Origin of the sequence: Levilactobacillus suantsaii (assembly GCF_004115745.1) — a bacterium.
Lineage (GTDB): Bacteria > Bacillota > Bacilli > Lactobacillales > Lactobacillaceae > Levilactobacillus > Levilactobacillus suantsaii.
Genome location: NZ_QXIL01000007.1, coordinates 57672 through 115342, shown reverse-complemented (window position 1 = coordinate 115342; position 57671 = coordinate 57672). Strand labels below are relative to the sequence as shown.

General features: G+C 51.1%; 54 protein-coding genes and 2 pseudogenes (1 of these 56 only partly in view). 19 read left to right on the top strand and 37 right to left on the bottom strand.

All coding sequences use genetic code 11. The features are described from left to right. A protein-coding gene (locus tag DXH47_RS05550; protein WP_129032353.1) for an SDR family oxidoreductase crosses the window boundary here: on the bottom strand, window positions 1–426 show its 5' portion. It extends 321 nt beyond the left edge of the window; only the first 426 of its 747 coding nucleotides appear in the window; it begins with the start codon at window positions 424–426; its stop codon lies off the left edge, out of view. Between the two features lie 103 nt (window positions 427–529). Here DXH47_RS05550 and DXH47_RS05545 point away from each other — a divergent pair, with 103 nt between their 5' ends. Then, on the top strand, window positions 530–1045 hold the full coding sequence (locus DXH47_RS05545; RefSeq protein ID WP_129032351.1) for a MerR family transcriptional regulator: 516 nt from the start codon (window positions 530–532) through the stop codon (window positions 1043–1045). On the opposite strand, the gene DXH47_RS05540 is transcribed toward DXH47_RS05545, so the two are convergent. Beyond that, complete coding sequence (locus DXH47_RS05540) at window positions 956–1678, bottom strand: carboxymuconolactone decarboxylase family protein (RefSeq protein WP_129032350.1); 723 nt, start codon at window positions 1676–1678, stop codon at window positions 956–958. The genes DXH47_RS05545 and DXH47_RS05540 overlap by 90 nt on opposite strands. 11 nt (window positions 1679–1689) lie before the next feature. Continuing rightward, a pseudogene (locus DXH47_RS05535) lies at window positions 1690–2052 on the bottom strand (MerR family transcriptional regulator). 183 nt (window positions 2053–2235) lie between these two features. On the opposite strand from DXH47_RS05535, the gene DXH47_RS05525 reads away from it, so the two are divergent. Both DXH47_RS05525 and DXH47_RS05520 read left to right on the top strand, forming a co-directional pair. Next, window positions 2236–2745: an NAD(P)H-dependent oxidoreductase gene (locus DXH47_RS05525; protein WP_129032346.1), complete on the top strand. Its 510-nt coding sequence runs from the start codon at window positions 2236–2238 to the stop codon at window positions 2743–2745. Window positions 2746–2836: 91 nt separating this feature from the next. After that, the gene (locus tag DXH47_RS05520) at window positions 2837–3769 is read left to right on the top strand and encodes an aldo/keto reductase (protein WP_129032344.1); all 933 of its coding nucleotides are present in this window, start codon (window positions 2837–2839) and stop codon (window positions 3767–3769) included. A gap of 92 nt (window positions 3770–3861) precedes the next feature. Here DXH47_RS05520 and DXH47_RS05515 read toward each other — a convergent pair whose 3' ends face one another. Next, entirely contained in the window at window positions 3862–4314 is a 453-nt protein-coding gene (locus DXH47_RS05515; RefSeq protein WP_129032341.1) for an OsmC family protein, read from the bottom strand. A 224-nt stretch (window positions 4315–4538) separates the two neighbouring features. Between DXH47_RS05515 and DXH47_RS05510 the strand changes: the two genes are divergently transcribed. Further along, entirely contained in the window at window positions 4539–5876 is a 1338-nt protein-coding gene (locus tag DXH47_RS05510; RefSeq protein WP_129032339.1) for a dihydrolipoyl dehydrogenase family protein, read from the top strand. Window positions 5877–6097: 221 nt separating this feature from the next. Continuing rightward, the gene (locus tag DXH47_RS05505; RefSeq protein WP_129032337.1) at window positions 6098–6607 is read left to right on the top strand and encodes a cyclophilin-like fold protein; all 510 of its coding nucleotides are present in this window, start codon (window positions 6098–6100) and stop codon (window positions 6605–6607) included. Window positions 6608–6610: 3 nt separating this feature from the next. Here DXH47_RS05505 and DXH47_RS05500 read toward each other — a convergent pair whose 3' ends face one another. Together DXH47_RS05500 and DXH47_RS05495 are read right to left on the bottom strand one after the other, a co-directional pair. Further along, window positions 6611–7192, bottom strand: coding sequence for a uracil-DNA glycosylase family protein (locus DXH47_RS05500; protein WP_129032336.1), 582 nt, complete (start codon window positions 7190–7192; stop codon window positions 6611–6613). 137 nt (window positions 7193–7329) lie between these two features. Further along, on the bottom strand, window positions 7330–8061 hold the full coding sequence (locus DXH47_RS05495; RefSeq protein WP_129032334.1) for an SDR family oxidoreductase: 732 nt from the start codon (window positions 8059–8061) through the stop codon (window positions 7330–7332). Between the two features lie 222 nt (window positions 8062–8283). Between DXH47_RS05495 and DXH47_RS05490 the strand changes: the two genes are divergently transcribed. From DXH47_RS05490 to DXH47_RS05480, 3 genes are all read left to right on the top strand, one after another. Beyond that, window positions 8284–9195 carry a LysR family transcriptional regulator gene (locus DXH47_RS05490; protein WP_129032332.1) on the top strand — a complete coding sequence of 304 codons (912 nt, stop codon included), beginning with the start codon at window positions 8284–8286 and terminating at the stop codon, window positions 9193–9195. Between the two features lie 133 nt (window positions 9196–9328). Beyond that, complete coding sequence (locus DXH47_RS05485; RefSeq protein ID WP_129032330.1) at window positions 9329–9754, top strand: NADPH-dependent FMN reductase family protein; 426 nt, start codon at window positions 9329–9331, stop codon at window positions 9752–9754. Between the two features lie 127 nt (window positions 9755–9881). Beyond that, window positions 9882–10277 (top strand): iron-sulfur cluster biosynthesis family protein, encoded by a 396-nt coding sequence (locus DXH47_RS05480; protein ID WP_129032328.1) that lies wholly within the window; start codon window positions 9882–9884, stop codon window positions 10275–10277. A gap of 166 nt (window positions 10278–10443) precedes the next feature. On the opposite strand, the gene DXH47_RS05475 is transcribed toward DXH47_RS05480, so the two are convergent. Continuing rightward, window positions 10444–11304 carry an aldo/keto reductase gene (locus tag DXH47_RS05475; protein WP_129032326.1) on the bottom strand — a complete coding sequence of 287 codons (861 nt, stop codon included), beginning with the start codon at window positions 11302–11304 and terminating at the stop codon, window positions 10444–10446. A 282-nt stretch (window positions 11305–11586) separates the two neighbouring features. After that, window positions 11587–12126: a phenolic acid decarboxylase gene (locus DXH47_RS05470; protein WP_129032324.1), complete on the bottom strand. Its 540-nt coding sequence runs from the start codon at window positions 12124–12126 to the stop codon at window positions 11587–11589. A gap of 157 nt (window positions 12127–12283) precedes the next feature. Between DXH47_RS05470 and DXH47_RS05465 the strand changes: the two genes are divergently transcribed. Then, complete coding sequence (locus DXH47_RS05465; RefSeq protein ID WP_170954962.1) at window positions 12284–12826, top strand: PadR family transcriptional regulator; 543 nt, start codon at window positions 12284–12286, stop codon at window positions 12824–12826. 240 nt (window positions 12827–13066) lie between these two features. Beyond that, on the top strand, window positions 13067–13969 hold the full coding sequence (locus DXH47_RS05460; RefSeq protein ID WP_129032320.1) for a DNA/RNA non-specific endonuclease: 903 nt from the start codon (window positions 13067–13069) through the stop codon (window positions 13967–13969). Window positions 13970–14050: 81 nt separating this feature from the next. On the opposite strand, the gene DXH47_RS05455 is transcribed toward DXH47_RS05460, so the two are convergent. Both DXH47_RS05455 and DXH47_RS11650 read right to left on the bottom strand, forming a co-directional pair. Next, window positions 14051–14719 carry an NAD(P)H-binding protein gene (locus DXH47_RS05455; protein ID WP_170954961.1) on the bottom strand — a complete coding sequence of 223 codons (669 nt, stop codon included), beginning with the start codon at window positions 14717–14719 and terminating at the stop codon, window positions 14051–14053. A 23-nt stretch (window positions 14720–14742) separates the two neighbouring features. Further along, the gene (locus DXH47_RS11650) at window positions 14743–14886 is read right to left on the bottom strand and encodes a hypothetical protein (protein ID WP_170954960.1); all 144 of its coding nucleotides are present in this window, start codon (window positions 14884–14886) and stop codon (window positions 14743–14745) included. A gap of 150 nt (window positions 14887–15036) precedes the next feature. Here DXH47_RS11650 and DXH47_RS05450 point away from each other — a divergent pair, with 150 nt between their 5' ends. Then, window positions 15037–15618: a TetR family transcriptional regulator gene (locus DXH47_RS05450; RefSeq protein WP_129032316.1), complete on the top strand. Its 582-nt coding sequence runs from the start codon at window positions 15037–15039 to the stop codon at window positions 15616–15618. Between the two features lie 84 nt (window positions 15619–15702). Here the strand turns inward: DXH47_RS05450 and DXH47_RS05445 are convergent, their stop codons facing one another. The 11 genes from DXH47_RS05445 to DXH47_RS12015 form a co-directional block, all read right to left on the bottom strand. Beyond that, complete coding sequence (locus tag DXH47_RS05445; protein ID WP_129032314.1) at window positions 15703–17484, bottom strand: ABC transporter ATP-binding protein; 1782 nt, start codon at window positions 17482–17484, stop codon at window positions 15703–15705. Beyond that, the gene (locus DXH47_RS05440) at window positions 17477–19204 is read right to left on the bottom strand and encodes an ABC transporter ATP-binding protein (protein ID WP_129032312.1); all 1728 of its coding nucleotides are present in this window, start codon (window positions 19202–19204) and stop codon (window positions 17477–17479) included. Before DXH47_RS05440 ends, DXH47_RS05445 begins: the two co-directional genes overlap by 8 nt. 286 nt (window positions 19205–19490) lie before the next feature. Beyond that, window positions 19491–19931 (bottom strand): hypothetical protein, encoded by a 441-nt coding sequence (locus tag DXH47_RS05435; protein ID WP_129032310.1) that lies wholly within the window; start codon window positions 19929–19931, stop codon window positions 19491–19493. Between the two features lie 233 nt (window positions 19932–20164). Further along, a complete protein-coding gene (locus DXH47_RS05430; protein ID WP_129032308.1) occupies window positions 20165–23044 on the bottom strand; it encodes a MucBP domain-containing protein in 2880 nt (959 codons plus the stop codon). 478 nt (window positions 23045–23522) lie between these two features. Beyond that, the gene (gene cas6e, locus DXH47_RS05425) at window positions 23523–24179 is read right to left on the bottom strand and encodes a type I-E CRISPR-associated protein Cas6/Cse3/CasE (RefSeq protein WP_129032306.1); all 657 of its coding nucleotides are present in this window, start codon (window positions 24177–24179) and stop codon (window positions 23523–23525) included. Between the two features lie 17 nt (window positions 24180–24196). Beyond that, the gene (gene cas5e, locus DXH47_RS05420; protein WP_129032304.1) at window positions 24197–24919 is read right to left on the bottom strand and encodes a type I-E CRISPR-associated protein Cas5/CasD; all 723 of its coding nucleotides are present in this window, start codon (window positions 24917–24919) and stop codon (window positions 24197–24199) included. Next, window positions 24900–25970, bottom strand: coding sequence for a type I-E CRISPR-associated protein Cas7/Cse4/CasC (gene cas7e / locus DXH47_RS05415; RefSeq protein ID WP_129032302.1), 1071 nt, complete (start codon window positions 25968–25970; stop codon window positions 24900–24902). The genes cas5e and cas7e overlap by 20 nt, the downstream gene beginning before the upstream one ends. Further along, window positions 25970–26578 carry a type I-E CRISPR-associated protein Cse2/CasB gene (gene casB / locus DXH47_RS05410; RefSeq protein ID WP_129032300.1) on the bottom strand — a complete coding sequence of 203 codons (609 nt, stop codon included), beginning with the start codon at window positions 26576–26578 and terminating at the stop codon, window positions 25970–25972. Before casB ends, cas7e begins: the two co-directional genes overlap by 1 nt. A gap of 17 nt (window positions 26579–26595) precedes the next feature. Next, window positions 26596–28275 (bottom strand): type I-E CRISPR-associated protein Cse1/CasA, encoded by a 1680-nt coding sequence (locus tag DXH47_RS05405; RefSeq protein ID WP_129032298.1) that lies wholly within the window; start codon window positions 28273–28275, stop codon window positions 26596–26598. Next, window positions 28268–29758, bottom strand: coding sequence for a CRISPR-associated helicase Cas3' (gene cas3 / locus DXH47_RS12020; protein WP_318531347.1), 1491 nt, complete (start codon window positions 29756–29758; stop codon window positions 28268–28270). The genes DXH47_RS05405 and cas3 overlap by 8 nt, the downstream gene beginning before the upstream one ends. Next, window positions 29759–31018, bottom strand: coding sequence for a CRISPR-associated endonuclease Cas3'' (locus tag DXH47_RS12015; RefSeq protein ID WP_318531345.1), 1260 nt, complete (start codon window positions 31016–31018; stop codon window positions 29759–29761). 724 nt (window positions 31019–31742) lie between these two features. Here DXH47_RS12015 and DXH47_RS05395 point away from each other — a divergent pair. From DXH47_RS05395 to DXH47_RS05385, 3 genes are all read left to right on the top strand, one after another. Beyond that, window positions 31743–33500, top strand: coding sequence for a thiamine pyrophosphate-dependent enzyme (locus DXH47_RS05395; RefSeq protein WP_129032296.1), 1758 nt, complete (start codon window positions 31743–31745; stop codon window positions 33498–33500). A gap of 97 nt (window positions 33501–33597) precedes the next feature. Then, window positions 33598–35043 (top strand): MFS transporter, encoded by a 1446-nt coding sequence (locus DXH47_RS05390; RefSeq protein ID WP_170954959.1) that lies wholly within the window; start codon window positions 33598–33600, stop codon window positions 35041–35043. 507 nt (window positions 35044–35550) lie between these two features. Next, window positions 35551–36717 carry a DUF2075 domain-containing protein gene (locus DXH47_RS05385; protein ID WP_129032294.1) on the top strand — a complete coding sequence of 389 codons (1167 nt, stop codon included), beginning with the start codon at window positions 35551–35553 and terminating at the stop codon, window positions 36715–36717. A gap of 84 nt (window positions 36718–36801) precedes the next feature. Here the strand turns inward: DXH47_RS05385 and DXH47_RS05380 are convergent, their stop codons facing one another. Together DXH47_RS05380 and DXH47_RS05375 are read right to left on the bottom strand one after the other, a co-directional pair. Beyond that, window positions 36802–37212 carry a GNAT family N-acetyltransferase gene (locus DXH47_RS05380; RefSeq protein ID WP_129032292.1) on the bottom strand — a complete coding sequence of 137 codons (411 nt, stop codon included), beginning with the start codon at window positions 37210–37212 and terminating at the stop codon, window positions 36802–36804. A 261-nt stretch (window positions 37213–37473) separates the two neighbouring features. After that, a pseudogene (locus tag DXH47_RS05375) lies at window positions 37474–37835 on the bottom strand (6-carboxytetrahydropterin synthase). Window positions 37836–37982: 147 nt separating this feature from the next. On the opposite strand from DXH47_RS05375, the gene DXH47_RS05370 reads away from it, so the two are divergent. The 5 genes from DXH47_RS05370 to DXH47_RS05350 all read left to right on the top strand — a co-directional run bounded on the left by DXH47_RS05370 (window position 37983) and on the right by DXH47_RS05350 (window position 42341). Beyond that, on the top strand, window positions 37983–39536 hold the full coding sequence (locus tag DXH47_RS05370) for a TIGR03766 family XrtG-associated glycosyltransferase (RefSeq protein WP_129032289.1): 1554 nt from the start codon (window positions 37983–37985) through the stop codon (window positions 39534–39536). Between the two features lie 90 nt (window positions 39537–39626). Next, window positions 39627–39824, top strand: a complete 198-nt coding sequence (locus DXH47_RS05365; protein WP_129032287.1) for a hypothetical protein — start codon at window positions 39627–39629, stop codon at window positions 39822–39824. Next, a complete protein-coding gene (locus DXH47_RS05360; RefSeq protein WP_129032285.1) occupies window positions 39821–40381 on the top strand; it encodes a Firmicu-CTERM sorting domain-containing protein in 561 nt (186 codons plus the stop codon). The genes DXH47_RS05365 and DXH47_RS05360 overlap by 4 nt, the downstream gene beginning before the upstream one ends. Continuing rightward, window positions 40378–41007: an exosortase family protein XrtG gene (gene xrtG, locus DXH47_RS05355; protein WP_129032283.1), complete on the top strand. Its 630-nt coding sequence runs from the start codon at window positions 40378–40380 to the stop codon at window positions 41005–41007. The genes DXH47_RS05360 and xrtG overlap by 4 nt, the downstream gene beginning before the upstream one ends. Continuing rightward, entirely contained in the window at window positions 41004–42341 is a 1338-nt protein-coding gene (locus DXH47_RS05350; RefSeq protein WP_129032281.1) for a TIGR03111 family XrtG-associated glycosyltransferase, read from the top strand. Before xrtG ends, DXH47_RS05350 begins: the two co-directional genes overlap by 4 nt. Window positions 42342–42406: 65 nt before the next feature. Here the strand turns inward: DXH47_RS05350 and DXH47_RS05345 are convergent, their stop codons facing one another. The 14 genes from DXH47_RS05345 to yycF all read right to left on the bottom strand — a co-directional run bounded on the left by DXH47_RS05345 (window position 42407) and on the right by yycF (window position 57360). After that, window positions 42407–43714, bottom strand: coding sequence for a hypothetical protein (locus DXH47_RS05345; protein ID WP_129032279.1), 1308 nt, complete (start codon window positions 43712–43714; stop codon window positions 42407–42409). Beyond that, window positions 43690–44145 (bottom strand): hypothetical protein, encoded by a 456-nt coding sequence (locus DXH47_RS05340; protein WP_129032277.1) that lies wholly within the window; start codon window positions 44143–44145, stop codon window positions 43690–43692. The genes DXH47_RS05345 and DXH47_RS05340 overlap by 25 nt, the downstream gene beginning before the upstream one ends. A 233-nt stretch (window positions 44146–44378) precedes the next feature. Next, a complete protein-coding gene (locus tag DXH47_RS05335) occupies window positions 44379–44819 on the bottom strand; it encodes a hypothetical protein (RefSeq protein ID WP_129032275.1) in 441 nt (146 codons plus the stop codon). A gap of 205 nt (window positions 44820–45024) precedes the next feature. After that, on the bottom strand, window positions 45025–45351 hold the full coding sequence (locus DXH47_RS05330) for a hypothetical protein (RefSeq protein ID WP_129032273.1): 327 nt from the start codon (window positions 45349–45351) through the stop codon (window positions 45025–45027). 57 nt (window positions 45352–45408) lie between these two features. Further along, a complete protein-coding gene (locus tag DXH47_RS05325) occupies window positions 45409–46830 on the bottom strand; it encodes a hypothetical protein (RefSeq protein ID WP_129032271.1) in 1422 nt (473 codons plus the stop codon). A 263-nt stretch (window positions 46831–47093) separates the two neighbouring features. Continuing rightward, window positions 47094–47540, bottom strand: coding sequence for a hypothetical protein (locus tag DXH47_RS05320; RefSeq protein ID WP_129032269.1), 447 nt, complete (start codon window positions 47538–47540; stop codon window positions 47094–47096). A gap of 162 nt (window positions 47541–47702) precedes the next feature. Then, on the bottom strand, window positions 47703–48215 hold the full coding sequence (locus DXH47_RS05315) for a hypothetical protein (protein ID WP_129032267.1): 513 nt from the start codon (window positions 48213–48215) through the stop codon (window positions 47703–47705). Window positions 48216–48501: 286 nt separating this feature from the next. Then, window positions 48502–48981, bottom strand: a complete 480-nt coding sequence (gene rlmH / locus DXH47_RS05310) for a 23S rRNA (pseudouridine(1915)-N(3))-methyltransferase RlmH (RefSeq protein WP_129032265.1) — start codon at window positions 48979–48981, stop codon at window positions 48502–48504. A 1159-nt stretch (window positions 48982–50140) separates the two neighbouring features. Beyond that, entirely contained in the window at window positions 50141–51487 is a 1347-nt protein-coding gene (locus tag DXH47_RS05305; RefSeq protein WP_129032263.1) for a S1C family serine protease, read from the bottom strand. Between the two features lie 130 nt (window positions 51488–51617). Continuing rightward, the gene (locus DXH47_RS05300; RefSeq protein WP_129032261.1) at window positions 51618–52430 is read right to left on the bottom strand and encodes an MBL fold metallo-hydrolase; all 813 of its coding nucleotides are present in this window, start codon (window positions 52428–52430) and stop codon (window positions 51618–51620) included. A 155-nt stretch (window positions 52431–52585) separates the two neighbouring features. Beyond that, complete coding sequence (locus DXH47_RS05295) at window positions 52586–53440, bottom strand: two-component system regulatory protein YycI (protein ID WP_129032259.1); 855 nt, start codon at window positions 53438–53440, stop codon at window positions 52586–52588. A 24-nt stretch (window positions 53441–53464) separates the two neighbouring features. Then, window positions 53465–54757 carry a YycH family regulatory protein gene (locus tag DXH47_RS05290; protein ID WP_129032256.1) on the bottom strand — a complete coding sequence of 431 codons (1293 nt, stop codon included), beginning with the start codon at window positions 54755–54757 and terminating at the stop codon, window positions 53465–53467. Next, on the bottom strand, window positions 54744–56600 hold the full coding sequence (gene walK / locus DXH47_RS05285; RefSeq protein ID WP_129032254.1) for a cell wall metabolism sensor histidine kinase WalK: 1857 nt from the start codon (window positions 56598–56600) through the stop codon (window positions 54744–54746). The genes DXH47_RS05290 and walK overlap by 14 nt, the downstream gene beginning before the upstream one ends. Window positions 56601–56643: 43 nt before the next feature. Then, the gene (gene yycF / locus DXH47_RS05280) at window positions 56644–57360 is read right to left on the bottom strand and encodes a response regulator YycF (RefSeq protein WP_129032252.1); all 717 of its coding nucleotides are present in this window, start codon (window positions 57358–57360) and stop codon (window positions 56644–56646) included. Between the last annotated feature and the right edge of the window lie 311 nt (window positions 57361–57671).

Here is a 57671-nt window from a genome sequence, read left to right as displayed (position 1 = left end):
AACGGACGAAGTAGCGATGATTTGACCGTGCTTTTGCGCCGTGAAGTCCGGCAAGACCGCCGCGATGCCATACATGACACCCTTTAAATTGACGTCGACCATCTGGTCCCACTCGTCCACGTGCAACGCTGAAAGGGGTGAGTTCGGCATTAACCCAGCGTTCAAGAACAACACGTCCACTTGCCCGTAGGTGTCCTTGGCTAACTGAACCAGCGCCTGACTGTCCGCGCGTTTCGTCACGTCGGTCACCCGGTAGGTCGCTGTGCCGCCTGCCTGTTCGATGTCGTTAACAATCTGTTGGAGCTTGGTTTCTCGCCGCGAACCTAAAACCACCTTGGCACCTTCAGCCGCTAATTGCTTGGCTGTGGCTTCACCGATACCAGAAGAAGCCCCCGTAATCAGCACAACTTTATCTTTAATTGCCATGTGAGAATTCCACCTTTCTTTATTTTGTGTTAGACTCACCCTAAACCCTCAAGCGGACTTGAGGGCAAGCGTAACTTTTGAATTTTAGAATGGAGGACCTTTCATGCCCACTAAAACCACTTATTCCATCAGCGAAGTCGCGACTCAATTTCAATTGTCCGTCCCCACCTTACGCTACTACGACCAGCAAGGCCTCATCCCCGGTCTGAGTAAGAACGCAGCCGGCTACCGGCAATTCACCGCTAAGGACTTGAATACTTTACGCATCGTCGAATGCCTGAAGCGGACCGGCCTGTCTATTCGCGACATTAAGCAATTCATGACACTCGTCCAGGCTGGTGACTCGACGTTATCTCAACGTCTGGCGCTCTTTCAACACGCCCGGCAACGCATGGCCGACCAACTCGAGCAACTCGAACAGACTTTTGCGGTCCTCGATTATAAATGTGACTACCACCAACGCGCTGTCGACAACGGCACCGAAGCCCACGTTCAGGCCCAACACCCCGATTTACCAGACCCGCAACTATTACGCGAGCTCCAATTGCGCGGCCGCGGCGTGAATCTTCTGGACGCTGTTGATGACCAAGGGGAAACCAATAAACGGCAAGAGCTGTAAGGCCGACCAGACCAAAATCGTTTCGGAGTTACCCGCTTTTAAGCTGCCTTTAGCGTGAGCGTTAATCTGAAAATCCACGTTCAAGGTAATCAATGCCATCAAGCCGTAGCGCTCCCGTTGGGCTACGGTCAAACTGGGGCGCTGGTAATATTGGGTGAAGAAATGGTCCGTTAACCATTCCGGTAGGCATTGATTGGCCTTCGCCGGCAGGTCGGCCATTAAATCCTTGATTTCGGTCCCGTACAGTTGGGCTTGAATCGCCGCCCCCGCTTCAGCGGACGTCGCCGTGGCTGGGGCCGGCGTCACCGTAAGATCTTGATCGCGAAAGACCGCGTGAATCCGGCGCAAGGCCAACGTGACCTTGGGCAAGCCCACGACCGGTTCCAATTGGTACACGACTTCTAGCAACTTGACGGGAGTCACGCCCGCCGCTAAGGTTGCCGCAATCTGAGCGGACAACGTGGTGTCACTCTGTTGGACCACCATCGCGATTAAGGGAATCAGTTCGGTGTCGCCCGGGTCCAAGGCCACGGTATCGGCACGAATCGCTCTAATAAAGTCCTCTTCTAAGTTCAGAAAGTCGGGGTCGTCGGGAATCCAAGTTTGTAACCGTTGATTTAATTTGTTTGCCATAATGGTCACCTCTAGATGTACTTGCCAGCCTGCATATCCGCAATTTTATGCTTCACGATGGTTAAATTATTCTGCAATAATGACGCTAAATCCTGAATCGGTTGCTGATGATGTTTCATAATCTCCAGTCGTTTTGGCCGCGTTTTAACGCCGTCCTGAAGCAGGTCGACGTAACGGCGAATCTCGGCCAACGACATGTTGGTGGTCCGAAAACACGCGATCAAGCGCAATGACTCTAGCGAGTCCTCGTCGAAGGCCCGGTTGTTATGCGCGTCGCGTTGGTGGTTGGGAATCAGCCCCTATTGGTCGTAGTAGCGAATCCGATAAGTGGACACCCCCACCAGTTGGGCCGCTTCTTTGATACTATAGCTCATTTTATCAGGCCCCTTAGTCAATTTTGCTTTTAATTATAAGGGTCCCCACCAATCCCGCCAACTATTTCGCCCCCACACGACTCACCCATCTGAATTTTTCGAGTCAACCTAGTTGCCTTCTAACCGGTACTAGGGGGTAGACTAGCGTTGGTCAATGATTTAATTTTGAAAGGAAGATGTCCTGTGCAAACGACTGTGTTCTTGTTTCACCCCCACTTCGAGGAATCCCGTGTCAACCACACGTTGGCGGATGCTCTGGACGAACCCGTCACGGTCCGGAACCTGTATCAACTCTACCCCGATTTTAAAATCGACGTCCCGACCGAACAGAAGGTATTAGCCCAAACCGACCGCATCGTCCTCCAATTTCCGATGTACTGGTACAGTACACCGGCACTGTTGAAACAATGGGAAGATGACGTCTTGACTTATGGCTGGGCGTACGGCACTAACGGCAACGCACTCCACGGGAAGGAACTTCTAATCGCCGTCTCACCGGGGGCCGACAACTATGGCAAAGACCAATTCGCTCGCTATACCATCACCAAACTCTTGCGGCCTTTACAAGCGACTAGTCGGCTGATCGGCACGAACTATTTGAAGCCGTTCGTGACGATCGGTGCCTCAATGATTAGCGATGACGCCTTAGCTCAGCAAGCCCAACGTTACGCGACCTATGGTGTTGACTTCTGAATTACCAACGTTAGGGGACTTTGATTAATGGTTACAGTTAAGTTTATCGTTGCCCAAGACGCCTCCAATCGCCTAAGGGAGGTGAATTAAAATGACTTTTCCTAAAATTACCATGGGCACTTGGGCCTGGGGGGACAGTTATTTCGGGAACCATTACGACGAAGCCCACTTCAAAGACGTCTACCAGGCCGCTATCGCCCAAGGCTTAACCCTTTGGGACACGGCTTACGCGTATGGTGCTGGCGCCTCCGAAAAGATTTTGGGCAATCTGACACAAGCCACATCGCGCGACAAGCTGCAACTCTCGACTAAGTTCACGCCGCAACTCGCGGACACCGCTGCCGATGACCCGGTTGCCACGATGCTGGCCGGGAGTTTAGACCGCCTTCAAACGGATAGCGTGGACTTGTACTGGATCCATAACGCTGCCGACGTCGAACGTTGGACGCCAGCTTTGATTCCACTCCTGAAGCGTGGTCAAATCAAGCGCGTTGGGGTGTCCAACCACAACCTCAACGAAATCAAACGGGTCCAAGAGATTTTGGGTGCGGCTGGATATCACTTAAGCGCGATTCAAAACCACCTTAGTCTCCTCGACCGGACTTCTGAAATCGCCGGTATCTTGGATTACTGCCATCAGCAGAACCTGACCTTCTTTGCCTACATGGTCTTAGAACAAGGTGCGTTGACCGGGCACTATACCACCGAGCACCCCTTCCCTGAAGACACGGCACGGGCCCAGACTTATAACCCGCTACTGCCGATGATTCGCCCCCTGGTCGACCAACTGACTCAAATCGGGCAGAAATACGACTTGAGTGCGGCCCAAACGGCCATGGCCTGGGCCATGTCCAAGGGAACGTTACCCATCATCGGTGTCACCAAGGTCGCCCAGGTCAACGACGCCGCTCAGGTAGCCCACACGACTCTGAGCGTTGAAGATATCCACACCTTAGAACGGACGGCTTCCGAACTTGGTGTGGACACCATTCGTGAGTGGGAACAAAACCTGCAGGAAAATTAACCACTACTCTTGACCATAAAATCGCGCCCTAACCAGTTTGAAGATTAGTCTTCAAGCTGGTTAGGGCGCTTGTTTGCCTCGTGTAGCTCGTTTTATTCCCCGTAAGCCGGTTCGGTCTCGTCGTCTTCGAAGCGGTCGACGACCCGGAAATTCACATCCACGTCCTGTTTCACGATCTTAGCCACCGGACACTCCGCTAAAGCCGTGGATACCAGGCGTTCGGCATCCGTCGACGAGTGTTTCGGCATCCGCACCTGCGCATCGATAATGAACTTGTACCCGACTGCGTCTTTCACGATGTCGACTCTAACTCGCAACTGCGAATCTTCGGCGGTGTGCTCACGGCGCTGAATCAACCGTAACGTGCCGTTAAAGCAGGTCGCAATGGCGAAGCCTAAGAGCTGTTCGGGATTGGTCCCCGGTGCCTTGATGAGTGAACTAGAAACCCCTAGTGACCAGCCTTCGTTTCCTTCGACAAACGTGGTGCCCTTTAAGCCGTTATGGTTCTGCACGAACGTGTGGTAAAGCGAGTTTTCAACCTTCATAATCGTCCCTCCTAAGTGTGCTTAGACGCAGTGTAGCAGGTCGCTTTTCTCCGAGATATCACGGCGCTTCTTTCCGGCCACGTTGGGCCACTAGCTTAATTATCCGGACTATGGGCGACCCTTAAACTAGATACGCCAGCCCACCTTTTTGGGCCAAAACTATTGCCAAGTGTGCCAAAATGCTTTAAGTTGAAACCAGACAATAATTGCTGGAGGGATATTTGATGACAACAAAGTTTGATTACGACGTCCTCTACATTGGTGGCGGCCACGGCAGCCACGACGGTGCCGCGCCTTTAGCCGGGACTGGTGTTCGCGTGGGCGTGATTGAAAGCGGTTTAATGGGTGGGACTTGTACCAACCGCGGCTGTAACGCCAAAATCGCCCTGGACGAAGCGGTAAAGCTCACCCGCGAATCCAACCGCTTGGGTGATATTTTAAACCACCACCAGATGACGATTAACTGGAGCCGCAACATGGCCCATAAGCAAGACATTATTGACCCCTTACCGGCCGGACTCGAACAGCGCCTGACCAGTAACGGGGCCACCATTATCCGGGGCCACGCCCGTTTCCAAGACGCCCATACCGTGGTAGTCGATGGGAAACAAACCGTGACGGCCGACAAGATCGTCATCGCCACTGGGCTCAAGCCCCACCGCTTGGACATCCCCGGCACCGATTTGGCCCACGACAGCACCGACTTTTTGAACCTCCAAAAGTTACCGGCGCGCATCACCATTATCGGCTCAGGCTACATCAGCATGGAATTTGCGACGATTGCCAATGCGGCCGGTGCCAAGGTGACCATCCTCTTGCACGGCGACACGGTTTTGCGGCACTTCTATCAGCCTTACGTCAAGGCTGTGGTGGAAGACCTCAAACAACGTGGCGTGACCTTCGTTGCAAACGCCAACGTCCAAAGCTTCGCCAAAACTGGCGACCATCTGGAAGTAGCCTACGGTGACCACCAGCAATTAGCCACCGACTGGATTCTAGACGCTACCGGCCGGATTCCAAACTTAGACGATCTGGGCCTTGAAAACGTCAACGTCGACTACGACCGTCATGGCATCCAGGTCAACGACCACTTACAGACCACCGAAACCAACATCTACGCGTCGGGTGACGTCATCAAGAGCACCCAGCCCAAGTTGACGCCTGCGGCCACCTTTGAATCCAAATATCTCATGCAACTCTTCTCCGGTGAAACCACCGCGGCCATCGATTTTCCGGTCACTCCGTCCGTGGTCTTCACCTCACCGCGGATTGCCCAGGCCGGCATGTCGGTCGATGATGGCAAACAACAGGGCCTGACCATCAGCACTAACGATTTGGCCCACTACTGGTACTACCGCATCGATAAGGAACCCCTGGCGGCTAGCACCCAGATCCACGACCAGGATGGACATCTGGTCGGCGTCACCGAAATCAGTGACCAAGCCCCCGAAGCCATCAACACCTTGTTGCCTGCCATTGAATTTAAATTCAGTCCGGCACAAGTCAACCGCTTAGTAGGGTTGTTCCCAACCTTAGGCTACGCCGCTTGGCATCGGGCCTAACTCAACTCAAGTCATTAAAAATGCGTTCCGTCTCGGTCATCGCGGCCGGTGCGGAACGCATTTTGCTGAAATAAAGCCTAGTTCAAAGATTACCTATGGCGCTCGTTTGCCCCCATTACTGACAACTATAGTTTTTAATTATGGCTGTTAATAGGATATAGGCATTCGACATAGTTTAACTTTACCACTAGCATAGAGCTATCAAAACTAGAGGGTGAACTATGAAAATCTTATCTCGCTTAACCTTAACTTTCGTCGCTGTATCGCTGTTAGCCGGTTGTGCGCAACCTAAAGCGGCTCATCCGAGTTCAGCGGCTAAAAATCCCCAGGAACGCACCAGTCAAGTGTCGTCCACGCACCAAAAGGCATCCACTAAAATCACCATCACCATCAACGGCACTCGACTCAAAGCCCATTTAAATAACTCGAGTGCGGCCCGGGCGTTTGCTCAGGAACTTCCTACCACGTTGCGCTTTAGCGACTACGCCGACATGCCCGAAAAAGTCGCTAATCTCCACCATTCCTTGCCGACCAAAGGGATGCCCAGCGGCCACGCTGGCACCCAGGGCGCCATTGGCTATTGGTCGCCCCAGCGCAGAATTGTCTTTTACTGGGGAACCGAATCCTACTATGAGGGGATTCATATTATTGGAAAGTTCGACGCCACTAATTACCGCCACGTGGTTAAGACCATGGGCAATCACGTCAACGTTCGGATTACCAAAGAATAGAGATTAACGGAACGCCCGTTGGACCCGTTGCTGCAACTCCGGCACCACATCGGTCTGAAACCACGGGTTGCGCTTCTGCCAGCCGTAATTCAACGGTGACGGGTGAACCAACGGAAAGTAGTCCGGGAGATACTCATCGTAGTGCCGGACCGTGGCCGTTAACGTCTTGTAGCGGCGTTTGCCCAAGTAAGCTTTGATGGCGTATTGCCCGACTAGTAGGGTCAATTGAACGTTGGGCATCAAAGCCAATAACGGCTGATGCCACTTTGCGGCAAAGCCTTTACGCGGGGGCAAGTCGCCACTTTTGCCTTTACCCGGATAATAGAAGTCCAGCGGCATGACGGCCACCTTGTCACTGTCGTAAAATTGTTCGCGACTGACGCCCATCCAGTCGCGCAAGCGGTCCCCACTGGCGTCGTTGAAGTAGGTCGCCGTAGTCTGGGCGACCCGTCCCGGCGCCTGGCTGATCACTAAAATCGTGGCGCTGGGCAACACGTGAAACAATGGGTCCCACCCCTTAGCGGTAAAGGCCGCGTTTTCCGGATCGTTTCGAATCGCCACTTTAAGTTCGGCAGCTGTTGGCATGCGCAAAACCTCCTTATTTTTAGTCTAGTTTACCGCACTCATATGAGCGGTAAAAGGGGACGCAAACTGGCGTGACTCACGATTAAATGTGAGTCACGCCAGTTTGCTTGTTCTAAGTTTAAGTTGATTCTGCGCCTTTAAGGTTCTTGGTTCGTCGGTCGAACGTGAATTTCACTGACTGACATCCGGTCCGGCGTGTCTAACGTAAATTCAACGGCTTGCGCCATATCGTCCGCCAATAAGGCGGCGTTGGCTTGCGTGGCCAATTCATCCTTGCGACCCGCTTCATCTGGGATCGTAGTGTACAGTTGAGTCTTGGTAGTTCCCGGCGTGATCAGGGTCGACTTGATGTTCTTGCCGCGTTCTTCTTGTCGCAAGCCTTCCATGATTGCTCGGACGGCAAATTTCGTACCACTGTAAACCGCAAACTTTGGAAAGGTCTTGTGGCCGGCCGTAGAATCGGTCGTCAAAATGTGGCCGTGGCCCTGCTTTTCCATCACGGGCAAAACGGCATCGATGCCGTTTAAGACTCCCATGATGTTAATGTCGAGCATGGCTTGCCAGTCCTGCCGCCGCCCTTCACGCAGGTAGCTCACCGGCATCACCCCGGCGTTGTTAAAGAGCGCGTCGACTTGCCCAAATTGAGCGACCGTGGCGTCAATTAACCCCTTGACCTGGTCGAACTGACTCACATCGACTTTTTGCACTAATAATTGGTCGGAATGTTGCTGCTGCAAAGCCGTCAAACTGTCAACGTGCCGTGCCGCGACGGCCAGCTTCGCCCCATCTGCCAACAGGCGCTTGGTCGTCGCCAACCCGATGCCGCTGGAAGCGCCCGTGATGACGATTACTTTATCTTGTAAACTCATAAATTTAGTCCTCCTTGTTAAAATGTCACTCATATCTGGTTTAAGTTTTGGCCAAAACGGAGCTGGTGACCCTATCAGACGTCACCAGCCCCGTCGCAACCTTGACGCGATTAACTGGCCCCAGTATACAAAGAGTGTTGACCCATGTAAAAGACCAATATACAATGGCTAGGTATTAGTAAAAGTTATAGCGGACATCAAATTTAATGGGGAGGAATTTTCGTGGAAACCCGTATCTTACGTTATTTTTTAACCATTGTGCAACAGGGCAGTATCTCCAAAGCGGCAACTTATTTACACGTGTCGCAACCCGCCCTTTCCCAACAAATCAAAGCGCTGGAAACGACGCTCGGGACCACCCTCTTTCATCGCGGGCCAAGAACGATTACCCTGACGGCTAAAGGCATCTATCTGGCCGACCGGGCTAAAGAAATCCTGGCCTTAGTCGATAAAACCACCAATAATCTCCAAACCGACCAGACCGTCATCAGTGGCAACTTAGACTTAGGCGCCGGTGAAAGCCATGGCATGCAACGTCTCATGGCCCTGACCAGCCAGCTTCAATCAGATTATCCGGATATCACCATTCGCTTACACAGCGGGAACGCCGCTGACACGGTTCACCGACTAAATGCCGGGACCTTAGACTTTGGGGTACTGATGGGGGAAACTCGAATTGATGTCGACCAATTCAACGCATTACGGTTACCAGAACGAGACGTCTGGGGCGTCGTTCTGCGCAAAGACGCAACTTTAGCCCAAAAATCAGTCCTCCACCCCGCTGATTTAGTGGGCTGGCCCCTCATGGTCTCTGCTCAGGGTCTTCAGCAAACTAATCTCGCCAATTGGTGGCAAGCGGTGAGCGACCAATTGACCATCGTAGGCACCTATAACCTGGTCTTTAACGCGGCCCTGCTCGCTCAAAATGGCAGTTGTTTGGTCGTGACCTTCGACCACCTAGTCAACACGGATGATCTCTCACCATTGACTTTTCGGCCGCTAGCCCCCACGCTTAGCGACTCCATCACCCTCATTTGGCGCCGCTACCAGCGACTGTCACCTGCCGCAACGCTCTTTTTAGCCCGATTAAAAGCCAACCTAGCCACTGCCGTTAAGCCCCCAGCAAGGGACTGACGCCCCCTCAGTAACCACTTTTGTAATCGGTTCCACAGTGGTCTATACTAACCTTAGTGGTGGTTCCGCTTGGGCGTTAACGCCGGCTAGTGACCCCCACTTTTACCATGATTTTTAATACGGAGGGATTCAGATGACAGTAGCGATTCGGTATCAAACACGTAATGGCAATATCAAGGCCTTTGCTGAACAGATTGCGGATATGGCGGGCGTTCCGGCAGAAAGTGTCAAAACCCCCGTTGACCAGGCCGACACCCTGTTCTTTGGTGGTGGCACCTACTTCATGCGCCCCGACAAGAGTGCGTCGGCCTTCATGGAGAGCCTCGACCCCGCCAAGGTCAAGCAGATTGCCTTCTTCACCACTTCCGGTGGCCCCGAAGCCGTTACGGATAAGGCACTCACCAAGATTGCCGAAGAAAAAGGCATCCCCGTGATTGGGCATTTTCACCAGGTCATGGGTGGCAAAGGCATGAAAATCTTAGGCCAAAGCGGCGGAATCCTTAAGGATAAGCAGGTCAAGCTAGTCCGTGATTTCGCGCAAAAGATGCTCGCTAAATAAGCTAACGGTTTTGAACAACGCCCATTCGGGAACTCTCCCAGATGGGCGTTTTTGGGACCAGCATATCCTTGGACAGGACGGCCGTAAAGAGGCTAAACTAGGTCTGACCACGAAAGGATGGACTGCAATGCCAACCATAAAATTAAGTGACCAGTTGTTGACGTTACTGCGCCAGAAGAACCTGACCACAAAAGAACTACTCTTGATTGCCGATGATGGGGGTGGCAAATACTCTTTACGCGGGGGTGCCTGTAGCATCGGCACGACCTTCACCCTCATCGTGTTAGACACCGCCGATCCGGACTACGATGAACCATTGGTCAACGCCCAGGATCTCCACATGTGGACCTCCGCTTATGATAGTTATTTCTTTAGCGCTGGTTTGGTCTTAGACGTTGTCAATCACCAGATTATGTTGAAAGACAATGCCCATATTCTCGACAGCGCCGTACAGATTGCCAATGGGGCCACCGTGCTGGCTGCTTTCAAGACTGGAACTAAAGCTAAAGGCGAAGGCTGCTAACCATAATGTTCCACGTGAAACACGAATTAAAACCGTCATGGTTGCATGAACCATGACGGTTTTAATTCGTGTTTTCTGTCGCGACGGTCGCAGCAGTTAGGTGGATGGTCCATTACGTTGGTCGACAATTCAACCCTTGCCAGTTAACAAATTACTTTCGCATACCTTAGGAGTGGTACGTTTCCGGGTCGTACTGGGTACTGCCCTGTGGTAAATTACTGATCAAATCCAAATCAGCGTGACTCAACTTAAAATCAAAACTCGCCAAGTTAGCCGCCATGTGGGCCGGATTAATCGACTTCGGTAGTGGCACAATCCCTAACTGGGTCAACCAGCGCAAGATAATCTGCGTCGGTTGTCGGTCGTATTTATGGGCCAGCTCCTGAATCACCGAATTAGCCAACACGTGACCACCGGGACCGCCCAATGGCCGCCAGGCTTCGGTCACGATTTTTTCCTGCCGGTCGAACTGGGCGCTCTCCGGTTGGGAAAAGTCCGGGTGATACTCCAATTGATTGAGCATCGGCGTGATGCTGGTGTCGGCGATAAGGGCCTCCAACTGATGCACCGAAAAGTTCGACACGCCGATAGCCCGGACTTTGCCGGCCTGGTACAGCGTTTCAAAGGCTCGCCAGGTCTCTGCGTTCAATTCCCGCCAATTGGCGTGCCAGCGCGAGTTGGCCGGCCAATGCACCAAGTAACCGTCCAAATAATCCAGCCCCAACAACCGCAACGACTCGTCAAAGGCGTCCAACGTCGACTGGTAGCTGCGGTGCACGAACCAGACTTTACTACTGATAAAGATATTCTCGCGGGTGACCGTCCCGTCAGCGATGGCTTGCCGAATCCCCGCCCCCACGGCGGCTTCATTATGGTAAGCTTCCGCCGTATCGATCAACCGGTAACCCGCATTAAACGCCGCGACCACGGACGATGTGACCTGGTCAGCCGGGAGAATCGTCCCGAACCCCATACTGGGGATGGCCAGACCATTAGCCAGTTGTCGCGTCTGTGTTGTTTCCATCATCGTCCATTAGATCCTTTCCTTTCGGGAACCAAACGCACGTCTATTGACTTTACCGAACACCAAAATACGCCGCTTAAAGCCAGCGCTCGGGGGATATAGTCCTAATGTAGCAGGCCGCTAGTCCTGGGTTCAATCCGCACGGACAGGTTCGTTAAGCAAGAACTTTAGGTCGCGGATGGCTAGGTGACTTAGTGGTCACGGGGCCAAAGAAAAACAGGCCCACGCAACGCGTTGTGGGCCTGTCGATAACTGTGATTGGATTAAAACTTATTAGAAATAAAATTAAGCTTGGGTGTGACGGTAGTGCTCATCGTAGAACTTACCGGCCCGGATATCATCGGTCATGCCAGCGTATGGCGTCTGGTTGATGACAGCATCGTTGTCTTGACCCGCGTCCCCCATGTAAGTGATCTTCGCAAATTCGGGCACGATTAACTTCGGATAGGTTGCGTATTTTTCGCGGGATTCTTCCATTAAGTCGATGTGTTCGTTTTGGTACGTCACCGTGATTTCGGGATGGTCTTGGACCCACTTAGGGAAGAAGATGGTTCCGTGCATTTTTTGTTCGTTGGGCAAGGAGTCCAAGGCCACATCGGTCCCGGTTGGTTCCGTCCAGGTCACCTTGTAGACGCCGGGCGTCAACATCACGATTTCCGCGGGTTGGTCGGTCACCCAGCGACCGGCAACCATGCCGCCATGAATCCGGTAATCCACGGTGTGGTCGTTCTTGGCGTACCATTCGTACTCCCAGCCGTTGTCGTAGGTATAAATGAAGTGGGTCCCTAAAAAGTCGTCGAGCGTTTGAAATTGCTTGTCTGTCATTTTTGTCATCCTTTCGTTTTAAACATGTTTATATTTACATGTTTTAATTTACGAGTGCCACTATATCGCAGACTACCACGGCCCGTCAAGCCAAAACTTGAATTTTTTATGGATAACTGGTTCAATGAAACAGACAAACGAACCAGGAGGTGTCATCATCGGACAACGAAATCGGCTTCAATACATTATTTTAGGGTTGCTCAGCCAGCGCGCCCAGACCGGCTACGACCTGACCCGGGCCTTTGACCACGAGATTGGAGAGTTTTGGCAGGCTAGCCACAGCCAGATTTACCCCCTGCTCCAGCGCTTAGAGACCGGCGGCGACATCACCCACGAGGACCTCATCACCGGCGAAAAGCTCGCTAAAAAGCAGTACGAGCTCACGCCTCAGGGGCGCACTAAGCTGAACGCCTGGATCAGTGAACCCTCACCGGAACTGACCGCGACCAAGGACGACTTCATCTTGAAGCTTTACTTCATCAAGTCGGCCGATGACCCGCGCTTAGCCCCGATGATTGCCGAACAATTACAGCTTCACCGCGACCAGGTCGAGCACTTACAAGCCCGCCGCCAAACGGTCTTCCCTACGGACGACGCTATTCAGGCGGCCTACGGGCATTACCTGATTTTGGAACACGCCATCGAACGGGAGACCCATTATGTGGCGTGGCTCGAACGGCAAGCAGCAACTAATCATTAGCCTTATTCAATAACCCCGTTAATCCGCATAAGTTACGGATTAACGGGGTTATTTTGTTGCGAAATCCCTGGTAGTCTAAAAAATAGCGCGTCACACCTCTTTTTCAGACGTAGTTTTTTCGTAGCCGTGTAGTTTTGATGGTGATTCATTTCTGGTTGGTATAAACTAAGTAATTGACGGGACCGTTGTTTTGCGTGTTTAGTTGTTACGGTCTCGATCCCAGAGGAGGAGTGATCACCAATGTCTCACCAGTTCACCGCCTGGACCAAATGGGTCGTTATCACCATCTTGGTCCTGAGCGGGTTGACCATCTCGACCCCACCCACGGCCGCACACGCGACTAGCGTGTACGTGACTCGGACGGGGAAGCATTACTTTTACAAGCGCCACGACCGGGGGTTGGCTCGGGCCAAAAAGGTCTACCGTATTTCCCTAGCTACCGCTAAAAAGCGCGGGCTGACCCTGTCGGCGACCGAAAAGGTCCAGAAAACGACCAAAAAACAGATCAAAAAACGGACCGCGCGCAAGACTGTCAAACGCCACCGGACGGTTAAGGTCAAGCCCCGCGGCAAGTACGTCGGCGGGAGTCAAAGCTACCACGTCAAAACGTTGAACCACAACCGGCCGAACTTCAGCCGTGCGACGTTATCGCTCAAGCACGGGGCCTGGCAAAAGTACGGTCACCTGGACAGCTTGAACCGGGCCACAGCCGCCAACGCGATGTTGAACCGTAAGCTGATGCCCACAGCTAAACGTGAACCGCTCTACATCACCCCCACGGCTTGGCACAACAAGCGCATCAAGACCGGCTGGTTATACAATCGTTGCCATTTGATTGGGTACCAATTCACCGGCCAAAACAATAATCCGCGCAACCTGATCACCGGAACACGGGAGTTGAACGATCCGGGGATGACGCATTACGAAAACAAAGTGGCGGCCTACCTGAAGGCCAGCTCCAAGCACTACGTTCGCTACCGCGTCACGCCGGTCTTCAAGTCCCACGATCTGCTGGCCCGCGGGGTTAAGATGCAGATACAGTCCATTGGATCGAACCGTATCCGCTACAATGTGTATTTGCCGAACACACAACCTGGCATGACGTTGAACTACGCTAACGGGTATAGTCGGGTGGCCAAATAGTTATTTTTTAATTATTAATAACAAAAACGCCGCCGTTTCGGAAACTTCCGGAGCGGCGGCGTTTGGTAGTTATCGGTCACTTTAAGGCAAGAGTTCCTTTACCGCTGCTGCCAAAGGCGTCAACGGGTGGCCTAAAATGCGTTCAAACTCGGTCGGGTCAGCAGCAGCTTCCCCGTTTTGCCCTTTGCGGGTGTAGTCCTGGTAAGCCACAGCCATCCCCACTAAGGTGGCATCGACGCCGGCTTGGGTCAGTTGTGCCTTGGTCTCGGTCTCACTGACCGCGGTACTAGTTACCGGTGCGCCCAGTGCCGTTCCGATAGCGGTCCCCAACTCGGGATAGGTGTAGGGCTTGCCCGCCAGCGTCACGATGGGGCTGGCGGTAGCGGCCACGATGACCCGGGCGCCGGCCTCCGCGTATTCGCGTCTCAAGGCCGATGAAATCACGCCATCCCCGGAAAAGTACGGGAGTTGGTGGGTTTTCGCCGCCAAATTAATCAAGCCTTGTTGGACCCGGGTGTACCACGCGTTGCGTAAAATCGTGTAGTGCAAACCGGAGTCGCGCAACCATTGTTCGGTCTGGCGGTGACTGATTTCCAGCCCGAACTGCGGTAAATCCGGCGCGTAGATACTGGTATAAGCGATGTAACTGACGTGATTGGTTTTAGCCGCCTGGACCACGTTTTGTTGGATGTCCGGCTGGGGCGTCGAAACGAAGAGGACCCGGTCGATGCCCTTAAACGCGGCGACCATCGCGCCTGCATCAGCGTAATCTCCTAACCGGGCATGGCCTCTAAAGTCGCGACTTGATTGTGATGGCGGACTAACCCGTACAACGTGGCTGTTGGCACCAAGTCTTTTAAGACGGTCAAAGCAGCGCTGCCGTAACCCCCGGCGGCTCCCGTTACCATAATATTCATTGTGCTCTCGCATCCTTTCATTGAGTCGTTGAATTGCTTTTACCTTAGCACGGTGGGGACTGTATGACGTTAGATAAAAAGCGACTTTTATCTAAATCAACCGGCCAAGCGAGTATACTGAAAGCAAAACGCCTGAAAGGAAGTTCCCCCATGTCTGACCCGGATACCACTAAATTGAAGTTCGCCCAAGAATTGAACCGTATGCTCCAAACCACCCCGCTGGCGCAGATTCGTGTCGTGACGCTGTGTCGGCGTTGCGGAACCGTGCCTCAGACCTTTTACTACCACTTTCACGACAAATACGCGCTGGTCGCCTGGATCTTTTTGACCGACTTCGCCAGCGTGTACGCCGACCAAGACCCCGCCTTTACCGTAGCCCGTATCACCCAAAACCTGGAACGCATCGCCCGACACAAGACCCTGTACCGCCGCGCTTACACGGTCGACACCCAAAACGCCATCAACCGCTATATCCAGCGGTTCAACGTTGAAACGGCAACGACCGCCCTTCAAGCGACCACGGGCCATCCCGCCACGGCGGCCCAGATTCTCCGTATCAAGTACCACTCTTACGGGACCATGGGTCTCTTTGCGGAATGGCTGACGGACACCGGTAACGTAGCGTTACGCGACCTAGCGACCCTGCAGTACCAGCAGGCCCCCGCCTTTCTCAAACGTGCCTACGCGGCCTACCCGTTCACCAAAAATGACCTGTTCAAACGCCCGCTCTGAAGGATAATGTTCCACGTGAAACATCGCTTAACTAAAACGAGGCACCCACCGAAAACTTTATGGTGGGTGCCTCGTTGTTTTTGATTAATCGAAGACCATTTGATTACGGTAGAGTTCCGCATAAAAGCCATTTTCGGCCAATAACGTCTCGTGGTTCCCCTGCTCGATGATCTCCCCGTGCCGGAGCACGACAATCTTGTCGGCATTGAGAATCGTTTTCAGCCGGTGGGCGATCACGAAGCTGGTCCGACCCTGGATGACGTTATCCATGGCGGCCTGGATGCGGGCTTCGGTGACCGTGTCAACGTTCGACGTGGCTTCGTCCAGAATCAAGAGCCGCGGGTTGGTCAGAATCGTTCTGGCAATCGACATCAGTTGTTTTTGCCCCGCCGAGAAGACGCTCTGTTCGTCGGACACGATGGTGTCGTAGCCGTCCGGTAAACTGACGATGAAGTCATGAATGTTGGCCTGTTTGGCGGCGTCCACCACCCGGTCCATCCCCGCTGCCGGATCCCCGTAGCGGATGTTGTCCGCGATGGTGCCAGTAAAGAGTTGCGGCTCTTGCAGGACAATCCCTACGTTTGAGCGCAAAGAATTCAAGTCGAACCGCTGGATACTGGTGCCGTCGATGGTAATCTCGCCGGAATCAACGTCGTAGAAACGGTTCAACAGGTTCATGACGGTGGTTTTCCCCGACCCCGTAGGCCCGACCAACGCCACCATTTCGCCGCGGTGGACGTTGATGGTGATGCCATGCAGGATTTCCTTACCCGGGTCGTAACTGAAGTGCACATCGTTTAGCTGTAACCCAGCTTGAATCGGCGGCATGACCTGCCCGTCAGCGGGATTGACCTCGTCGGGCTGGTTACGGACTTCGTCGACCCGCCGTGCCCCGGTAATCGCCAGTTGAATCATGCTGTAGAGACTGGTCAACGACATGATGGGTTGGTAATACTGCTGCGCATAGTTCACGAACACGACAACGAGCGCCAAAGCGGCCCCGGTCGACATGCTGCCGTTCAAGGCGTACCAGGAGCCAAAGAAGATGACGATGGCCACGTTCAACAGGGACATCCCCTGCATCAACGGGTTCAAAATCCCCGACCAAATCTGCCCGCGTAAGGCGGAGTGGCGGACTTTATCGTTATAGCCCGTAAAACCTTTGTACGAATCGGCTTGCAGACCGTTGGTGATCAAGACCTTTTGGCCGGTGACTTGTTCGTTGATGTAGCCGTTTAATTCCCCGATATCGTCTTGTTGCTGGTTCACGGCCACCCCGGCCTTGTGCATCACGATGCCCGCGACAATCAAGGCCAACGGCGTGGTCGCCATGGTAATCCAGGCCATGGTGGCACTCTGGTTGAACATGACGATCAACAGCCCCACAAATTGGGCCACGGCCAGAAATATTTCCAGTAAGGCTTGGTTCATGGCGTTAAAAATATTATCCAAATCCGAGGTGAACCGCGCCAAGATATCGCCATCTCGGTGGGTATCGAAGTACTTGATGCGCAAGCGCTGAAGCTTACGGAACAAGCCGACCCGCATGGTCCCGGTGGAGTACGCGGTGACCCGTGCCAAAATCAAACTGGCTAAAAACAGCGAGCTGGCGTCGCCGACATACAGGAGAATGTAGGTCACCAGCGTGTGGTTGAACGGCGTCAAACTGGCCTGCGCGTGGGTGCTGGCTTGGCCCCACTGTTGGAGGTAGGTGGTCAGCTCTTCGACCGCCCGGCCCAAATAGGTCGGCGCCACCACGATGCACCAAGTGGAAAAGATAATCAGCAGACTGCTGACGATAAAGCCGCGCCAGTAGCGTTTTAAATAGTGCCAGTAATACTTACCGGCGTTTTTCAGATCACTCATTAGTTGGCCCCTCCTCTCGCGCTTTTTGGGTCCGGTAGATGGTCTGGTACACCTCATTATTGCGGACCAGGTCTTGGTGGGTCCCGGTCCCCGAGACTCGCCCATTATCCAGCACTAAGATCTGGTCGGCATGCAGCACCGAGGAGATTTTTTCGGCAATCACGATGGTAGTTGTTGCTTTCAAGTCCCGGTCCAAGGCTTCCTGGACCAATTTTTCGGAGCGTGCATCCAAGGCGGACGTCGCGTCGTCTAAAATCAGGACCTTCGGGTTGGCCATCACACCTCGGGTAATGGCGAGGCGTTGTTGCTGGCCCCCAGAAAAGTTTTGTGACCGCTCCTCGACCGGGGCGTCGTAGGTCTGTGGCAAGCGCTCGATGAACTCGGACGCTTGGGCGATGTTAGCCGCCCACTGCATGTGCCCGGTGCTGGCGTCCGGCTGAACTTGCCGCAGGTTCCCGGAAATGGTCCCCGAAAACAGCGTCGACCGTTGTAAGACGTAGGCCACCGTGCGCCGCAGTGATTTTTCGGGCAACTGGCGGACGTCGACACCGCCAACTTTGACCACCCCACTGTCCGGGTCATATAACCGGGCAATCAGTTGCGCCAAAGTCGTTTTCCCGGAGCCGGTCGCCCCCACGATGCCGAGCATTTGCCCCGCCTTCAAGGTGAAACTGACGTCCTTTAGCGTCGGCCGGTCGTCGCCGGGATAAGTAAAGCTGACATGGTCGAACTCGATATCGCCCCCGACTGGTTCGGCGGAACCATCGACGTAGGTCATGCTAGGCTTGGTCTCTAAGACTTCGCTGATTCGGCCCAACGAGATAATGGCCCGAGAGGCAAACGTCATTAAAAAGCCACCATTGATTACGGCAAAGAGGATCTGCATCAAATAAGAAATAAAACTGGTGATGGCCGCCAGGTAACCAGGGTGTGTGCTGATGTTTTGCCCCACGATGTAGACCGCCACGCCGACCGCCAAGTTAGCCGTCAGGAAGAAAGCCGGCATCAAAATGGCGAACCAGTAGCCAATCTTAGCCGTCACACCAGTCAGTGCATCGGAACGTTGGGAAAACTTGTTGATTTCGGCGCCTTCTTGGACGAATGATTTGACCACCCGAATCCCCATTAGGTTTTCACGGGCAACTGTGTTAACGCTTTCAATATCTTGTTGGGTCTGGCCGAAGTACACGGTCATGCGTTTGACCGCTAACCCGGAAACCATCAGGATAATGACCATCATGGCCAAAATGACCCACCATTGCTGCGGCATGGTCACCAGTGCTAAGATCAGCGCCCCGATAAACAGAAGCGGAATCCGCGTGATTTGCTGGAAACCAGCCATAACAATCTGTTGGACCTGGTTGATGTCGTTAGTCATCCGCACCACCAAGTTAGACGCGGAGAAATGTTCGACATCCGCGTAGGCAAAGGATTGCACGTGCCGGTAGACGTCGGCCCGTAAGTCGGTGGCCACCCCCAGCGCAATCCGCGCTGAATAAACGGTGTTGATGATTCCGCCAATGATCCCGATGACGGCCAGACCTAATAGGAAGAGTCCCTGTTGCAGGATCGTGTTCTGGTCGTTTTTAATGATGGCTTCCATGACCACCTGTAACAGCCGCGGCTGCCACAGGGTGGCAAAGACCAGGGCCACTAACGACACCATGGCACCCCACACATCGCGGTGGTAGCGTCGAAAGTAGGGCATTAAAGTTTTCATTCCTGAGTTCCTCCTTCGAACCGGAAACGGGGCTTCCGGTCACAATTTCGGACCGTTGCGCTGGTGAAAGCCCCCAATTTTCCACTCGCGACAACGCCCGTTTGCACAGATTATACACGATATTGCACCCTTTAACACGGTAAAACGTTCACCAGCACAAGTTGGTGAGGAGTTAGTTGTTGGACGGACGGGTTAATTGTGAGTAGACAAAAGGCCCATCACGGCTAGACGAAATGGTCTAGGGGTGATGAGCCTGAAATGTTACTGGCCACTTAAATCAGCCGGTTTATTTATAGAAAGTATCCCAATATTTATTGTGGTGACCAGTTTTTTGCCAGACTTTAACCTTTTTATTGTGCTTGGACAGGGTAAAAGTATAGTGTTTTGTCGTTGTATCGTTCCAGGCATGCCCCCAAACCTGATACTTGTTTTTAGTCACTTTCTTGTAGTGTAATCCCTTATCAATCCCAAAATTGGCCGTATTAGTGGTTATCTTTTTATGCTTATTGTAGATTAAATCATACATCCAGGCCACATGCTTTTTAACCCGGATTTGGTAACGGTGATAGCCTTTTGGTTGCTTCATTTTATGATATTTAGTGTACCAAGTTCCGCGTAAGACCTTGGGTGTACCCTTTTTCATACTCGAAGCAGAAGCCGTCGTGGTCAACCCACCAACGAGTAACACCCCTGTTACTCCCGCCAAGATTAGTTTGCCAATCTTCATATGTATTTCCTCCAAACCTTTAAGATGGTTTAATTTTACTCCTGTTTAGCTGAAATGGATATAGCCTCAAATAATGGGATATTAGACTCAGCAGATTATTAACGACGTCAGCAGAATCCTGCTAATCGTGCGTGGATAATGCCCAACGAGCAAAACGCCCCACAATTGTTAGATTCAACAATCGTAGAGCGCCTTAGAAACTATCAACTCATTTCAAACTACTTAATTTTTCCCTAGTCGTGTTTCCGCTTCAAACCAACGATACCACCACTCAAAACTAATAACAGCCACCCTAACCAGCACCCTAACCAGCTCTTCTTGGGTTGTGAATTAGTCTGTGGTAGCAGCCCCGATTTAACAGCCACCTTCCTTGAACCATTGACTGCAGATCGTTGTAGCACTGACTTAGTGATTTTATTTTCTGAGCCACCAATCGTTGCTTGTTGCAACGACGCTTTCGTTAGTTGCGCTGGCTCGCTGCCTTTGTACTTCAACGACGACGACGGTGCTACCCTCGCTACTTGTGGTCCATTAGTAGACTGGACGGCCGCACCCGTTATAACCGCTGTAATCTTCCCAGTTTGTGGGGCTAAGTCGTCCGTGGCAATTTGATCACCGTTATTGTTTGCTGCTGGTTGTTCGGGAGTTGGGACCGGGACTGGCTTCGGCGTCGCCACATTGACCGTATAAACGTACACGACATTTTGATTAGTTGCAGTGTACGTTCCGGAGGTATTCGCGGGAACCCGATCGAGTTGATACCCCGTAAAGGTCCGCGCCATCGTGGCATAGGGTTGCCCCACGGTTCCCGTCAGAATCTGGCTGGCTAACTCTTGCCCCGTCGTCGTTTGATAGTGGACGGTAACGGTACCCGTAGTGGATGGCGTTTCTGGAGTCACCGGCGGATTCGGTTGACCTGGCTTCACTGGGACTACGGGTTTCTGGTCGGCTTTATAGATAATATTAATATCCGGACTATATTCAACAAACTTCCCGCTCAACGTTTGCGCTGTAGGCGTACTTCCTTCAACCCGGTCATATGTATACCCTTTAAGTTCGGGAATCGTCGTGGTCCAAGTGGTCCCAGCGGCCCCAGTTTTCACCACATCATCCTGAATAGTCGTCCCTTGTTCGTCAACGAAGTGAATCCGCTGGCCCAGGGTAAAAACTAAGGCGACGTTTTGGCTGTCTGTGCCATAAGTTCCCATAGACTCTTTAGTGACAGTAGATAGGTCAAGACTACTCTTTCGGGGGTATTCATAAATAAATCCCCGCCGGTTCAGCTCACTGATGGTCGCCTGAACCGTTGCCGGATTCAAAACATCAAACTGACTGTTCACCGCGCCACTTAAAATCTGGAATGGGGCGATATTCACTCCATCATCAAGCTTAAAGTTCACCGTTACCGAACCCATATCATCTCGCAAGGTGTAAGGAATTTCAATCGTGCCATTGAATGTCAAGCCATTTGGAGCTGCTAGCTGTTGCTGTTCATAACTGTCGCCTCTCGCAACATGCCAGTTGAGGTTTAAAGACCCACCGGTCAAATCATACCACGTAATCCAACGACTATTTCCAATTGTGTTGTAGCGGCCATCTGAGTGGCTAAGATCGTTCGCTGGTTGAGTGTCTCGTTTGGGATAACCGTCCATAACTTCATTAAAATTGGTCAAATTATCATACGCGAAAGACCAGGTCGATAGCGTTTTTGTGGTAGGATTTAGAATTGCCTGATCCAAAACCAAAGTCTGATTACCGGCTGAAATCACATAGTAGGGATCTGGACCAAAAAACGGTTGCCAGCTCAGGCTCAAGACCGGTGTTATATCATAAATATGGTTGTAGCCCAAATTCATATTCTTCGGAATAGCCGTAATTCCTTTCAAAGCAGAAATGTCCGTAATGTCATTCTTGCTCAGAGAAATAACTTGCAAATTGACCAACTTGGTTAACGCCGAAATATCGCTAATTTTATTAGCATCAAAATTAATAGTGGTCAGATTCGTTAAATTAGCGATTCCTGATAAATCATTGATTTGATTATGGCTCAAACTAAGATTTGTTAATGCCTTAAGGTTGGCAAAATCCTTTGTATTTTTAATTTTATTGCGATCAAAGTTCACAAACGTGAGATTCGACAACGCTTGTATGTCTGAAATATTTTGCAGATTTCCACTAGCTCTTCCCCATCCAGTATGTGTATCCGGTGTAATAACTAACCGGGTTAAATTAGTAGCGTATTTCAAGCCGGCCAGCGATTGCACCCCATTAACAGCATTATAAAAGTTTTGATCCTTTTTCTGTTTATTGCTACCCGTCTTATCGTCAACGTCGAGCTTCGTCAACTTTTTGAGCATATCCTGCGTAATATCCGTTGGAGTTGTCACAGCTAGCTTCTGCTGCTGTAATGCATAAAGCACCAATTGCTGGAGATTCTTATCGGGTAATAACTCATCAATGCCAAGTTTTAACGTAGTATCCTGAATTTTCTGAATTTGCTCCCCAGACTTTGGTGTTATAAGCAATCTTTTATCATTCTTAGCGGTTTTAGACGTTCGTGATATAGCACTACTACCCACTGTATGTACTGATTGTACCGACCGAACAAGTGGGGTAGCGACAGGCTTAATCTGCTCCATTTTATACCCATTAGCTGGCATCGTCGGCAGTGATTTTCGTCTGACTAACGATTCAGTCGGGACTGAGGTCTTACTTATCTTTTGGGGTGATTTTCCCAAATTAGGCGTTATTTCTTGCCCTTTTTTTAGTTTATTCGGGACAGTTGATTTCACCCTTGCAGTAGTTTCTACTTTATCAGGTGTCGGATTCGTGGCTCTACTAGCCTTAGAGGTGCTCGTTGAACTTACTGGTTCACCTGTACTCGTCTGTTCCATTGAATCCACAGACGATTGCTTTGCTATTTTTTTCTTTAAAATCTCATTATTAGGAGAATTATATTCAGACTGTGTTATTTCAATCTGGGTACCCTCAGTTATATCCCCTGTGTCTGCATGCGCTATCTTATCAGTCGTCCCTATAGCTCCTAACGTTAAGGCCACCACGCTTAACCACCGAGTTGATGCTATAAATTTTTTCCTTTTAGTTATCTCCATTGGTATCTCCTTATATTATAACCATAAAGCAAAAAATTAACATTTAATATGCTTAATCACAGTTGCTAGCACTACTGTACTATCGTAACGCATAATAAGCAATATATTAAAACATTTAACGAGAACGTAATTCCTATTTAAAGAGCAATCGCTTAGATATGAACTCTTTAAGTGAGCCTTCCAAAGAAAATCATCCCAATCTTTCAATTACACATATTTCAAAATACGGCCATAATCATATTCTACATCAGTAATTCAACATAGAAGTGACCAATTATAAATCTGATTTTATAGTCACTAAAAATAGGGCCGTGTACGGCTGGCCCCATCAAGTGATACACCTTGAACTTAGTTTAAATCTCTTTCATTTTATCAAGCTACACTCCTAAGGCGCCCAATAAAGAAAGGTCGCCTGGTCCCGGACACGTCCTAACTCGATTCGTTTCGGTTTCTTGGCGCCCATATTCTTCGCCATCAGCTAGCCCTCTGGGACCACCGTCATCAACCCCATGCCAAAGGCTTTCTCACGACCTAAGCCTCGAGTTAAAGTTTGCTGGAACTGGGCCAAATCTGTAATTTTCAAAAAGCCTTCAAAGCTGACCCGACTCAGGCGAGCTCCCGAGTGCGCTTTACGCTGTAGCTGCGGCCAATCACGATTCACCACATCAAATGCCAAATTAGCCTCATCTTGGTCGCGCATGATTAGTTGAAAGCCGTGCTTTTCGGCCCGGTCAGCCAACCACTTGCGTTGTTGCATCACCGTGATATGGGGTAAGACCCGTCCTTGGCGCTGGCCAGGCTTAGTTACTTTATGCGTTGGATTGGCTGTCAGTCGGAATTGCAAAACTTGACCCGGTTGTAATTGTTGCAAAAAGTCATCGTACGACTTAATTTCAACGGTTCCTAAAACCCCATAGCGTTCCAATTTTGCCTTGTCCGGTGCCGCTTCACTCACCAGTAATAGGTACTCTTTCCCCGCTAACCGGTCCAATCGCCAAAGGTGGCGTGGTCGTTTACCAGCTGCCACTTCCCGAGGAAAACTCTGTTCAACCCAGTTGTGGTAGGCCCCCAGATGCGTTAAATCTCTGATTTTATAGCGGTTCTGCCGATCAACTTCCACTCGTGATAGGTACATAAGTGTGCCCCTTCCCTCTATAAGTATGCCAATGGATTTTGCTGTGTTTCGCCACTCATTCGTTGCTGATATGGGTTGTCAAAGTGCAGTTGCTTTGCAGCAACTGCACGAAAACCATGCTGCCGATGCCGTTGGTCAAACGACACCATCCGATCTTTAACCATAACTCGCGTCTGATCTGGTAACAAAGCTGCATCCGCCACTAAGTCAACTGCAACCTGCGCCGTTTGTTTCCGATACCAAATTTGTCGTTGGTACCAAGCCGCCGCTTGCCAAGGTAAGATTTCACTTAAAACCGTAATTGGCGATGCATCCGCAAACGTTTGAACCTGTAACGGCCCCGCCGGTACGTTCGCCCGCCGTCCTAGAAATGGCTGGAATTTAGGATGGCGCAGTGCCTCAACTAATTGCTCAATCAATGCATCGTCATTGCTCCCTAACGCCACCACAAACAAAGCATCCTGTAAGTAATCCCGGTAAGTAATTTTACGCGTATTGGGCTTCCACTCTACCGTTTGATAATCCATCAAAGCGACACCCACTTGGTCGATTCTCACCGCAAAGTCCAAGTCATTCAGCCTAACTGTTCGCTGATCCTTTCGCCGGTAACCTAAGGCTGCGGCTAATAGGCCAACAATGGCACTTTTCGACGGATAGTCACCAGTCGTCCGCCGCAAAAACGAGGCCGGATTTCCATAAGATTGTAACGGGGCCGTCAGCTTAATCGTTAGTGTCTGCATGTTGCACCGCCTTGGTGAGCGTTTCGGTAACCTGATTTAAAAGTTCCGCCACGTTTGCGACCGGTTGTCCCACTTGTGAGATCGGGTGACCTAACACCAGATTGATTACTGGATGTTCAACAAAGTCCAACGCTTTTCGGTACTCGGTTTCTAATTTTTCAATCGACTTTGCTACATATCCAGCCTTAGAGACCACCGGTTCTTCAAAGGCCGACACCAAGTTGACTGGCGTATCCGTCCGTACCGTGAGCATGACATAGCTCGGCGTCGTCTTGTTGGCAAACGTATTTTGCTTTCCCGTAGGCATTGAGAGCAAGAAACTCTTGATAAAGGTGGTCACACCATGAATGGCATCCGCGGCGCCTAAGTTGCGACTTAATTCGGTTAAATTAATGTTGGCGTAACGGTACAAAGTTGCCGAGTTGAATTCGATGGTTCCCAGCATAGCCGCACCATTGGTATCGTCCGTTTTCTGATCATCCAAGGCTGTGTAGTAATCAAATTCTGGGACGACCTCGTGCGTGGAAATGGCATGGGCCACCTGCGCCGATGCATCGACGTTCAATTCAGGCGCATCGGCGACCATCCGACCAAAGAGGGCTAAATCAAGTGAATGGTCACCCTGCAAGACCTTCTTCAATTCCTTTTTGTCGAAATCGGTATTGTTTAAGGCATATTGGGCTAATTTTTCAATTTGACCTGGACTCACTAATAGCAGGGCCCCCGTTTCGGCCGTCTTCTTGTCGATTTTAATTCCGGCTGTCGCAAAAACCTCCGTTGCTTTAGCCAAGGCCGCATCCGCATCCAAACTCGGGTCCAATTCGGAGAGTTTCGTTGCTAATAATTGAACCCCCTTCTTGGTCCGCGTTCCCGTGCTTTCTCCTGCCGTTCTAAAGGCTGACCGGGTCGCTCGTTTCCAGCTCTGTGACGAGACGCGGGAGCGAGTGACGCCACCATACAAAGCGGTTTTAGGTGATCCCGTATCATCCCGGTTGATATTTGAAGATGGTACCGTCTGAATAACGCTCAAGTCTACGTATAAGTTTTTCATTAGTTTTTCTTCCCTTCAGATTTAGTGGTCGCTACTGGTCGAAAATAAGCTTGGCCCCACCGTAAACGGACGCGGTTGGCCTGGTCGTACCCGGCTTGAAGACTATGGAAATCTTGGGCCAACTGCGCATAATCGATTTTCTGTGCCCAATTATTAGCTTTCAACATGCCTACAAGGTGGGTAATCCCGGTAATAATACTGTTAACGTTGGTCGTTCCTAAAAGCTGTTGCACCCGCCGGTCAAGCGCAACTCTGGTATCGTCATCCTGACGTAATTCTGCCAAAGCCACAAACAAAGATTTTCCTTTGAGCTCTTTATTTGAATCAAACGCCGACCCATAAACTAACTGATCTTTACTTTGCTGATGAATCGCATACAGTCGCATCGCGGTATAGATCGCCGTTTCTGCTCGTGTTGGTTGTCCCGTCTTGCTGAGCATTTGGGGCGTCAAATACATCATCATCACGGGCCAAGCCGCCTGTGCTCGCGGACCCACCAAGGTCGCCGAGTCCCTGATACTTGCCAAAACACCTTTGTTCAGATTGCCATGATTATAGAGTTCGCCAATGATATTGGCTGTTATTTTTTCAACTTCATACGTCGCCATTTAGCTTCACGCCTCCTCTAACTCAGATGTACTTTTACATTATGTTGTAACCAATTTTTAGCGGTGAAAATATTATCTGGTCCCTTTTCCCCCGCAAGTCCCGTAATATCACGCGAAGAACTCGATTGCATAACGTCCGTGGCCGCCGTGAACACAGTCTTTCTCAGCGTTTCTTTCCACTCGTTGACCTTTACGCTACGTTCATCGTGATTACTTAATCCCGCTAACCATGCTTTGAACGGCGCATTCAAGCGGTCATAAAACCCGACACTCAGTTTGTTTGCAAATGCGGTCGCATCTAAGTTACGAATTCGACCAACATTGGCCAAGAACCGATAATAATCTTTACCGATGGTTTGCGTCATCAAGATGACATCTTCAATTTGCTCTGGCCAGTATCCTATATCCGACTTAGTATCAAACAAGACGTTTGCTTTAATCCGCATATCGTCAACGATTTCGGCTGCTGGCGCTTGCGACGTGACGTTTCCGTCGCTAACCAACCCCACCGACATCAGCGCCAATTGCTTGTCATCCGGAATCATGTTCTGGTCCTTTAAATCCCGCAACCACACCACGATTCCGGGTTCATGCGTGGCAGCACTTTCGTTGACCTTGACGTACTGCCCAAAATTACGCCACATGGCGATGCTTAACGACCGGAGTCCCTTCACCGCCGGTCGGTCGGCATGCGTTTTTTTATCGTGGCGCCAAGTCGTCATCGGTTCGATAAACGCATTATCGGCTTCAAAAATAGGTAACCCTGCACTGAAAATGGTGGGATGATCATCCGGCGTCCATTCAATATGCAAAATTCGTGACCAAGTTGTATATAATTCGGCTAAATTATTCGGTTGAACCTGTTGCTTCCGCCGGGCAACGTGGGCCGCGATTGATTCTTCCCAAACCGGAAGTTGTGGGGCGTACGGGTCTTGTTTCCCCGTTAAAACCAAGTTCAACATCAAGGTTTCAAACAAACTTTCTCCGTTAGCAAAAACCGGGCTCAATCGGTAGACCCACCCCGCCGAATTAGCAAATTTCTCAGTCGTTTCAATCTTGGTTTTATCGGTCACTCCCGTAAAGTTCTGGTAGGTGACCAACCAACGAGTTAATTCGGCCAGGGTCAACGTATTCTTAGCATCGCCCGCTTTGGGTGCAAAAATGGCGGGTGTACTACCACTTTCAGAAACTTGCCGATTAATCTGTTTGATAGCAACTTGCCCGTTTCCCGTGGCCACCCGCTTCTTAGTAGGAACCAAAGCATCGTAATCAGTCGTCGTTGCCTGGTAAAAAGGCCGCTCCCCAAATAAATCAAACCGGTCCGCTTGTTGCTGTAAGTACTTAGTCACTGCCGTTGAAAATGCTCCGGCTCGGTAGAGGTCACGCCAAGTTTTCAGTAACCCCCGTTGAATCGTCTTGCGACTAAACTCGGCTTCTGCCTGGTAACCAGCTTGTTCAATAGCCACAGCCCAATCGTAGGCGTTTCCCGCCATATCAACCCGTGAATAAACCGTGGTCAAAATTGCCAGCAGTAACCGGAAAACCGCTAAATCCTGTGCCTGCATATCTCCGGCCAGTCGTTGGTAATCCGGAGCATTTTCAAATAACTCTATCAGCGAAACCATTTTCTCGTGGTCCGCTTGATCAATCACTTTGAGCCATGGTTCGGTCGTTAAATTGAAGCTTTTTTCACCCATAATCCTCCCCCTTTATGTAACGCAATCCTGTCGTAGTTGCGTAGGACAAATGCCAGTTTCCCAAATCCGTTTCTAACGTTTCATTGAGCGGCAACGCTAGCGCTCCTCGTAACCACACACTTTCACGCCATGCTGCATAATGCCGACTCGTCCGTTTTTCCAAATCTGCAATAGTTTGGTCTAATTGATACACCGGTGTTACGGCAGCGGGTAAGCGAATAACCTGTTGTGCAATTTCCCAATCAGGTGCCTGGCTCAAGGGACGGCCATCGAGTAAAACATCCCCCTTGGCAGTCTGTTGAATCAGGATGACTTCCAAGGTTTCTTGGATATCCCGTACCGCAGCACTCGCCTTTTGATCGTCATTAGCCACCTCTTCTTGTGGCCGTTCCAGCCACCCTAAGATGGTCGCATCAGCATCCAAATCTGGTTCGTCAATTTGAAACGCCTGGGCCTTCCTTTGTTCTTGACATCGATGCCGGTTAAAATTTTCCAACGCCTTTTCGATTCCTGGTATCTCAACCGGAGCGGCTTCATCATAAACAGCCTGAACTAGCGGTGAGATATCCGCCGGCAACTTCAAGGTGTCATTTAGGAAATAATCCGTACGAAGCAACAGATACTTTTCGTAAATGGCTTCGTTAGCCGCTCCATACTGACCCGTTGTTTGACTCCCCATGACGTAAAGCTGTGGTGTCTGGAGCGCTTGTGGCCGTTTGATTTGATGCCGATGCAACCGCCCCGCCCGTTGTAACAGTAAATCCATGGGGGCGATATCGGTATACAAAACATCAAAATCAATGTCTAGCGACTGCTCTAGGACCTGGGTGCCAATCACAATCAACTTAGCCGGTCGCTTGCCCTGTTTGCCGATGACCGCTTGTAACCGTTGCTCCTGTTTTTCACGGTCCGGCGCTAAGAAAGCGGAATGGAGAATCAGGACCTCTTCAGCAGCTGGAACCAAATCAGCTAACGCCTGCGCTCGTTTGACGGTGTTAACGATGAGTCCGGCGACCCCACCACCACTCAACCGTTTCAACACATGCGCCATCAAGTCATTATCTTCGAGCGTTAATCGTTGGACTTTAACGTCCTGCCGGGGACCCGCCTCAGCAAATTGAGTGACTTGCCGAACTTGCTTGCCGTCTAAAAGACTCAGTAACGGGTAAGCTTGGGTCGCTTCCCACCCCGACGGCCCCGTTAATTGCTTCGTGCCATACTTTCCCTTGGCGTACGCCTGAAGTAACGCGTTACGTTTCACCTTCGGTAGCGTTGCCGAAAGTACCACGATGGGCACGTGGTACGCACCCAACCACTCAATCGCTTGATACAAATACTGATTCATATAGGCATCGTAAGCGTGTACTTCATCGATGATGACAACTTTGTTACTCAGGCCCAAATGCCGCAAAAAGAGGTGCTTTTGTTTTAACCCCATCAAGAGCAGATGATCAATCGTTCCAACTGTAAAGTCCGCTAAAATCTATTTTTTCCCCGAAAACCAGCCGTTCACCATAACGGATTCAACCTGCTCAGTTTCAGCATTTGAGTGTCCTTGATTCACGTTAGTCGCGCGCGGCAAATGCCGGTATAACTCATTGAATTCCGCTTTTCCGTGTAACAATTTGATTTGTAACTTTTCACCTTGGCGGTCGGCCAACTGGGCTAACCAGGTATTTACCCGGGCAAACATAGCATTCGTCGTTGCCTGCGTAGGCAATCCCATGAAGAGCCCATCTCGCTGCGTTTTATAAGCCAATTCTTCCGTGGCGACCAGCGCTAACTCCGTCTTTCCCAGCCCCATAGGCGCTTCTACAATCATCATGCCAGGATCAAGTGTCTGACTGATTGCTTCTGTCATCACCTTCTGGACCGAATTTTGTTGAAACCCCCACCGGGCTTGATAAGGGTCAGAACTTGTTTTAACAGCTTGGGGCGCCCACTTATCTTCACGCCGCCAAGCTAAAATCGCCTGTTGAAACCGGGCCGTCATATCGACATCTTGCCATGTGTCTGCTACCCCAATTAACGGGAACAGCGGCATTTGGGTGTCATCATCTAAGAATTCACTTGAGGCTAGCCAGTCTGTCATAATCAACAAGCCTTCCAAAATCACGGCCTGCGGTTGTCCCACTGACGGAATTTCCGCGACATGCTGATAACCAGACAACGACAACCCGTAGTGAAACAACTCCAACTGCACTTGTTGCCAAGGCGCTTGCAGCGCGGCATTCTGATCACTTTGCCAGTAGTTCGCGGTGTAGGTCCGTAATTGTTTTCGCGGACGACGGTCGGCCGGCCTCCCATGATGCCCACCGATGATAGCCCCGATGGCAACTGGGACCCCAAAGCTTTCTAAAATGGCTTCCCCGGCAAGCGCGTGGGGTGATTTGCGGGCCAAGGCCACATCATCTAACCCTTGAAAGCCGTTGAAGGTCAACTGGTCGCGTAACTCGTGATCCAGTTCCTGGTCGCCATTGTAAGCCGGCTTTAATTGAAACGCCGCAGTGGCCTTCCCCAAGTCATGCATAAATCCTAAAAACTTCACTAATTTCTGCAAATCTTCCGCCGACAAGGATTGACACAATAGCTGCCGTTGACCTTCGGCTAACCAGTGATTCATTAACCAGTTAATGACGTTCTGGGCATCCACTAAATGAGTGATCAATGGCAACCATAAGTGATGACCATCCACCGATCGCTTTTTTGCCCAGAGAGCGCTACTTTGAGCCGATAACGCCATGATTCAATCACCTCCCCCTAGTAAGTTCCGCTAATTGTGGCTAACTTTTTCAAACTCTTTTTCGAGGTGCCGTCACTTCGATTCCTACTTTGAGCTATCACTTTACTTTGATTCTGCAACCACCCCCTTTCGGTTAGCCATTTGGGGAATATAAAACTACTTTATTCTGATTAACTGTGTCTTTACCCCAAAAGTACCTGGATTATTATCCATAGCAGCAATCCACCTATCATAATCAAAAACAGCCCACCACACATGTCTTTCCTCCAAAATAAATTTTAAATCACCCCCCACATGCGTGGGGAACACATCTTCGCTATGTTTCGGATTCGGGTAGAGTGGGAATCACCCCCACATGCGTGGGGAACACACTAAAGAATCCCTGTCAGACCGGCGTTTTAAATTTTGCAAAGAGCTATTTTTTATTAGTTCGTCCTTTGTTCCCCAAATTATAACTTCATCGCTCACCCAACAGGTGCTTAACGCAAAAAAGACACGGTTGATTTTCAATCCGTGCGTTACCCAAATACCAGTTAATCAATTTCCAGAACCAGCCCCACTCGTTTCTTAGCCAACGCCTCCTTGCTTTCTTGTCACTCATTTTCCCATAAAACGCTCGCGTCACATTTTCAACAGCACTTCCCACCCCCGCTTCCCCACTAGCGGCTATGCTAGCCTCGTCTTATTTAAACAGACGACTTTTAGCCAAAGGAAGCGAACGAACATGACAAAAATGATTGCCGGACAGGCCTTGGTCAAAGTGCTCGAAGACTGGGGCATCACCCACATCTATGGGATTCCCGGTGGCACCATTAACCACGTGATTGAGGGCCTCTACCAAGAACAGGACCGCCTGCAGTATATCCAGGTCCGCCACGAAGAAGTCGGCGCTTTAGCCGCCGTGGCCGACGCGAAATTCACTGGTCACATCAGTGCGGCCTTCGGGTCAGCCGGTCCCGGCGCCATCCACCTGCTTAATGGCCTGTATGACGCTAAAATGGATCACATCCCCGTGTTGGCCCTGGTCGGCCAGGTCGACCAAGCACAGATGAACACCAACTTCTTCCAGGAAATGGACGAACTACCAATGTTCAACGACGTGGCCGTTTATAACCACCAAGTCACCACGGCCGCCCAGATTCCTTACGTCATCAACCAGGCGATTCGAGCCGCGTACCAGTTCCAAGGTCCCGCCGTGGTCATCTTACCGGACGACCTCTCCGCTACGGAAATCGAGTACACGCCGACCAAGACGCCAACCGTTGTGGCCGCGAATACCACCCAGATCATTGACCCGCAGGCGATTCAGACCAGTCTCGACCTGTTGAAGGCCGCCAAGCACCCCCTGATTTACGCTGGCCGCGGACTGATGGGCGCCCGCGACGAACTGGTTCAGTTCAGTGAGCAGTTCAATCTACCGGTCGTCAACACAGTCCCGGCGACCGGAATCTTACCGACCCGCCACGCTAACGCCATCGGCACCACCGGCCGTTTAGGCTCCAAACCGGGGTTCGAAGCCGTGCAAAACGCTGATTTGATTCTCTTCTTGGGGTCCGAATTTCCGTTTGCTGGCGGGTGGCCGAAGACCCTGAAAATCATCCAGGTCAACAACAACGCCTTTGACATCGGCAAAACGGTCCCGATTGACGAGGCTGTTATCGGGGACGCCAAGACCTACTTGCGCGCGATGATTGCGACTAAGGAAACCCTGCCAGAAACGGCCTGGTTACGTTTAAACCGGCAAAACAAGCAAAACTGGGAAAACTGGCTGGCGGAACGTGCCGACGATGAGACCAACGGCTTAGCCCCCGAGGCCGTCATGCAACAGGTCGCATCAATGGTCGGCCCCAACGATTTGTTTGGCGTCGACACCGGCAACGTGTCCGAGTGGGCCGTACGCGGCTTACCACTCAACCAGAACCAGCGTTTCGCTATCTCCGGGCTGTACGCCACCATGGGCTTCGGGTTGCCCGCGGGGATCGCCGGGGCGTTGAGTCGGCCCGATGCGCAATCCTGGACCTTTTCCGGGGACGGCGGGTTTGCGATGGGCGTTCAAGACCTGATCACCGCCGTCAAATACAAGCTCCCAACCATCAACGTGGTCTTCACCAACACGCGACTGGGGGTCATTTACGAAGAACAGCTTGAAAACCAGCAGCATCTCTTTGGTGTAGAACTTGCCGACGCCGATTGGGCCAAAGTCGCCGAGGCCATGGGCGCCATCGGCTTTACCGTCAGGACCAAAGCGGAAGTCGCCCAGGTCTTCGACCAGATTGAAACACTGCAGGACCAGGGCAACCAGAAACCCATCGTGGTCAATGCCATCATCAACCGCGAAGACCCGATTCGCACCGGTAACGTCCCGCTAGACCCGGCCAAAAACGATGCCGCTACGATCGCCGCTTACGCCAAGGCCTCCCACCTCGACGTCACGGCCCAACCTTCGTTAGGTGAACTCTTAGCGGCCCACGACGACCATTAAGTCTAACCTGGTCAGCAACTGTTAGCGAAATAGCGGACCTTCACCCGTTGGTGGCAGGTCCGCTATCTTCGTTTTTTTCCTCAAGGAGGTGGGTCCCGTGGCGCAATTGGCATTTACGGCCGACCCGCAAATCCAGCACCACCGCTGGTTGATCCTGGTGGCCGTTTGTTTGTTTTCGTTTATGTCTACGCTAGACGCCAGCATCGTCAATATCGCTTTACCCGTAATGGAGCGCTCATTGCACATCCCCATGAACCAGGTCGAGTGGGTCGTGTCCATCTACCTGCTGGTGACCTGCGCGTTTCTCCTATTGTTCGGTAAAATGAGTGACAGTTACGGGAAGATTCGAATTTTCAAATGGGGCGCGGGGCTGTTCACGCTGGGGTCGTTTCTTTGCGGCGTCAACCTGGGCCTGTCCTTTCTGCTGTTTTCCCGGGTCACCCAAGGAATTGGCGCGGCCATGACCATGAGCACCAATAGCGGGATCATCACGGAAATCTTTCCCAAGACCGAACGCGGCCGCGCGTTGGGTACGATTGGTTCCTTTGTGTCTTTGGGGAGCATCGCCGGCCCCGGCATCGGCGGCCTGATTCTCGCCAACTACTCCTGGGGCTATATCTTCTGGATGAACGTCCCGATTGGCATCATTGCCTTGATGTATGGTCACTTCATTTTACCCCACGATGTCACCTTCAGCGACGACGCCATCGATTGGTTAGGTGCGGGCCTCTTTTTCATCACCATCGCGACCACTTTTGGCGGCATTTTCGGCGGCCAAGCGATCGGGTTCACCCAACCCATTATTCTTTGGGGCTTGGCTTTGGGGCCCTGCTTTTTCTTGAGCTTCCTACTCACGGAGTACCGGTGCCCCCACCCGTTGGTCGCTTTGCGCTTGTTCGCCAACGCGCAGTTCTCCGTTAGCTTGTTGTCGGCCTTTCTGGTCTTCGTGGCCAACCTGTTCTTTTCGGTCATTATGCCCTTTTTCTTGGAAAATACGCGCCATCTTCCGGCTAACGTCGCGGGCTACCTGTTCATGACCTTCCCTTTGGTCCAAGTCGTTATTGCCCCGTTGTCCGGGTTAGTGACCGACCACGTGGGACCAGAACTGATTACCGTGATTGGCTTAGCTTTGATCAGTCTCAGCCAGTTGGGCTACCTGAACACGACGGTCGGCTTGCCGTTTGCTTTCCTGGTGCTCTTCATTGCGACCGGTGGCCTGGGCAACGGCATCTTTCAAGCGCCCAATAACACCATCGTGATGAGTGCCATCCCCGTGACCGAGTTAGGCATCGCCGGCAGTCTCAGCGCGTTGGTCCGAGAACTCGGCATGGTCATTGGTATCGCGACCGCCACCACGGTCCTCTTCTCGTCGATGAGTCATCAAGCAGGGCACCTGGTCTCAACGTACCCGTTTGGCCATCCCGACTTATTTATTCATGCGTTGCATACCGCCTTCACGTTGGCTTTAGTCCTGTGCTTGCTTGCCACGGGCTTATCGATTTACCGGTGGATGGTGACCCCACGAAATGCATCAGTGAAATAGAACCATGTTCCACGTGAAACATCATTTTTCAATCAAGTAAAAGTGCAGTAGAAAATAACTCTTCCACTGCACTTTTTTAGACCCCCACATGCGTGGGGAATACCCGGAGTTGACCAAAGGCCAGTTAAAACGCATGGAATCACCCCCACATGCGTGGGGAATACAAAAGAGCCGGATCGCTGATCTGGCGGGAAATAGAATCACCCCCACATGCGTGGGGAATACCCTATTTCTTTTTAGGCAAGCAATGTTCTTTGAGAATCACCCCCACATGCGTGGGGAATACACTAAGGAAATCCCGTCAAACCGGCGTTTTGATTTTCGCCCGAGACCGTTTTTTATTAGTTCGGGTTTTGTTCCCCTAGTATACCCTATCAATAATGACCTGACGTGAAATCCAAATTCACTGGTCAGAATCCAAATTTATCCTAGCCAGAACTGACTTCCACCCCATTTGTGGTACCATTGACCTTTAGTGACGCTAAATTGAAAACCTAGGAGTTTAACATGAACGAAATCTTAAAAGCACAGTTTTTCGTCGACGACTTATCCGCCGACCAGAAGCATATGATCACCAAAATCAACGATTACATTGCTCAAGGCCTGACCCGCAAACCATCTTCGGTCGCCATCATCGAAGGCGCCGCCGGAACCGGGAAATCCGTCGTTTTGATAGAACTGGTTCGGCAGTACATGACCGACCCGCAGTACCGGACCGCGCTGGTGGTCAACCACCCCGAGTTATACAAGGCCTACCGCGACATGGGGAAGGCCATTCCCCATTTGAACGTCCAATCGATTCGACGGCCAACCGCGTTGATCAACGATGCTCAAAAACACGATAAGCAGTACGACATCATCTTTGTCGACGAAGCCCATTTGCTATACTCCAAGTCGGAACCCTACGCCCATTACCGCGGGCAAAACCAACTGACCGATTTGATGAACCTGGCCAAAGTCGTGGTTGTCGTTTACGATTTCGACCAGGTCTTCCAATCCAAGATGTACTGGGACAAGGATCTCTTGATGAAGACCATCGGCCAGCACCCGCACCAACTCTTCTCCATGAACTTCCAATACCGGATGGTCGCCAGCAACGAGCAAGTCGCCTGGATGGACGACTTGACGGCTCAAAAACCGCTGCGGCCTTTCCCGACCAACAGTAAGTTCGAGTTCAAAGTCTACGACAAGGCCGGCGACCTTTTTGAAACCATCAAACGCCGCAACAAGGAATACGGTATGAGCCGGGTCGTCGCGACTTCCGGTTTTCCGCGCATCGACGGTCGGCACAACGTAGAAATGGACACCTTCAACCTCCCCTGGGACGAATGGGACCCGCAACGTACCCCGTGGGCCAAGCGGGAAGGTTCCATCACCCAGGTCGGTACGATCTACACGCTGCAAGGGTTTGACTTAAATTACGTGGGCATGATCATCGGCCCGTCCTTCGGCTACGACGCCAAAACCGACAGCATGACCGTGATCCCCGAAAAGTACTCGCATAAAGAGGTCTTCAAGAAGCGCAAGGACCGCAAATTCACCCGTGCGGAGTACCAGGCCTTCATCGCGAACGTCTTAAACGTGCTCATCAAGCGTGGCAAGTATGGCCTGTACTTGACAGCGTACGATGATGCGTTACGGCAACGCCTGTTAGAACTGGCGCAACAAAACTAACTCGTCAATCTAAAAAAATCTCGGTCACCACAGCCGTAGTGGGATGACCGAGATTTTTTGAATTTTATGCCCGTGATGGTTTGACTACAGTTGCTTATACAATAAGAAACAAGTCAGGGCTGCCGAAGCCGGGTCATTTTCGTCTAAGTGAATTTTTCGTTGCGCAAGCACGTTGAACTGCCGCTTAAAATAAAAGGGGTAGTTACAATCCGAATCGGTATACAGATAAATCAACTCATGAGACGCATATTGTTCAAACGCGTGTAAGAGCCGGGAGCCAATATGGTGACCGGTCAGTGCGGGGTCGACCGCAAACAGTGTGATTTCCGCTGATGGGACTAACTCCCCAAACTCCAGATACATCTGTTGGTTGACTTGATCGTACTGCTTAGACTCACCGGCATAGCTGCCTAACGCAATGACGTGTCGTCCCAACGTTGTGTAGCATCGCTGGGTCCACTTGAGCTTCAGCCGAGGTGTGTTGGAGATACGCACAAACAAGAATCCCACTAAGGAGTTAGGGCTAAAAAATGACTTGCCGTTATTGGCAAGTCATTTCTTAGTCTGTGCTCAACCCCTGTTCGTCGCTGTGATAGCACCGATAGACTCATTTTCAAAGACGACCGACCAGTCAGTCGTGACCAGCTTGGGGCCCATGTCTTTAACTCTCGCTGATGGGAGTTGCCTAGGGGACACCGCGGTCCCACCTAGCCACCTTTGTTCCACGTGAAGCATCCCCATCACCACCTTGAGTCCTTAGTTACGGGTATCGATACAGTAGGCTCGGATTGGCGAATCACTGACTTCGATTCGCAATAACTGCGCCCCATTGTCCCGCAAGACTTGGTCAATTTTTTGAAAAAGGTACTCGGTGACGTTTTCCACCGTGGGGTTCACCGTTTGAAATTCCGGTAAATCATTCAAGAACTGGCCAGAAAGTTCATCTAAGACTTGTGTAGGATCGTTTCGATATCGTAAAACGCCACCATTTTATCCGTGGTATGTAACTCACACACGATTTCCCAGGTATGTGTATGCTTCTCCCCCGATTCCGCGGCCCATCGAATCGCGTGGCTCGCGTTAACATAAGATTTTATTTTATAAGTTCGTTGACTCATCTCGTTCCCTCCCGCATGGCACTACTGCCATCTTAGTCGAAGTCTGGCCCCTTGACAACTGCATCCGCGCCACTTCCAGTTGCGCCGTGCGTCCCGTAGTTGTAAGCTTTGAATAGTTCTTACTCTAAATTGATTCGAGGAATTCACATGCGGCAACAATTTTACCATTTCAATACCCGAGCCCTAAAACTCATCTTTTACGGCTTTTTCATCCTCACCTTTGGCTTTGCCCTGACTTCACCTAACCTGATTTTGGGGGACAATGCCGTCACCAAAGTTGGGACTACAGGGGTGACGACCGGGGTGCTATTGCTGGCCTTAGCCATCGCACTTACCCTATACGTCTCTCCCCACGCGCGACGGCTAGGTTACAAGGTGTTCGTGACCAACCGGTGGGTAACCGCCAGCGGGTGTCTGGGCCTCGTGGTGCTCGGCCAAATCGGCTTAGTCTGGGCATTGCATTTCCCCAGCGGGGCTGATGTAGACGCCATTCACCAAGCCCTGCTCACTCCCAACGCCCCGAACACCGTGGGCTATTTTAGCGTCAACCCCAACAACCTCCCCCTCTTACTCATCCAACACTGGTTAGCCAGTCAGTTTCACACTACGTCCTGGCTCTTCTTCGATTCCTGGACGTTGCTTTTCGTCGACGTCTCAGCGACTTTGAACCTCTTGAGTTTGGCGGTCATCGACCGCACCAATGTCCCGTGGGGCTTGTATCTACACGCCCTGTGGCTCGCATTCTTTCCCGCCATCACCATTCCGTATACTGATACCTGGGTCTTACCCGCTGTGTCATTCTACATCCTCTGCTATTGCGTGCTAGCTTACTCGAACGCCCCTAAGCTACTTAAAGCTCTCGCCGCGCTTGGGTTCGGCATGGGGGTCAGTGCCGCCTTCTTCATCAAGCCCTCGGCCATTGTTCCGGCAATCGCCATTGTGCTCATTGAAGGCTTGACACTACTGAAGCCCCAACCCCACCACTGGCTCTGGCTGGGACTGTTGGCACTCCTCCTAACCGGTAGCACTGCCGGCAGCTACATAGTGGGGCACCACGTCGTCCAAACTCAAACCTACATCCGCGTCAATCAGGCTCGGGCTAAGCCCCTGGTCCACTTTATCAACATGGGCCTCTCGGGTCAGGGCGGGTACAACGCGAAGGACTCCTACAAAATGGTGACTACGTTGAATAAACAAGCCCGCATCAACTATTCCGTGACGACCATCAAGCGCCGATTACGACGTCTGGGCCTGACCGGTTACGTGGCCTTCCTCTGGCAAAAACAACAGCACAATACCAGCGACGGGTCGTTTGGCTGGGCCCAAGACCCCTTGCTGGCCCAACGGCGTCACTTTCCAACCTCGCCTAGTTGGTCCGGTCACCTCGAGAACTTCTTGTTCCTTTATGGCCGGAATTTGGGGGATCTCCGTTTTCTGACCCAAATCTGGTGGTGTCTCTGGTTAGGTCTCATCTTCTTTGCCTGGCACGATGACCGCAAAATCATCCAAGCACTCCGGTTGGCCTTCGTCGGTGGGTGCTTGTTCCTGTTGATTTTTGAAGGTGGGCGAAGCCGCTACCTGATTCAATTTTTACCCGTTTTGTTGCTTCTCGCGACCCTCAATAGTCCGGCTACGCATCAGCTACTTCACCGTCATTTGGCCTGGCTCCACGCCCCCACCGTTAATCACTCGGTGACTTAATTAGTTCAGTAGCTTTACTTACATTTCACTCACAAGCTATACTAAAATTAGTGATCGGCTAATGGCCGACCACGTTCGGAGGCATATTGCATGGGAATTTATAAACCCATTTTCATCTTAACTTTAACCATCAGTTTTGCATTACTGGGAGGTGGCCCGGCACAAGCAGCGACCACCACGACCTCTCGTAACGCGGCTCTGACACAACTACATCATCAAGCGGCGACCTCGGCATCACTATCGACGGTGATTTTACCGACTGGGCTGATAAACCAAAACACGCCATGACAATCAGCGGCGATGACGACAACGTGAAGTACGTCTCGTTGTTGACCGATAACCACTCCATCTACTACTACATATTGATGAGTCCTAAGCTGCAAGGCGGCTACACCAACTTTCAACCGAGCGGGTACGTCCTGACGGTTGGCGGCAAGACGTTCCACCTTTCCTTCAACAATCATCAAACCGTGACCCTTAACGTCGGTGAGAAACAGGCCGTCGCCATGAACCTTTACGGGAGCGACGGGTCGAACGTGAACTTGAGTCATCAAGCCTACGTCTCTCGTCAAATCATCCCCCAAAAGTTGGGTGACGGAACGGCCGTCAAGGGGAAAGGATACGTCCTCGAATGTGCCATTCCACTAGCGGATCTCCAAGGAATTTCCAGCACCAGTGGCCAAACCATCTCCCTGAAAAACCCGAATCTCTGGACCGGATCCTTAAAGGTTTCCGGCGGAAGTACCGGACCCATCGTCTTGGCTGGCATCGGCGCTTTAATCGCCGTGGGAAGCGTGTGGCAATTCTCGACTCGTCCGCAGAAACGAGGTCCCCGCCAATCATGAGCATTTATTTAATCCTGGGGTTCCTCATCTGGCTTTATCTTATCTCCGTTTTAAAACGTGCTCAGGTTCCCGCTTTCTATTTCATCGTGGGGTCCGCCGGGCTCTTTTTCATCCTGATAGCGTTGAGTGATCCTTATTGGGTCTGGTTCTTTACTCACGCCGTCATCAACGGGGTCCGCTGGGTGGGGACCGTGACCGGCATGTGTACCATCATGTCTCACTACGGCCTCGTCAGCATCAATAATCCGTTTAACCCGCTGACCATGACCATCGACTACGAGTGTTCCGGCATCATCGAGACCACCGCCTTCGTTAGCCTGGTCGCTTTCTTTCCGCTTTTTAACCACCACGAACGCGTCTTCTTTGGCTTGCTGGGCTTGTTGTGGATCTACCTGGCCAACGTACTACGCTTAGCCATTGTCATCGTGTTGGTCCACTTTTCGGGCGGGCAGATTTTCTTTTTCGCCCACGCCATCCTGGGCCGCCTTGTTTTCTACATTCTGGTCATTGTTCTGTACTACAACGTCTTCACCTACTCACAAATCTCACGAAATTTTTATGCGGCCTGCGTTGCGACCCTGCGTCGCTGGCAAGTTAACCTTCACTGGGGGCGAGAAAAGTCATGAGTTATTGGTTGAACCTGACGCTATTTAAAATGGGCTTTTGGTTGACCTGGGCGTTGATCCCCATCGTGGTCGAAATTATCCCCGCCATCATTTCTAGCTTACGTCTCCTACGCCACAATGCCCATCCGCGGCACCTGGAGTCGCCCGCTAAATGGCCTGTGATCTCCATCATCGTCCCGGTCTACAACTCCGCGGACACCCTCTTTGCCTGCCTCGACTCGATCGAACGGTCCACCTACCCTAAGGCCGCCATCCAGGTCATCGTGGCTGATAATCAGAGTACCGACAATAGCTTCGCTGTCTTTGCGGCGGCCCAAAACACTTTCCAGGACCTCCACTTATCCATCATCCACACACCGAAGGGAAAGGCGCGGGCCTTAAACAACGCCCTGTACGTGGCCATCGGAACCTACATCATCAATATCGACAGCGACGGTGTCCTTGAACCGCACGCCCTCACCAATATGATCCTGCAATTCGAAAACGACGACCACGTCGCCGCGTTGACCGGCACCATTTTGACCCAAAAAGACCGGCTGAAACAGCATGGGCACGTCTTGCAATATAACGAGTACTTTGAGTACGCTCAGGCCTTCCTTTCCGGTCGAGTCATGGAATCACACCATAACCAACTGTTCACCATGTCGGGAGACTTTTCCGCCTTTCGCAAGGAGGTCGTGCTCAATACCTTTCTTTACGATGCCGACACCATCGGGGAAGACACCGATATGACGTTTCAAATCAGAGACCGCCTCAACCAGCGCGTCGAGCTGTGTCCCGACGCCATCTTCTATATCGAACCAATCGCTAATTTGGGCCAACTCTATACCCAACGTCAGCGCTGGCAACGGGGGGAAATGGAGGTCGTTCAACAGTACACGCACCGTCTGAGCGTGCGCGACTTCTTCACAAACTTCATGGTCCGCCGGCTCTTGTTGGACCACACATTCCTTTTTCCCCGCATGATTTGGCTCTGCGCCAGCGTCGTGCTGCTCTTCTTTCGCTACTCCCCAATTATGATGGGCATGTCGTACGTTATCATCTACCTGCTCTATATCCTGGTGAGCCTCTTCAACTACCTCTGCGTCTTGCAATTACTGGTCGCCTTCCCGGAGGAGCGCCGCTTTTACCGCCGGCAATGGTGGGTCGCGACCACCCTGCCCGTGTATAGTCTGGTCTGTGCTTTCATTCGGCTAGTGGGCGTCCTCAACAGCATGACCACCACGGTCGGCTGGAACTCGACGCCATTTCGAGCCGAGTGGCGCCGCATCAAGACTGTCGTCGCCCACGATTGGCGCGCCGTGAGATTGCACCGCAAGTCGGCGCGTAAATGATTAACCGCAACCCAAAATGCCTAACCTGGAAGTTTAACCAGGTTAGGCGTTTTTAATTGTCTTTATTAATCCAACTCATACGGTGTGTAAACCGACTGGCCCCCGAAGACCAAGAAGCCAAAGTCCTCCGGCGTACTGCCGTCTTCATCCCCATCGGGATCGAAATTGACGGCGTAGGTCTTTTGCGGATTGAACAGTGCCAAACGGTACTGGGCTTTCCCGTGGTAGTGGACCTTCTTGGTCTTGAAACCACTCAACTTCTTGGCCAGATACAAGTAGCGTGTGTGGCCCTTGATGGTGGTCCGCTTGATTTTCACGGACGTCTTAGGCTTGGCCCGGTATTCCGTCTTACGACCAGCCGGATCGTTGTGGTGGACTTCCACGTACCCATCGGTGGTGATCACCACGCTCCGTTTGGCCAGTTTCCCCGCCGTGATGGGTTTGGTCGAGCTTCCCAAATACAGGTCCCCCGCACTCCCATTTTTCGGCATGTAGGCGGGGCGCTTAACCCGGGCAAAGGATTGGTAATGCTTAGTCGTTGCGGCATCTTGACCGGCCCATAAGCCCTTTTTGTACCCCGGTGCGAGGCGCTTGGTACTCAACCGATTCGTGACCACTTGCATGCTCTTCACCGTCTTGCCTCGTTGCCGTTGGCTGACTACCTGGCCAGCCACCACGGTCCCCTTCGGTAAGGTGATGGTCTTCTTTAGCGTCCCGGAAACGTACGCGTCAAACGGTGCCCGTACGCGAACCTTTTTGGTGGTGCGGTAATAGGTCATCTTGGGCGAAGTCTTGACCTGTTTGGCCAACGCCTTAGCGCTGAGCTTCTTGGCTGTAACCGGCGACCCCGTCGTTTGTCCTTGGTACGCATAGAACGACTGGCCCCCGACGCGGTAGTTGGCATAGACGCCATAACCGATGGTGGTCGTCTGCTTTTGCTTCTGCAGAGTCAACTGGTACCCCGCAGCCCCCTTTACCGTGGTGGGCGTATCTTTCAAACCCTTCAGGTGGTGCCGGTAGGCCATTGTGACCACGCCGTGTGCCTGACTAGTCCGCAAAATCTTCTGACTCACCGGTTTCCCTTGCGGTAAGTCCGTATCGTTCCTCTGACTGGTGCCCGTGTCGTAGTATTCGACGTACCCGTCACTCGTGGTCCGGAACAATTGCGTGCGTTTTTCCTGCGCCGACGTGCCCTTAAACAGATTAGCCGCGGTGAGATCCGCAAAGTCATCGTGCATCACGGTACTGTATGCCGGTTGGTCAACGGGCGTCGCCTTAAGCGTACGTACTGCGACATCTTTAAAGGTCTGTTTGTCGCCAATCCCCAGTTGGTGCCGCAGGTGATAGCTCAACGCCGTGGCGTTGATGGCCAAAGTTTCCCGGCCCTTGCTGACACTGGTGGTCCCTTGAATGACGGTCCCCTTCGCGTTTGATAGCCTTTGGAGTACCCCTTGACCATCGGCTTCGCGTATACGTACCCGTCATCACCGCCGTAGTCATCCCGAATATGTAAATAAGTTGCCGACTTGTTGCCATGTTTCATGGTGACCTTGGCGTCCGCCATCCAGGTCATCTTCTGGTGGGCGCTGTCGACCTGATTTAAAATCCACAACCGCTTGGTGTGGGTCTTGTCCCAAGTAAAGCGCGTCTGCTTATCATTTTTAAGGTGATAAGCTGTCCGGGCAATCTTCTGCGTCTTGGTGATGTGGTAGCTGGTCTTAGCCTGCGCCGTGGTGGTCATCAGGCCCACGCTGCCCCCGATAAACGCCACGGTGGTGGCTAACCTTCCCCATTTAATTAACATCTAAATAACCCCCTCCTCAAATCTGGTTACTAGTTAAGGATACCACTATTGTTGACTAATAATGGTATTATCGGGTAAATGTAACGGGGATAAGTTACGGCTAGATCAACGTTTATGCTTCTAATCTTAGCTATTAAGCCGATCAGCAGGCCGCACCTAATCCCGCCAAAAAAGCGTCCAACCATCACGGTTGAACGCTTACTTTATTGTTCAAAAATTCCATTCATCTCAAGTTACATAAACCGGTAGGCCGACGTCGGCAGACTGTACCGATGCGTCCCGGGCTTGAAGTGGGTCAACACCACGGGTTTTAAACTGCTAAGGTGTTGCGATTGGACCAAGATCCACTGCTTTTTCCCCCGTAACTTCATCTGGCGGAGTGAAAAACTACTTTCCTGGTAATTATTCCGCGGATCTTGGCGGTTCATTATCGTGTAATGCTGCCACTTGCCCTTGGTCGTGGTACGTTGGACCACGACATGCTTGAGATTAGCGATGCGGTGTCCATCCCGATACGAGCGGTAGTGATGCTTGGTCATCACCGTTTTGCGTAAACCATCCGTATTCCTGCCATAGTAGTGGTACCAGGTCCCACGTAGTTTCTTCGGGATTGTGGTCAACTGCTGAGTGCGCGTGGCTGCGTGGGCCGTGGGAGCACCCACGGGCAACAACAAGCCAACGCTATCAATCCTGCTTTAAGTTTCATCGCCAACTCCTCTTTTCGCTGTTACCGACCCGCTAAGCAACCCGGCTTTTCCCTTTTTATACTTCCAATTATACTGCATAACTGTAGTTTCTGCCGGACGACTTGTCCTATTTTCTAAGTTAGATATTACCCAGTTTATAAGAGATTGTTAGTTAGTGACAACAACTGGCGCTTCACTTTAGATTATACGACGTATAAACCGCCTGGCCCCCAAAGACCAAGACCCCATAAGCGTTTGGTTTAAGCCCTTCTGCATCCCCATCGAGATTAAACTGGACGGCGTAGGCCTTTTGCGGATTGAACAAAGCTACCCGATACTGAGTTTTCCCGTGGTAATGGACCTTCTGCGTCTTGAACCCGCTCAGCTTTTGGGCCAAATACAGATACCGAGTGTGGCCCTTGATGGTTGTCCGTTCAATCTTCACTGATGTCTTAGGCTTACCATATTGCGCATCCCATTCCACGTACCAATCGGTCGGCGTATTTTGCCGGATTTCCACATAACCATCGGTAGTGATTCTAGCACTGCGTTTGACGAGCTTTCGCGTGAGAATGGCTTAGGGCGAGCGCCCCACATACAGGTCCCCCGTACTGTTATTTTTGGGCATATAAGCCGGCCGCGCGACCCGGGCAAAGGACCAGTATTGCTTGACCTCTGCAGTATCTAGACTGGCCCATAACCCCGCGCGGTAACCGGGGGTCAGGCGCTTGGTGCTCAACCGATTCGTCGCCACCTCCATTATGGTGATTTTTTTGCCCTTTTGGTAGCGATAGTTCAAGTTGCCAGCAACAATCGTTCCTTTAGGTAACGTAATGGTCTTTGGTAACGTCCCGAAAGTGTACGCATTAAATGGGGCCTTTAGCCGTAGCGTTCTGGTCGTGCGATAGTAAGTCATCTTTGGCGCCGCCTGAACCCGCTTGGCTAATGCTTGCGGACTCATTTTTTTAGCCGTGATGGGCGGATCAGTTACCCCCCGGTATGTAAAGAACGGTTGATTACCGACTTGATAACGGGCATAACTGTCTTCATCGACCGTTTGAATCTGCCGTTGATTCTGGATAGTCAACTGATACCCTGCGGCCCCCGCGACCGTGGTGGGGGTATCGCGCAGCCCCTTGAGGTGGTCACGATAAGCAATCGTGATCCTCCCATGAGATTTACTGGCCCGTAAAATCTTTTGACTCACCGGTTCACCTTGAGGGAAATATAAATTCCAACGCTGATCGCTACCATTGTCGTAGTATTCCACGTAGCCGTCACTGGTCGTCCGCAGTAATTGGGGAAATTTTTTCGCAGCTGGGTCCCCCGCAAAGAGCTCCTCATCCGTGACTGCATTAACATCATCAGCGTGTTGCTCAGTGCTGTAACTCGGTTGGTCAATAACCGTAGCAGCCGTCTTAGCGAGCACGATTTTTTTGAAAGTTTGGGTATCTTTCAACCCAATCTGTTGCCGCAAGTGATAGCTTAGGCGCGCTTCATTGATATTCAGAAGCGCTTGACCGTGATTGGCACTGATGGTTCCCTGGACGATGGTCCCATTGGGCAACGTCACCGTTCCCCCACCCGATAAACCGACCCTAGTGGCTGCATTAAACCGGTAGTAACTCCGAAGCGAGGTATCCGTTTGGTAATTCTTGGGGTACCCTTTGACCATTGCCTTGGCATAAACATAACCGACCTCCCGATTCGAGTCACGAATATGGAGGTAGGTCGCCGAGTGATGCCCATGAGTCATGGTAACTTTGGCATCAACGAGCCAGCCCGTCCCGTATTGGTTCAAGATACACATCCGGTTGGTGTGGGTCTTGTCCCAAGTAAACCGTATCTGCTTACTATTTTTTAGCCGATAAGGTGTCCAATTGATACGCTGGGTCTTGGTAATCCGATAACTGGACTTAGCCTGTGCCGTGGTGGTCATTAAGCCCACACTACTCCCAATCAGGACCATCGTGGCCCACTTTCCCCATTTACTCAACATTGATGTAGCTCCCCTTAAATTTTAGTGATTAGTTAGCCCCGTAAATCCCCAAATAGTTTCTTTAGCTGACATAATTATCCCAACTACTTGTGGACATTAACTGTCAGTATGGTATAATTCTAGCTATGGCATTTCTTCATTCCAAAAATACGAGAGGTGCCTAGTATCTAGCCGCAGCGTTGCCACGTTGCGGTTTTTCTTTTGCCCTAAAGTTGCTAATCTAACGGTCGCTCGGAAATGTTCCACGTGAAACACTTGCCGCATTACCGATGAGCGTCGTTCGTAAAATGACTGACTTTCTTCGCGACCGTCGCATCCCGGAATCCCATCTTGCGATAACTCCCGTAGTCCGTCAGCTTCAACTTTTTTCCTTTTTTGTAAATGACGTAATCCCGGGAACCGGCTAGCACCAGACCGCGCTTGGCTACGTGCCCCTTCAACCGATAAACGTGAGCTTTCAGCTTTTTATAGGTTAACTTGCTGTGCCGTTGTTCTGGCATGTTGGAAACTTGCCAAGTGAAGGTCTTAGCTTTAAAGATCAAGTGCGCCGGAAACCCTTGCGCCGCGGTTTGATGCCGGTCTTGATACTTACCCCGAATCGCTTTGGGGACGCCGCGATGCCAGCTGGCGGCACTAGCCGTCGTTGAGACGATACCGCCTAGACTGATGGTGGTCAGGACCAGTGCCACGCCACGTTGCCAGTTTTTCATGTTGTGTCCTCCCTAGTTGTCGTACATTCCATTTTACTTGCCGAGCTCCCAGAAACCGGTCGGCAAGCTCATCGAAGTTTTTATAATTACGACCGCCAGTTGCGACTTTTATCCCGTTTCATCACCAGCAGCCGTTAGTATTCTTGTGGGCCGTGTCCTTAGCTAACGTCCAATTCGATTTAAGTACTGCTTGCCCTTATAAGTATACGAATAGTTGTGCGCTAACTTTTGTTTCGTCCAGACCTGAAAGCCGCCCATATTGTAGTAGATACCTAGGGTTCGCTTCCCGTGAACGCGCTTATGTGATAACCAAACGTTGCCGAGCGTTTGATAATCATATTTTGCCAAAGAATTTAAGTTATAGTTGGTCCCGCCGTAACCTTTATACCCCGATTCAGCTCCCTGCCCTTTCTTTAACCGTAAAACATGTAGTTTACGCCACCCGTGTTTATTGGCAGCGTATAATCGCTTGCCATTCATGCTAACCGCATGCTTCGTAATCTTCAAAGCTTGCCACCGGTGATGGCCAAAGTATTGATACCACGTTCCCCGCAGCTCCGTGGGGGTGGTCGCATGCCCCTGATACTTCGCACTAGCCGGTTGCGCGCCACTCAACCCTAGCCCCACACTGATTGCGCCAATTCCCAACATTAATCCCAGTCTAGCTTTTAGCATTTTCTAACTCATCCTTTCCCAATCTAGTTGGCTAATTTTAGAATACCACCGGGTAAGTCAGCAAGCTAGGGCTTTACAGAAATAATACATATGGTTATTAATTTACTAATATTGTGAAGTGCACAGCCCACAGAAAGTCGTCAAAAAACTAGCCGCTCCACCCACCTGTTTAAAATCGACCTAACTAAAAAACGTCCTTGAGTATCCAATTGCTCAAGGACGTTTGCTAGTGATGCTTAATCGTGACTGGTTCAGCCAACGACCCCGTTTGGTCGCTCGAAGCACCTTATTTATGATACGGACTCCCCTCGTTGATCATAAACGCACGATAAACTTGTTCCGTTAAAACTAACCGCATCAGCTGGTGGGGTAGGGTGAAGCGCCCAAACGAGATTTGCGTGTTAGCCCGCTTCAAGACTTCCGGCGCCAAGCCCAGCGACCCCCCAATCACGAAGGTTAAATCTGAGTGCCCGTACGTGGTCAAATCCTTGATTTCCCGCGCAAACTCCTCTGAGGAGCGTTCTTTCCCCAAAATTGCTAGGGCAAAGACATACTCGCGGTCCTTAATCTTTGCTAGGATCCGGTCACCTTCCGCTTGCATTACCTGGTCCATCTCCGCTTGCGAGAGACTCTCCGGCGCTTTCTCGTCTGGCACCTCAACAATGGAAAACTTACAGAACCGGGACAACCGTTTGGCGTACTCTGCGATTCCCTGCTTAAAATACTTTTCTTTTAACTTTCCGACCACGACAAACTTGATGTTCATAACGGCCTCCTCAATTAATTTATCCACAGGTGCATAACCAGTGGTTTTTAGTTTCTCCATAACAACCAATTCCCATTATACCCTGAACTCGTCGTCAGAACCAGATAGCGATTATCGCCGCTACGGCCCGTTTTCTAGATACCCCTGGGGGTAGAAACGTAGGCTTTAAGCTGTGGCTTCTCTCACTTATCGCAATGTTCCACATGAAACATTTATCAACAGGTTCCCGTCAGTTACCCACCACGGTAATTTCTGGCGACGTTTTCCAGTGACCTCTACCGCCCATATGATCAGCAGCCCGTTAGCCTACTTCCCTGTTCAATTCAGAAATAGTGTCTAACCCCGTCATACCGGCGTCTAAACATAATCTAATGCTAATAATCTGTGAACTTTTCCGTTAGACACCTTACTCAGATACCTGACAAAACGACGGGTCCTCTTAGAGTTTATTCACAAAGTTATCCACAAGTTGTCCACAACCGGTAAGCAGATATTGGGGGTCGTTTTGATCTTAGCCCCCACATCTATTTTTTGGCCAAATGTCAATCCTTTTTTACTTATCCACAGTTATCCACAAAAACGTTTGTTCGTTACGGCAATTAAAATCATTGTCATATCAACGTTTATGGCACCATTTTTCACAATCACTAAAAATTATCCCCATCTTTTTCGCCAACCTGTGGATAACTTTATAACCGCTACCATGCTTATTTATCCCCCGTTTTACTCCGGCCATTTTACTTTGTGAAAAAAGTTATCCACAGGTTATCCACAGACTTTTTTGCCACCTGAATTACGCTAGCGGTCCTCACTTTTTTCGTTCGGCATCTCTCACCCACTTACGGTTTTCCGACGTCCTTTCTCCGTTTCAACTTTCGGCTTTTCTATAACGCCCCCAATGACTCCCAAACACGCGTTCTTCGCTCTGTAATCGGCACACCACCCTCTGTGCTGGCTACTTTCAATAAATCCTAGTAAGCTTTACCACGTTTCTTCCCGGCCACCTTATAATCAGACATTTGGCCTCTCGAATTCATCAATCGTGTTTCGCCATGCGAACTGCATAGTTTAACCTTGCCCATCAAAAAAGGCCCGGGATTCACTCCCGGACCTTCAGCATCGACACCACTTGCTGTGGCCTCAACCTTTATCGTTGTGTTTAGCTTTCTGACGTAGAATTCGTGGTGCTCTTCAACTGTGAAGAGGTTTCCGTCAATTTGACATTCGTGGTCTTCTTCTTACCATTGTGGTAATAAGTCATCGAGACCGTATCGTTAATCTTGTACTTGTACAGGATATCCCGTAACGTGGACTGGCTGGTAATCTTGTGGCCACCCAATTCCGTGATGACATCGTACTTGGTCAAGCCAGCTTTCTTTGCTGGTGATCCGGACGACGCACTCATGACGACGACCCCTTCATTCACGCTAGATGGCAGCTTCAAAATGGACTTTTGTTGCGAACTCGAGACGTTGGTCAGATCCACGTAGGTAATCCCTAACGCAGGCCGCACAACCTTGCCCTTCTTGACTAATTGATTGATGATTTTGACCACTTCGTTCGACGGAATGGCAAAGCCCATCCCTTCGACGCTGGTCCCTTCGGTATCACTGGCAATCTTCGACGAGGTAATCCCGACGACTTGACCGCCGACGTTAATCAACGCCCCACCGGAGTTCCCGGGGTTGATCGCGGCATCGGTTTGGATAACCGTGGCGTTCCCTGTCTGGGTCCCCGCGGAGTTCGTGGTTTCAATCGTCCGCTTCTTAGCGGAGATGATCCCTTGCGTTAACGACGTCGCGTACTGACTGCCTAATGGTGACCCGATGGCCAAGGCAGTCTCGCCGACCTTGATCTTATCGGAATTGCCAAATGAAGCCACGGTCTTTAAGGCCGAGCCGTTGACCTTCAAAACGGCCAGGTCAGTCACGGAATCTTTCCCGACGACCTTGGCCTGGAGCTGCTTGCCGCTACTCGTCACGACCCGCAGTGCCGAAGATCCGGATACCACGTGATTGTTGGTGACGATGTAGGCGGTGTTGCCGCTCTTCTTATAAACGACCCCGGACCCTTCGGATGCTTCTTCCAAAGACGATTTCGAGCTAGATGAATTCGATGAACTCTGACCGAAGAGCTCCCCTAAGGTACTGTTACTACTTTCCTTTTGTAGGTTGATGACGGAGACCATCGCCCCCTTGACCTGATTGAAGGCCTTAGTGGCTTGGCTATTGACGTTGACCGTGACGTTCGACGTCTTGGTGTTCCCCGTCTTATTGGACCCGGCCGGCACCGCCGTCGAGTTCAACCCACTGTTATTGAAATAGGATACCCCACCGTAGGCGACCCCACCACCAAGTAATCCGGCAATGATTGCCGTCACGGCGACCTTCGTTAAGGTCAGTGGTTTCTTGGGGCGCGGCGTTTGCTCCGGCGTTGATCGCTGTTGATCCTCAAATTGATTTTGGGCATTATCATTTTGATTATTATTGTTATTATTATCAGCCATCGTCTCGCGCGTAAATGCGCTAACCCTCCTCATTATCGACTTGCCCCATGGGCAATTTAACTTAATATCCCCATTTTAGCGGGCGAGTGTGAATTTTCTGCGATAAAAATGCGCGGAAGTCCTTAAACTTTTAAATTGCCTCCAGCGGCGTCGCAGCTTCGGGATCGGTATCGAGTAACTTGAAGTCTTCGCCGACGCCAAAGTCTTTGTTGGCCATCATCGAGGCCACCGTTAAATGACACAGGGACTTCATATTATTGTGCAAACTGCGGTGCCCCAGATAGATCTTCTTGGTCCGATTGCCCAGGACATCCATCAAGGTATCGGCCCCTTCCTCGTTGGACAAGTGTCCCTTATCGCTTAGGATGCGTTGCTTAAGGGGCCAAGAATAGTCTCCCATCCGCAACATTTCCACATCGTGGTTACACTCCAACAAGTAGGCGTCGGCATCCTTGATGACCCCTTCGACGTGTTCGGACACGTACCCGGTATCCGTCAAGATAACGAAGGTCTTGCCATGATAGTGGACCGCGTAAAATTGCGGTTCCGCGGCATCATGGGAGACCGAAAAGCTCTCGACGTCAATGTCGCCAAAGGTCTGGACCGTATCTGGTGCGAACAGGTGCTTCTGGTCCAAGGAGACCTTGCCGATGCGCGAAGCCATCGCGTCCCAGGTTCCCCGGTTCGCGTAGACCCCGATTTGGGGGTAGCGTCGCGCCAGAATCCCCACGGCCTTGCGGTGGTCGGTATGCTCATGGGTTACCAGTAACGCATTGACGTCGGTCAAGCTCCGGTCGATGGTCCCCATCAAATGTTCAATTTTCTTACCACTCAAGCCCGCATCAATCAGCAGGCGTTCGTTTGGACTTTCCACATAGCACACGTTGCCCGTACTGCCACTGGACAGAATGCTGATGCGTAAGTCGTCTCCTTGCGTACTCACTTTATCTAACCCTCTCTTGACCTATCACCGTTATCATACCGCATTCGACTAAACTTGTAACCTGATTACTTGGTTGGTATCTCATAAATCACTGCGAAACAAAAAGCGACGATCATCGTCGCTTTTCGCTCACATGTATTTGCGGTGCCACCACGTTAATTGGTGGTCGTCGTCCCGCTGACCGTCTTCACGTTACTATCTGAAGTAAGGATGGTTCCCGTAAAGGCGTTCACGTGTTTCAATTGTACGATCCCCGCATTATTACCGCTGGAGGTCTTGACCGCAATGACCCACGTCGGGATATACACACTGCTGTTCTTCAAAGTGAAGTACCGTGTATAAGCCAACTTAGTCCACATGATCTTCGTATTATTTTGTAATTGATTATATTGGTACAGGCTGATTAATGCCTTCCGCTCCGAAATCATCCCCGTTTTTTCCCGCAAAGTCGTGACGTCTGACAGGTAACCTTGGGTGTAGCCGGTGATGGTCCCATCATTGGTCAGGCTAAACCGCAACTGCCCGTAACGAGAATAAATCTGCCCGTCGGTAACCCGCTGGGTGTACACCACGGTATTTCGACTCGACAGGTTTTGATTATAGCGGTAATCATCCCCGTTTAAAATCAAGGACGTATTGCTGACCACGTCGGCCAAGGTCCGGTTAGGATGCTGAGTATCCACGTTATCGATTGGGGTCTTGAACGTCGAGGTAATCAACCCATCATCGTACCGAACGGTTTGGTCAGTCAGACTAGTCAGGCTGGCCTTGATCTGGGCGGCATTATCCTTGGTGGAAATGTAATAACCCTCGCCACTCTTTTTACTGGGAGATTTGAACGTGATGTTGTCTGCGCGCATTTCCTTCACGATGGTCGTATCCGTATCAGCCGACCGGCCCGAAGCCGTGTCCGATTGACCCGTCGCATCACGTTGGAAGGCCGCAAACAGAAAAATATCGATTGCGATAAAGGCGACTAAAAATAACCACTCAATGCGCCGAAAATCCATAGCTGACGATTCCTCCTTGCCGGTCTACTTCAACAGTTGTTCGTAGTTCTTCCAACTGCCCTTGTAGTACACGTACCAGGTAGGCGTCAGATCAACGACTTTATCGGAAGCTGACGAGGTGGCCCATTGGTACCCAAGCTGGAGACTACCAATTTTCTTCTTACTATACCCAGCCGCGCTCAACTGGTCAATCACGGCTTGGGTCCCTGGTAACTTCACAGCATGTTTGTCGTTAGGCACTGGGACCTGCAAACTATAGACTGAGAAGTTATACCGCCGCACGCCCTGTGACGAGAGTTGGATCCGAGCGGTCCCGTAGTTGCTCTGGTTAAAAATCGGGAACCCTTCCACGAAGCTTCGGTAGGTCAGCGTCTGGTTCGACTCGTTATAACCGTAGTAGCGCAGGTTTTCCATCGGGAGGCCAATCGACTTGACGGCCTTGTAACCGGTGGATAAGTGCTGGTTAAAACTCAACGCCACTTGCGAGGCACCGTAATCTTCGAACAGCGCCATCCCCGCTTTATTATAGAAGGTCAACTGGCGTGACGCCCCGTCGCTATAGACGGTACTATCCTTATTCTTCTTGGCCGTCACGTTCGTCGACTCCCCTTTGTTCAACAAGCGGGTCGTAAAGTTATCCGTCGATTGGTGGTTGACCAGGTAACTGTAGGATGGTACCGCAACGCGGTTAGTCACGTAAGCCAGTGCATTCCCATTGAGCCAATCCATTTTGACATCGATGCGAAAGAGGTTTTCCTTCAAGATTTTGCGCAACGCCTTAACGCCTGCGTGTCTGATCTTGACTCGGTAAACACTTTGCTGCTTATCATCTAACAAGTACAAATAGTCGGGATCCGTCAACGAGACCATGATTCGGGAGAACTTCGTTGAATGCCGGTTCAATTGACTACCGAACACGGTATTGAACACCCGGATGTTAACCGGGCTAGCGTAGGACAACAGCAAGCTACTCTTTTGTGTCAGGTAACGCATATATTCGGTGTGTGATACCCCATCCACCTGCGTGACCCGACCGAAGTCCCACTTTTTCAGTGCATCGCGAAGTTCCGTGGTCAAGTTGACTTTTCGGTTGTTCAACAGTTCTTGCTTCCCAGAAGCATTGCTATAAACGACCTGCGTCGGCAGAAACACGTCGCGTTGTGGCCGGGTACTGATATCAGTGGTCTGGGTGTTCGAACTGCGTTGCCGGTTATGTTCATATTGCGCTGGGTTGGTCCAAATCAACGCCGAAAAGGTGATACTGACAGCTACCGCTACGGCTAACCCCAGCGGTAACAGGACTTTAGTTATCTTCATCCCAGAGATCCTCCTCTTCGTACGGCTTATATGGCAAGGAAATGTAGAACGTCGAGCCGCGACCTTCGCGACTATCGACCCAAATCCGGCCGCCTAACATTTGGACGACTTCCCGGGAAATCGCTAACCCTAACCCCGTACCACCTTGGGCCCGTGATCGGGCTTTATCGACCCGGTAGAACCGGTCAAAGATTCGTGGGATATCGGCCCGGGGAATTCCGAGCCCTTGGTCAGTCACACTAAGCATCACGTTATTGTGCGTCTCTAGCAACCGGCAGGTGATGACCCCACCGTCCGGGGAATACTTAATCGCGTTGTTCATCAAATTATCCAAGACCTGTGTGAACCGGTCCGTATCGATTTCGACCCACAAATCACGCTTGGTAAATTCCCGTTTGATGGTGTACGTCTTCTCTGGCTGGTCATCTTGTTTGAGAATCATGTCGAAACGATCCAGGACATAGTTATACAGTTCATTCAAGTTGACCATTTCCAGGTCCAACTTTTGGGTCCCAGAATCCATCCGCGACAACGTCAGTAAGTCGTTGATCATCCGAATCATCCGGTCAGTTTCTTCCTGGGTGACCTTCAAGAATTCAGGGGCCACTTTCGGGTCCTTCCAGGCCCCTTCGGCCAGTGCTTCAACGTACGAGCGCACACTGGTCAGCGGCGTCCGTAACTCGTGCGACACGTTGGACACGAATTGTTTCCGGTCCTGGTCAATCTTTTGTTGTTCGGTAACGTCATGTAAGACACAAACAATCCCCGAAATAAACCCAGATTCCCGTTGAATCAATGAGAAGTAGGCTTGCAGAATCAAGTCATGATCTTTGGTTGAAAAGTCTAAAACTAAATCATCCGGGTCTTCGAGCAACTCGCGCAAAGTATAATCTTGGCGAATCGCCAACAGATCCAGAATAGATTTACCGACCGCATCATCCGCATCGGTATCCAAGAAGTTACTGCCCATTTCGTTGATAATCGTGACGTTCCCCCGCCGGTCGGTGGCAATAACGCCATCGGTCATGTGGGCCATCACGGAGTCCAACCGCCGCCGTTCTGATTCCGTCGATTCCTGGGCCTCTTCGACCCGGACGGATAGGTTATTGACGGCACTGGCCAGTTGGCCCAATTCATCGTTACCATAAACGTGGACGTGCCCAGAGTAGTCTCCGCGCGCAATCCGCAACGTTTGTTTCTTCATTTCGTCAATTGGCCGGGTAATTGCCCGGGAAATAATAATCGCCATGACGAGTCCCAAAATAATCGCCACAAACGTCGCCGACAAATAAATCAGCGTGATTTGGTTGATGTTTCGGTACACGGAATCCAGACTCGCCCGCATATAAATAACCCCGACCAAATCACTGTTGTTACCCTGGGTCCGAATGATCCGGGTCACGGTGGTGTAATAGCGGCTATTGTTCTGCGAATTATAGGTGGTCCGCACCACGTCACGGTTATTATAAATCGCATTTTTAATGTCACTGTCGGTGGTCTTCTGCCCCACGACACCTTGATTATCAGCTTCGTTAGTCCCCCGAATGGTCCCCTTATTATCAATCACCCGAATTTGGGCGTTATTGGTATTGGTGATCTCGGAGAGCGTCGATTTAATCTGCTTATTGGCCCCACTCACATTGGTTTTCGCCAGTTCGTTGGAGAGTCGATTAGTGATGTAGGTTTGAACCACCTGTTGGGACTTAAAGGTGTTTAAGTTCTGGTGTTCCAGTTGCCGCACGAAGACGGCACCCACAATCTCCAGGGTCAGTAACAGCAGCAGCGCAAAGACTAACGCGATTTTAAAATGAATCGATTGAAAGAATCTAATTTTGCTATTCACGAAGTTACATACTCCTCCGCCAAAAATTTAGCGTTGCCGCTAGCTAAGCCTGATCGGAATCAGGGTTGCGCAGATAATACCCAACCCCTCGCCGCGTCACCAGCCAAGTTGGGTGCGAAGGACTGTCTTCAATTTTTTCCCGTAGGCGCCGGACCGTCACGTCCACCGTCCGGACATCACCAAAGTAATCGTAGCCCCAAACGGTCTGGAGCAAGTGTTCCCGGGTCATGACCTGGCCAATGTGTTGGGCCAAGTAGTGCAACAGTTCGAATTCCCGGTGGGTCAATTCAATGTTGGTCCCCCGCTTGGACACGGAGTATGCTTCGGGGTGGATCGTCAAGTCGCCAATTTCAATATCTTGGTTTTCCGGTTCCTCGGGTTGCGCATGGGCCGCGGTGTTTTGCCGCCGTAAGTTGGCTTTGACCCGGGCAACTAATTCCCGGTTCGAGAATGGCTTAGTGACGTAGTCGTCAGCTCCCAGTTCCAGGCCTAAGACCTTATCGAGTTCGGAGTCCTTAGCCGTGACCATAATGATCGGCATGTCGTGCTTTTTCCGCACTTCCCGGGCAACTTCCAAGCCATCGACCTTGGGTAACATCAAGTCCAAAATCACTAAATCCGGGGTGTTTTCTTCCACGTGTTGTAACGCGGCTTCCCCGTCATAGGCGACGTCCACTTCGTAGCCTTCCTTTTCTAAACTGAACTTCATGATATCTGAGATGGGCTTTTCGTCATCGACGACAAGAATTTTTTTGGCCATAATTAAAAATTTCCTCCTTAAGGGAAATACCATTCGTTCCGATAATTGCAGGATTATCGGCAGGTCGACCGCTGGATGTCACACTACCATCGTCAGCGGGACCACTCCATTATTGTGTTCCTGATAATGCTCGTTTAAAGTCAAGGAATAAGGGATTATCCATGATAACCCGGGTGAATCACAGGTGTGTCCGGGACCGCTGATAAATTTCCAGCAGGCACTCAATCGGGCACTACTTGAATTATACCACATCATGAAGCTGGTTTCAGTCCTATTCCGCCACGGTTTTAAGGTGCTTTTAACATAATATT

Excerpts from the sequence above, each read along its gene's own strand:
- DXH47_RS05440 (WP_129032312.1), bottom strand. The coding sequence starts at position 19,204 with ATGAAAACTTTAATGCCCTACTTTCGACGCTACCACCGCGATGTGTGG.
- DXH47_RS05495 (WP_129032334.1), bottom strand. The coding sequence starts at position 8,061 with ATGAGTTTACAAGATAAAGTAATCGTCATCACGGGCGCTTCCAGCGGC.
- DXH47_RS11650 (WP_170954960.1), bottom strand. The coding sequence starts at position 14,886 with ATGAATATTATGGTAACGGGAGCCGCCGGGGGTTACGGCAGCGCTGCT.
- DXH47_RS05350 (WP_129032281.1), top strand. The coding sequence starts at position 41,004 with ATGAGTTATTGGTTGAACCTGACGCTATTTAAAATGGGCTTTTGGTTG.
- DXH47_RS05455 (WP_170954961.1), bottom strand. The coding sequence starts at position 14,719 with ATGGTCGCCGCGTTTAAGGGCATCGACCGGGTCCTCTTCGTTTCGACG.
- DXH47_RS05500 (WP_129032336.1), bottom strand. The coding sequence starts at position 7,192 with ATGCCAACAGCTGCCGAACTTAAAGTGGCGATTCGAAACGATCCGGAA.
- DXH47_RS05435 (WP_129032310.1), bottom strand. The coding sequence starts at position 19,931 with ATGAAGATTGGCAAACTAATCTTGGCGGGAGTAACAGGGGTGTTACTC.
- cas5e (WP_129032304.1), bottom strand. The coding sequence starts at position 24,919 with ATGCAGACACTAACGATTAAGCTGACGGCCCCGTTACAATCTTATGGA.
- DXH47_RS05360 (WP_129032285.1), top strand. The coding sequence starts at position 39,821 with ATGACAATCAGCGGCGATGACGACAACGTGAAGTACGTCTCGTTGTTG.
- DXH47_RS05385 (WP_129032294.1), top strand. The coding sequence starts at position 35,551 with ATGAACGAAATCTTAAAAGCACAGTTTTTCGTCGACGACTTATCCGCC.
- DXH47_RS05485 (WP_129032330.1), top strand. The coding sequence starts at position 9,329 with ATGACAGTAGCGATTCGGTATCAAACACGTAATGGCAATATCAAGGCC.
- DXH47_RS05430 (WP_129032308.1), bottom strand. The coding sequence starts at position 23,044 with ATGGAGATAACTAAAAGGAAAAAATTTATAGCATCAACTCGGTGGTTA.
- DXH47_RS05520 (WP_129032344.1), top strand. The coding sequence starts at position 2,837 with ATGACTTTTCCTAAAATTACCATGGGCACTTGGGCCTGGGGGGACAGT.
- DXH47_RS05295 (WP_129032259.1), bottom strand. The coding sequence starts at position 53,440 with ATGGATTTTCGGCGCATTGAGTGGTTATTTTTAGTCGCCTTTATCGCA.
- DXH47_RS05370 (WP_129032289.1), top strand. The coding sequence starts at position 37,983 with ATGCGGCAACAATTTTACCATTTCAATACCCGAGCCCTAAAACTCATC.
- DXH47_RS05480 (WP_129032328.1), top strand. The coding sequence starts at position 9,882 with ATGCCAACCATAAAATTAAGTGACCAGTTGTTGACGTTACTGCGCCAG.
- DXH47_RS05475 (WP_129032326.1), bottom strand. The coding sequence starts at position 11,304 with ATGATGGAAACAACACAGACGCGACAACTGGCTAATGGTCTGGCCATC.
- DXH47_RS05515 (WP_129032341.1), bottom strand. The coding sequence starts at position 4,314 with ATGAAGGTTGAAAACTCGCTTTACCACACGTTCGTGCAGAACCATAAC.
- DXH47_RS05320 (WP_129032269.1), bottom strand. The coding sequence starts at position 47,540 with ATGAAAAACTGGCAACGTGGCGTGGCACTGGTCCTGACCACCATCAGT.
- DXH47_RS05545 (WP_129032351.1), top strand. The coding sequence starts at position 530 with ATGCCCACTAAAACCACTTATTCCATCAGCGAAGTCGCGACTCAATTT.
- DXH47_RS05325 (WP_129032271.1), bottom strand. The coding sequence starts at position 46,830 with ATGTTGAGTAAATGGGGAAAGTGGGCCACGATGGTCCTGATTGGGAGT.
- DXH47_RS05315 (WP_129032267.1), bottom strand. The coding sequence starts at position 48,215 with ATGCTAAAAGCTAGACTGGGATTAATGTTGGGAATTGGCGCAATCAGT.
- DXH47_RS05505 (WP_129032337.1), top strand. The coding sequence starts at position 6,098 with ATGAAAATCTTATCTCGCTTAACCTTAACTTTCGTCGCTGTATCGCTG.
- DXH47_RS05460 (WP_129032320.1), top strand. The coding sequence starts at position 13,067 with ATGTCTCACCAGTTCACCGCCTGGACCAAATGGGTCGTTATCACCATC.
- DXH47_RS05290 (WP_129032256.1), bottom strand. The coding sequence starts at position 54,757 with ATGAAGATAACTAAAGTCCTGTTACCGCTGGGGTTAGCCGTAGCGGTA.
- DXH47_RS05305 (WP_129032263.1), bottom strand. The coding sequence starts at position 51,487 with ATGGCTGATAATAATAACAATAATAATCAAAATGATAATGCCCAAAAT.
- DXH47_RS05540 (WP_129032350.1), bottom strand. The coding sequence starts at position 1,678 with ATGGCAAACAAATTAAATCAACGGTTACAAACTTGGATTCCCGACGAC.
- DXH47_RS05450 (WP_129032316.1), top strand. The coding sequence starts at position 15,037 with ATGTCTGACCCGGATACCACTAAATTGAAGTTCGCCCAAGAATTGAAC.
- rlmH (WP_129032265.1), bottom strand. The coding sequence starts at position 48,981 with ATGAACATCAAGTTTGTCGTGGTCGGAAAGTTAAAAGAAAAGTATTTT.
- DXH47_RS05365 (WP_129032287.1), top strand. The coding sequence starts at position 39,627 with ATGGGAATTTATAAACCCATTTTCATCTTAACTTTAACCATCAGTTTT.
- DXH47_RS05405 (WP_129032298.1), bottom strand. The coding sequence starts at position 28,275 with ATGGGTGAAAAAAGCTTCAATTTAACGACCGAACCATGGCTCAAAGTG.
- DXH47_RS05445 (WP_129032314.1), bottom strand. The coding sequence starts at position 17,484 with ATGAGTGATCTGAAAAACGCCGGTAAGTATTACTGGCACTATTTAAAA.
- cas7e (WP_129032302.1), bottom strand. The coding sequence starts at position 25,970 with ATGAAAAACTTATACGTAGACTTGAGCGTTATTCAGACGGTACCATCT.
- cas6e (WP_129032306.1), bottom strand. The coding sequence starts at position 24,179 with ATGTACCTATCACGAGTGGAAGTTGATCGGCAGAACCGCTATAAAATC.
- DXH47_RS12015 (WP_318531345.1), bottom strand. The coding sequence starts at position 31,018 with ATGGCGTTATCGGCTCAAAGTAGCGCTCTCTGGGCAAAAAAGCGATCG.
- DXH47_RS05470 (WP_129032324.1), bottom strand. The coding sequence starts at position 12,126 with ATGACAGACAAGCAATTTCAAACGCTCGACGACTTTTTAGGGACCCAC.
- yycF (WP_129032252.1), bottom strand. The coding sequence starts at position 57,360 with ATGGCCAAAAAAATTCTTGTCGTCGATGACGAAAAGCCCATCTCAGAT.
- casB (WP_129032300.1), bottom strand. The coding sequence starts at position 26,578 with ATGGCGACGTATGAAGTTGAAAAAATAACAGCCAATATCATTGGCGAA.
- DXH47_RS05510 (WP_129032339.1), top strand. The coding sequence starts at position 4,539 with ATGACAACAAAGTTTGATTACGACGTCCTCTACATTGGTGGCGGCCAC.
- xrtG (WP_129032283.1), top strand. The coding sequence starts at position 40,378 with ATGAGCATTTATTTAATCCTGGGGTTCCTCATCTGGCTTTATCTTATC.
- DXH47_RS05340 (WP_129032277.1), bottom strand. The coding sequence starts at position 44,145 with ATGTTAATTAAATGGGGAAGGTTAGCCACCACCGTGGCGTTTATCGGG.
- DXH47_RS05395 (WP_129032296.1), top strand. The coding sequence starts at position 31,743 with ATGACAAAAATGATTGCCGGACAGGCCTTGGTCAAAGTGCTCGAAGAC.